Raw genomic sequence first — 55554 nt, 5'->3', positions numbered from 1 at the left:
TCCAGGGGCACACCCGCAACCCGATCGCCGAACCCGGCCTGCTGGGCATCAACCAGGGTGCGGCCCTGGCCATCGTCTCGGTGGCCGCCTTCACTGGCCCGCAGCCGGCATGGACCCAGGCGCTGCTGGCGCTGGGCGGGGCGCTGCTCGCGGCCCTGGTAGTCTTCGGCATCGGGCGCATCGACGGGCGCGGCGGATCGCCGATCACCCTGCTGCTGGTCGGTGCCGCGGTCACCGCGCTGTGCGCCGGGGTGGTCTCGGCGATCGTGCTGCTCAGCGAGGCCGCGCTGGAAACCCTGCGCTTCTGGCAGGTCGGCTCCGTGGTCCAGGGCTACGAGTCCTTCCTGTCGCTGTGGCCGCTGCTGATCGCCGGCACCGTGCTGGCGCTGGCCAATGCCCGCGGGCTGAACGCGCTGACCCTGGGCGAGGATTCGGCACGCAGCCTCGGGATCACCGCCCTGCACGCCCGCGGCCTGGGATTGGCCGCGATCGTGGCGCTGTCCGGGCTGGCGGTCACCCTGGCCGGGCCGATCGCCTTCCTCGGCCTGCTGGTGCCGCACATTGCCCGGCGCATCTTCGGCGCCGACTACCGCTGGGTGATCCCCGGCTCCGCGCTGTGCGGGGCGCTGCTGCTGTGCGTGGCCGATGTGCTCGGCCGGATGCTCGCGCGGCCCGGGGAACTGCCGGTGGGCGTGGTCATCGCGCTGCTCGGCGCACCCTTCTTCATCTACGTGGCCCGCCGGCGCAAGGCGGTGTCCGTATGAGCACTCGGGCGATTCCCAAGCCAGCCCAAGTGCTGCGCGCCCGGCGCGCGGCGGCTACCGGGCTGCTGCTGCTGGCCGTGGCCTTCGCCGCCTTCTGCCTGCACCTGGCCATCGGCGGCACCCCGATCGCCATCGGCGATGTGCTGGCCACGCTCTTCGGCGCGGCCCCGGATGCGCGCACCGAACTGGCGATCCTCGAATTCCGCCTGCCGCGCAGCGTGGCCGCGGTGCTGGCCGGAGCCGGGTTCGGCGTGGCCGGGGCGCTGACCCAGAACGTGGCGCGCAACCCGCTGGCCAGCCCCGACATCCTCGGGGTGACCAACGGCGCGGCCCTGGGCGCGGTCTGTGTGCTGGCGATCAGCGCGCACACCGCCGGCCGATCCGAACTGCTGGTGCTCTACGGGCTGCCGGTCGCCGCCACCGTCGGCGGACTGCTGGTCTCCGCACTGGTTTTCGCGCTGGTCTGGCGCAGTTCGCTGGAAAGCAACCGGCTGGTGCTGGTCGGACTGGGGTTCTCCGGGCTGTGCGCGGCGCTGACCTCGTGGATGCTCACCCTGGGCGAGATCTACAACGCGCAGCAGGCGCTGACCTGGCTGGCCGGGACGATCAACGCGATCTCCTGGGCCGACCTCGCCATCGCCCCGGCGGTAATCGTGCTGGGACTGGTGGCCGCGGCGCTGCTGCGCAACCAGCGCGAGGTGCTGGCCCTGGATTCGGACACCTCCCGCGCCCTGGGCATGCACCTGGGCCGCGACCGGGTGCTGATGCTGGGCATCGCCTCGCTGCTGGCCATCGCCGCGACCGTGATCGCCGGGCCGCTGGCCTTCGTCGCGCTGGCCAGCGGGCACGCCGCCCGGCTGGTGGCCCGCGGCACCATCCCGCCGGTGCCGCATGCGGCGCTGATCGGGGCGATCTTCGTGCTGCTGGCCGACCTGCTCGCGGCCCGCGCCTTCCCGGTGATCCTGCCCGCCGGGGTGGCCACCGCGGTGATTGGCGCCCCGTACCTGATCTTCCTGGTGATCCGCCAGTCCAAGATCCGCCAGCGCGGATAACCGCTTATCCACATTTCGCGGCATCGGCCCGGCCAGCGCAATGGGCCGGGGCGATGATCGGTGCATGGGAATTCACCAGCTAGCCGCAGCGACGCAGATCCTGCGCGAAGCCATCACCGGGGCCCTGCCGCGCCAAGCGGCCGGCGTGCTCCTGGAGCTGATGGCGTCCTGCCTCGCGCTGCTGGCCAAGCTTTCTGAAGCCCTGCGCGAGAGCGATGACCCGCGGGTGGCGGCCGCCTATGCCCGGCTGGTTGAACTGCTCTACCGCTACGCCCTGCGCGAGCAGCTGCGCAGCGCCATCCACCTCGAATCAACCGGTGCCCACCTGCTGGAAGACGATGAGCTGGCGGCCGTCGCGGATTCAACAGTCAATTTGGCCCGGCCAGCCCGCCAGCATTCGGGACGCGCCCACTACCAGAACACCGGCGACTTCCTGGCCGGGTGGCTGGGAATCAACGCCCACGAAGGGCAGCATCGGGTCAGCGACGCCCACCTGCTCATCGCCCGCCGGCTGATGGATGGCAGCACCGCCGCACCGCGCTTCGCGCAACTGGCCAAGCTCTACGCCGAGGCTCCTGCATTGGATCCGCGGATGGTGGCCCGCGCGGCCCGCGCCCTTGACAAGTTCGAGCCGGCAGACACCAGCTTCCAGGGCCAGCCGCTGCAACCCACCGCCTGCAATGCCCAGGGCCAGCTGCTCGAAGAACAAGCCGCCGAGCTGCTGCAGGAACCCGATCGCGCCACCCGCGAAACCAAGCTGTCGGCCATGCTGAGCGCCGAACGCAAGGCCCGCACGCAGACACGGACTCCGCAACCGGGCATCTATCCGCGGGGCACCGTCGGGGACTGCGACAAGTACGAGCTGCTGATCGGCGGAACCCAGCGCGAGGAATTCCGCTCCACCCTGGCCCAGGCGGACAATCCGCGCACCACCGCAGGCAAGGCCGCCCGTGCGGCCGGAGCCGCCCCAGACGCGGCGCCACGCCAACAGGCTAACGCCGCGGACGAGCCAGCCAGCGACGACTTGTTCAGCAGCAGCGAACCTCCGCCACCGTGGGCCCAAGCAGAACAAGAAGAACACGAAGAACACGAAGAGCACTGCGAGTCTGAGTACCAGGAGGACGCAGAGTCCAGGTCCTCCGAGTGGCAGCCAGGCACCCAAGATGCTCAAGGCACTGATGGCACTAATGGCTCTAAGGATTCCGCCTTGCTTGGCGATGGGGACGTGCCCGTGCCTCAGCGTCGGCTCAATGCACTATTGGCCGCGCTGAAGCAGCGTTCGACAGGGTCGCCAGCCAAGGGCATCACGCCAAGGATCGGCATCCACATCCAATTGAACGACCTGCAGGATCTGGGTGATCCAGGCAAGCTGGGAGCCACCACAGATCATGGGTTGAAACTCGATTCCGTGGATACCGCCCAGCTGATCTGCCAGGGCGAGATCTACCGGGTGGTGTTCGGGCCCGATGGCCAGCCGCTGGATGTGGGGCGCAAGGAACGCTTCTTCACGGAAGCGATGAAACGGGCGATCTTCGCCCGAGACCGTGGATGCATTGTCCCGGGATGCAGCGCACCACCGGAAATGATCGAATACCACCACGACAATTGGTGGGAGCGAGGCGGATGCACCTCGACGCGCAACGGCAGCTGCCTGTGCCGGCGGCACCACCATGCCGTCCATGCCGGGTTGCTCTCCGTGGTTACGGTCGGGGGACTGGCGCACATCCTGCTGCCCAAGCACCTGGATCCGCTGCAAATGCCGCGAAGAAACTGTGTCCCGGTAGCTGCCTGAGCACGCCGAATGCCCAGCTGCGCCGCCACGGCGGCTGGTGCACGAGGTTACGGCCGCGAGAGCGCGACCTTCAGCCCGAAACCGATCAGTACCGTCCCGGTGATCCGATCCATCCAGGACACCGCCTTGGCTGAGCTCAGCCAGCGTCCAGCGATCCGTACTCCGAATACCAGAATGGCGGCCCACATCAGGGTGAGGGCAACATGCACGGCGGACAGGCCGACGCCCATGAGCAGGGCATTGCTGCCGGCAGGGGTGAATTGTGGGATGGCCGCGATATAGAAAACGCCGATCTTCGGGTTCAGCACGTTGGTGACCAGGCCGGTCAGGTAGGTTCGAATGCCGCTTTGCGGCACCGGGATTTCGGTGCTCGGCAGCTGCTTCTTGCGCAGGCTCCGGTAGATCATCTGCCCGCCCAGGAAGACCAGGTAGGCAGCGCCGGCGTAAGTGAGGATCTGGTACGCCAGCGCCGACGCGGCCAGAATGGCCGATGCTCCGGCGGCCGCGGCCACGCCCCAGACGAAGACACCAGTGCAAATCCCCAGCCCGGCCAGCATGGCCTCGCCGCGCCCACGGGTGATCGCCGAACGAAGGATCAACGCAGTATCGACACCCGGAATCAGGGTCATCAAGGCGGCAACGGCGCTGAAGGCCAGCAAAGCGGAAGTGACGGTCATAGAATAAATACTACGAGCTGCAAATCAGCATGGCCTCCGGGGTGAGCAAGCTCATGATCATTGCCCGACACGTTGCGCCAGATGGAGTTGGCCAGCCAGCCTGCTCTCTGGCATAATTGCAGGGTACTCGATTCGCAGTGGCCCCTCTCTCCGCTACGAATCCTGTCCTTTTAGAGTCCAACCAGTAAGGCCTGCCCCACAGGTGCCAAAAATTGGATTCGACCATGTTGAGAAACAGGAGACCACAAAAGTGGCCGTAAAGATTCGTCTGAAGCGCTTCGGCAAGATGCGCGCACCTTTCTACCGCGTTGTCGTCATGGACTCGCGCGCCAAGCGCGATGGCCGTGCCATCGAGGAGATCGGCAAGTACCACCCAACCGAGAACCCATCGGTTATCGAGATCGATTCGGATCGTGCACAGTACTGGCTGTCCGTTGGCGCACAGCCAACCGAGCAGGTACACGCACTGCTGAAGGTCACCGGTGACTGGCAGAAGTTCAAGGGCATCGATGGCCAGGAAGGCACCTACAAGGTTGCCGAGCCTAAGCCAGCATTCGTTGCTCCTGAAAAGGGTTCCGTGATCCTCCCAGAGGCAATCACCAAGAAGGCTGAGAAGCCAGCTGCTGAAGAGGCAGAGGCCGAAGCTACCGAGGCTGAGTAACAGTGCTCGTTGACGCGCTAGACCATCTGGTACGCGGGGTTGTCGAGGAACCGGAAGACGTCAAGGTTGCCTTGAAGTCAACCCGCCGCGGCGACCTGCTCGAAGTTCGTGTGAATCCTGAGGATCTCGGTCGTGTGATCGGACGCCAGGGACGCACCGCGCGAGCACTGCGCACCGTGATGGCAGCGTTGGCCAAGGAGCCGGTACGTGTCGATGTAATCGACACCGACCGTCGCCGAGGCTGAACAACTTAGAAGTCTGACTTGTAAGTTGGCTTCGAAACGAAAGGAGTTTCCGTCCTGAGAAGTGACGGGAACTCCTTTTCGTGTTTACCCTAGAATTTCCAAACCAGTCTCCCGGCGCACGCCACGGAACTTAGTGCAGAAAGAGCAGCAGACTATGCGATTGCAGGTTGCCCGCATCGGCAAGCCCCACGGCATCCGTGGTGAAGTCACCGTCCAGGTCATGACCGACAACCCGGAAGAGCGCTTCACCGCTGGCGAAGAATTCATCGTCGTCGACGGCCCGGTCAAAACCCTGACCATCAAGAACGCCCGCTGGAACAAGACCATCCTGCTGCTCGCCTTCAAGGAAATTGCCGACCGCAACCAGGCGGAAACCCTGCGTGGCGCACGCCTGGAAATCGAGGTCTCGGACGAGCCGGAAGACGACTCGGACGAATGGTACGAGCACGAATTGCTGGATCTGAAGGTCATGCTCGATGGCGAGCAGGTCGGCGTCATCACCGCACTGCGCACCAATCCAGCCCAGGATCTGCTGGTCTTCGAAGACGCTGACGGCGAGGAAATCTACCTGCCGTTCGTCGACGAGTTCGTGCCGGAGATCGATCCGGAAGCCGGCATCGTGGTCATCACCCCGCCGGCAGGACTGCTGACCTTGAACAGCGATGAAGAAGGCAGCGAAGAAGAGGGAACAAAGTAAGCCATGCGTCTGGACGTCATCTCGATTTTCCCTGAGTACCTGCAGCCGCTCTCGCTGTCGCTGATCGGACGCGCCGCGCAAGACGGCATCCTGGATCTGAATGTCACCAACCTGCGCGACTTCACCACCGACAAGCACCGAAAGGTCGACGATACCCCCTACGGTGGTGGAGCCGGCATGGTGATGATGCCCGAGCCGTGGGGTCAGGCACTTGACTCGGTGCGCCCAGCCGACGCTGCCGGTCCCAAGCCGACGTTGATCGTCCCGTCGCCTGCAGGCACTGTCTTCAACCAGCAAATGGCCTACGACTTTGCCGAAGAAGAGCACCTGGTCTTCGCCTGCGGCCGCTATGAGGGCATCGACGAGCGCGTCATCGAGTATGCGCACGAGAACTTCAACGTCATCCCGGTATCCATCGGCGATTACGTGCTCAACGGGGGAGAGGTCGCTGTGATGGTGATGGTCGAAGCCATCGCCCGGCTGATCCCCGGGGTGATCGGCAACCCTGAATCCCTGGTCGAAGAATCCCACTCGGATGTCCTGCTGGAATACCCGGTCTACACCAAGCCGGCATCCTGGCGAGGCCGCGATGTCCCGGAGGTGCTGCTCGGCGGCAACCACCAGCGTGTGGGACGGTTCCGCCGAGATGAGCAGATCAAGCGCACCGCTGCGCGCCGCCCCGATCTGATCATGCAGCTGGATCCCGAGAGCCTGAACCGGAAAGACCGCGATGCCCTGTGGCACAACGGATTTGCGCTCGTTGACGGTGCCATTACCCCCAAGGCCGAACTGGACTGGGCCACCGGCGCCGGCACTGGGAACGGCTAAGAGGGGAAAATCACTCGAAGCCATTTCGGGCAGACTCGCGTCGGCTTCGCTGATACGGCATAATTGTTTCTTGGTGTGTTTTTGTTCGACTCCTGCCGCAGGGGGAAGTTCGAGCCATAGAAGACCGCCGCATCGATTGCTAGGGGCAATCGATGGTACAACGTTCCGGGGATTTCACTGGTTTCAACCGGTGTCGGGCCCCGCTACGAGGATTCGGTGACCTGCGGCATTGATCCTAGGAGATGCACCATGCATATTCTTGACTCTGTTGACGCAGCCTCGCTGCGCTCCGACGTTCCAGCCTTCGGCCCAGGCGACACCTTGAAGGTGCACGTCAACATCATCGAAGGCAAGAACTCCCGTGTTCAGGTCTTCCAGGGCTACGTCCTTGGCCGCCAGGGCCGCGGTATTGGCGAGACCTTCACCGTTCGCAAGGTTTCCTTCGGCACCGGTGTTGAGCGTACCTTCCCAGTCCACTCCCCAATCATCGACAAGATTGAGGTCGTGACCAAGGGCGACGTGCGTCGTGCAAAGCTGTACTACATGCGCGATCGCCACGGCAAGGCTGCTCGCATCCGCGAGAAGCGCGACTTCGGCGCAAAGAAGTAATCTGCGTTCTTCCATGAACCGGATTGCACGCACCGAGCGGGCAACAATGAAGCGCCAGGCCTTTTCATGGGTCTGGCGCTTCGCTGTACTCGCGGTTATTTTCGGCCTGCTGGCCACCATTCTTCTTCGTGCCACGGTGATCGATGTCTTCCGTATCGATTCCAACTCGATGGAGCCCACGCTCAACCCTGGCCAAAGCATCTCCGTGGACCGCCGCGCCTACTTTGATTCCGAACCGCAGCGCGGAGACATCATCGTTTTCGATGGCCGCGGCTCGTTCCTGCCCTACGCCAAGGCCAGTTTCGCTGATGATCTGCTCTCGGCGTTCAGCCTCGCTGGCAGCAATAACAAGTACGTCAAGCGCGTCATCGGCGTCGGGGGAGACACCGTGGAATGCTGCGGTGCTGATGGGCGGCTGCTCGTTAACGGAGAGCCTGTAGATGAGCAGTACATCTACCCCGGGGATGCTCCAAGTGAACAGGAATTTTCCGTAGAAGTGCCGGAAGGCCGATTGTGGGTCATGGGCGATCACCGGTCCACTTCCAAGGATTCGCGCTCGTTGCTGGGTGCCAGCGGCGGCGGGATGATCAGTGTTGAACGGGTTACTGGTAAGGCCGCAGAGGTAATTTGGCCTCTCGATCAGCGCTCAGATATCAGGTGACACGCCGTCACAAGCAACGAATTTGCTGGTGCCGGATGGGTAGAACTACCCATCCGGCACCATTTTTTCTATCTTCATGTACTTAATTTGGATGGATTTTCACGGGGCCCGTGTTGCTGTGCAGTTGGTGTGCAAATATTGTGATAACGCTCAGGATCTACCAAGCTGACTTGGGATGAGAAAGAGTAGTCCAATCTTAAACCAACGCTACTGGCTCGTAATTTGTGACCTGAGTCGATTTGGGCAGGCCTATTTGACTAGGTGAAACAAAGTTCGGAGTTTATATTTCTGTTGGATTCGATGCTTGAAAAGCTGTGCGGGAACGAAGTATTGTTTCATTTTGGTAACAACACCTGTGCTTACGCGTGCGCCCTTAGGTAAGGGGAAACGCAAGCACTCGCACCATAAATCTGGGAGAAGCGTTAATGCCACATCCAAAAAAGAAGACTGCGCAGCGCGGCATCGTTGCAGCAGCCGCGACCGCTTTGGTGGTCGGTTCGAGCTTCATGCCTGCAGCGGCAGCGCCGACGGTTTCCGAATCGCCGACTGCTTCCACTCCGGCTAGCGAGAAGCCATCGCCGAGCGCAAGCGCTGTCGATACCGAAGGTCTCGACAAGGCTATCGAGCGAGACCTCGACAAGTCGGTTGAAGAGTACGTCGAGGACGGGGAAACCAGCGACGCTGTTTCCAAGGTTCGCGACGAACTGAACGAAAAGGGCGTGGAAGCCACTGCCTCGGTGAAGGACGGCAAGGCCGAAATCACCGTTGGCAAGGACGACGCAGACAAGGCGAAGAAGATCATCGCCGAGACCGCAACTCCAGCACCCACCAAGTTGGAAATGAAGGTCCTCGACGCCGAGGTCAAGACTCCAGGACAGGTTTACAAGGAACTTGCGAAGACCGTTGCGCCGAAGGAAATGAAGCGCATTACCGCGATTCTGAACACCGCCGAAGGCCTGAAGATCTATGCTGAAGGCTTCGAGAAGAAGGAAGCCAAGGCTCTCGAATCCAAGTCTGCCGAGCTCTCGGCCGAGGACCTGACCATCGAAGAATTCGTCAGCCAGGCCAAGTACGTCGAGGGTGAAGAAGGCTCCGGCGTCGCCGAGACTACCGCCCTGGAAGACGTCTACGGTGCAATGGGATACGCCATGGACCAGTCCGGCCAGCCTTCCGACGCAACCACCGTTTGCTCGCTGGGCTTCAACGCCTGGAACTCCGCCGGCGAGGATGCAGTCATTTCCGCAGGCCACTGCACCGAGGATGGCACCACCAAGATTCTTGGTCTGGTCGAGCAGTCGGCACCCAATGTGATCGAAGGCATCGGCGCGAAACTGGGCACCTTTGGCTTCAACCAGTTCGGTGGCCCGGACAACTCGGGCTTAACCATCGAAGAACTGAACTCGATGACTGAAGAAGAGTTCGAGAACCTGGAGCCGGGCACCGACATCTCGGTGATCGACGACATCAACCCTGAGCTGAACCTGCACGCTGCGGTCTCGCAGTGGCCAGAAGGCCAGGACGAGCGTGACAAGGTCATTAACGTGACCGGCGTGTCCAAGGCAGTCATCGGGTCCGAGGCCTGCTCGGCTGGCCGCACCACCGGCTGGAGCTGCTCGGAAATTTACGGCGAAGGCGTCTTCTTCGTCTACGGCCAGAACGACACCGTGCGTTCGGTCTGGGGCTACTCCGCAGAGAACCCGGGCCAGACCGTGCTGGACCAGGGCGACTCCGGTGGACCAGTGCTCGTCGGCAGCAAGGCCGTGGGCATCAACTCCGCCAACTCCGGCGGCGAGGACGGAATCGAGAACAACGCGGACGACGTTGCGATGTACACCTCACTGGACGATGTCTTCAAGAAGGGCTACATTGACGGCTACCAGGTGAAGTTCTTCGTGAACGCACCTGCACTGTCCGTGGAGAACGGCACCGAGGTTGAGGCTGGCGATACCATCACCGGCACCGTCAAGAACGCCGCCAGCGGCACCAAGGTCAACATCATCGTTGACGGCAAGGTTGTCGATACCGTGACTGTGGATGCCGAAGGCAACTTCAGCTTCACCGCACCGGAGAAGCTGGGCGAGTACTCGTTCACCCTGCAGGCCAAGAACGGATTCAACACCTCTGAGCGGGTCAACGCCAACGTCGTGATCGTTGCTGCGCCGACCCCAACTCCGACGCCGACTCCGACCCCAACCCCAACGCCGACTCCAACTGAGACTCCGACTGACGAGCCAACTGAGACTCCGACTGACGAGCCAACCGAAGAACCTTCGGAGACGCCATCGACCTCGCCTTCCGAGGACCCGACTGATGAGCCAACCGAAGAGCCTTCCGAGAGCACCTCGCCATCGCCGTCCGAGGATGAATCCGACGAGCCATCGACCTCGCCTTCCGCTTCGGAAGATGAGGAGCAGTCGGAAGCGCCTAAGGACGACGAGCCAAGCAAGTCTGCAACTCCAAAGGAAACTCCTAAGAAGGAAGATCCATTGGCAGACACCGGTTCGAGCAGCGTTCCGCTGATCGCCGCTGGTGGTGCAATGGCTCTGGCCGGTGCAGCATTCCTGCTGTTCCGCCGCAGCGCACGCCGTCACGGCTAAGGGATTCTTGACCCACGGGAATAGATCCTGCTGAAAGTGCCCCGCTACTTTGGAACAAGTAGCGGGGCATTTTTACTTGGCACACATGTAGCTCCTTGGTTGCTCTACGAAATTAGCACTAGCCTGATAGCTAAGATCGTTGCGGCAACGTGAATACCACCGAGGTGTAAATTATGAATTCGAATGCTAGAACTTCACGCACGCCAATCATGCTGGCATCTACCGCCGCCATGGCTGCACTTTTGCTTACCGGCTGCGGACAGGGAACCGATCCAGGCACGCAGCCTTCGGCAAGCGCTACGGCATCGGAATCCTCGCAGCAAACAGACAATTCAAGTGAGAATGCCGTGGACCAAGATACACTGCTCCAAACCAATGACCAGCTTTCCGAAGCATTGGGCGACGACTACGTCCAAGGCTGGATCAAGGACGGGAAGCTGAACGTTTCAACGACCAGCGAAGAACAGCTATCCACCATTGAAGAAGCCGGTGCCGTCGGGCACCTGGTCCAATTCAGCAGCGAAGAACTCCGCTCGGCAATCGCCGAAATCATGAAGTGGCAAAGCAAGCAGGAAAACCCTGTGCGCAACGCCATCCATGCCTACACGCTGAATCCTGAGACCGGGGGAATCACCTTGTCGGTGGACAAGAGCCAGCTCGAAGCTGTCGAAAAGCTGATCGACGATGAGAAGCCCATCGGCGAAATCCCTGTGGACTACAAGGAGAGCGGCGGCATCATGACGCCAGCAGCCACCCAGTAGCCCAGACTCCGCTGTCTCGGTCGCGCCAACGGCCAGTCCCTTCGCCGGGACTGGCCGTTGGCGCGTTCCGGAGCAACTGGCCGTAGCCGTGCAATGATACGTTGCGCCTGATTCGGCACGTAAGATGGGGATAACACGCGACAATGGAAGGCACTAATCGAATCGTGAGTGCAGCATCAGCAGAGACTCCTCGAAGCCGGGGACCACTTTACAAACTATGGCGCTTCGTTCGCGAGATTGTCATCATTATCGCGATCGCGCTGTTGCTCTCATTTGTGATCAAGACCTTCTTCTTCCGTGCCTACTACATCCCATCCGGCTCCATGGAGCATACTCTCGAGGTCGACGACAGGATTTTCGCCAACCTCATGGTTCCCGGTCCTTTCGACCTGGAACGCGGAGATGTCGTCGTATTCCGAGATGACCAGGAGTGGCTGCCGCCGCTGACCGAGTACCCCACCGCATTACAGAACGTGCTTTCCTTTGTCGGCGTGCTTCCCGCGGCCGACGAGCAGTACCTGGTCAAGCGCATCATCGGCATGCCCGGTGACACCGTGGAATGCTGCACCGCAGAAGGTGCCATCACGATCAATGGCGAGCCCATCGACGAGCCGTACATCTACGACGGAGACAGCCCATCAGATATGGAATTCAAGGTGACCGTCCCAGAAGGAAAGCTCTGGGTGATGGGCGATCACCGTGCAGCCAGCGCGGATTCCCGCTTCCACGCCGACCGCCAAGGCGGCTTCGTCGACATCGAATCCGTCCAAGGCCGAGCTTCGGTGATCTCGTGGCCTACTTCGCGCTGGGGCACCATCGACTCCCATGAAGAAGTCTTCTCCGATGTCCCGCACCCAGTGGCTGAGTAGCGTACCTGCACATGGCTGATTCCAAGAGCAAGGCAACCACACTCGAACACGAGCGCGCCCTGGCCGCCAGACATGGCGTCCGCTACATCGCCGCAGTCGATGAGGTGGGACGCGGCGCGCTGGCTGGTCCGATTACCGTCGGAATGACAGTGATCGATATCCAGCAAGTCACCGAATTCCCTGAACTGCGCGATTCCAAGCTCCTGAGCCCGGACACCCGGATGGCACTGGTTGACCCAGTGCGCCAATGGGCCGTCGGCTATGGCGTGGGGCATGCCTCGGCAGCTGAAATCGACGCGCTCGGTGTCACTGGAGCCCTGCGCCTGGCCGGATCACGGGCCATGGCGCAGTGCGCCGTCCAGCCTGAAGCGGCGCTTCTGGATGGCAGCTACGACTGGCTGACCGCGCCCGAACGGGACCTGTTCGATATCCTGGCCGATGACCGCGAGCCCGTCGGCCTGCATATCCCCGTGGCTACCATCGTGAAGGGGGACATGACCTGCCAGGCTATCGCCGGTGCATCCATACTGGCCAAGGTCGAACGTGACGGCATCATGGTAGGCCTGGCCACGGAGCATCCGTACTTCGGTTGGGAGATCAACAAGGGCTATGCCACCGCAGCGCATCGTGCCGCGATTGTCGTACAGGGTCCCTGCGACTACCACCGAAAGAGCTGGAACTTGACTTCGGGCGCTGATCAGGCCCAAGGTGAAGCCACGACAAAGAAAGCAAAGTGATGGCTGCCGACGACCTGGAAAACTACGAGTCCGACATGGAACTGCAGCTGTACCGCGAGTATAAGACCGTGGTGGGGCTGTTCAATTACGTGGTCGAGACCGAACGCCGCTTCTACCTGGCCAACCAGGTGGACGTGAAGACCCTGTCCAATGCCGGGGAAGTGTACTTCGAGCTGAACCTCACGGACGCGTGGGTTTGGGACATCTACCGCCAAGGCCGCTTCGTGAAGTCCGTCAAGGTGCTGACGTTCAAGGACGTCAACGTCGAAGAACTCAACCCCGACGAGTTCCAGATTCCCAAAGACGGACTGGGAAACTAGCTCAAGCTGCATAGGTATCCGAGAGCCGGCTCTGTTTCCAGAACAGGGCTGGCTTTCTCGTTGGCAACGAGATATCCACATTCCGCGGCCCGTGCTGCTGCCGTGGCTTATGAATCTCCGACGATGTTTCCATAACGGATCATAGACATCGAGGAGCAAGCATGCAGACCGAGAAACAACGGCTAGGTGCCGACGGGGAACGAGCCGCCGCCGCATTTCTCGCAGGACAGCACTACGAAATCCTCGATCGCAATTGGCGATGCCCGGCAGGGGAGCTGGATCTGGTAGCGCGGGCTGGAAATGGCCAGATCGTGGCTGTCGAGGTTAAAACGCGGTCGTCGCAACGCTTCGGTTCCGGCTTCGACGCGATCACCCCGGCCAAGTTTCGCCGGCTCAACAAGCTGCTTCTCTTCTGGGCCCGCACCCATCGCCTGTTTCTGCCCGAAGTTCGCGTGGATGTCGTCGAGGTCTACGCGACGGCGACCGGATTCGACTGCAACCTGCATGAAAATGTGCACTCATGAGTACCGCTCGAACCAGTGCCGTGGCCCTGCACGGGGTCAGCGCTTCCTTGGTGGAAGTCGAAGCCGACCTAGGCAACGGCATCCCGGGATTCGTCCTGCTGGGTTTGCCCGACGCATCCTTGAGCGAGGCCCGCGAACGGATCAAGGCAGCGGCACGGAATTCAGGAATCCCGCTAGCCAACCGAAAGCTGACGGTCAATTTATCCCCGGCCACGCTGCCGAAATACGGGTCAGCTTTTGACCTTGCCATCGTCATTGCCGCCTTGGCCGCTGATCAGCAACTGTTCGCTTCAGCAAGCACCCTGTACATGGCAGAACTCGGCCTGGATGGCACCTTGAGGCCGGTACCTGGGGTGCTGCCAGCCGTGCAACTGGCTCGCGCCCATGGACTTGACCAGGTGATCGTGGCCGAAGAGAACGGAGCGGAAGCCCGGCTGGTGGGTGGCGTAGAGGTCATTGCGCTGCGCCACCTCGGGCAGGTCATGGCGTTCTGTGGAGCGGCAAAGGATCAAATTACTACCTACCTGCGCCACCGGCCACCGCAATCAGCTAACCAAACTGGTGGGCATGCCGTCGGAGCCGCTGCCGACGAGGTGGATCTGGGCCTGGTCAACGGGCAACAGGAAGCACGGCTCGCACTGGAATTGGCAGCGGCCGGGGGACACCACCTGATCATGGTTGGGCCGGCCGGCGCCGGAAAAACCATGCTGGCCAAATGCCTGCCGACAATCATGCCGCCTTTGGATGATCTCCAGGCTCTCGAAGCCACAGCGGTGCATTCCATTACCCGGGGAGGTGCCGGTGAACTGGACCAGTTGCAACGCACGCCGCCTTTTGTCGCACCGCACCACACCGCGTCCCGATCAGCGCTGATTGGCGGTGGAACAGCACAACTGATTCCCGGCGCCATTACGCGCGCCCACCACGGCATCCTGTTCCTCGATGAAGCAGCGCAATTCCATACAGGCGTACTCGATGCGCTGCGCCAACCGATCGAAGAAGGGTATATCAACCTTGCGCGGATCCGAGGGCACCAGCGTCTGCCGGCCCGTTTCCAACTCATCATGGCCTCCAACCCGTGTCCCTGCGGAAAGAATTTCGGAACCGGTACCGGATGCACCTGCACTCCCATGGCTCGCCGGCGCTACTTCGCCCGGCTCTCGGGACCGATTCTCGACCGTGTCGATCTGCAGGTCAGGGTCAACCCGGTTCCGCAAGCCCAGCTGCTGAACTCGGCACCGAACGAATCCAGTGCTCAGGTTCGTGAACGAGTCGTGGCCACCCGAGCACGCAGCCAGGCTCGGCTGGGAAAGTTCTCAATTGCCTGCAACGCGCAGATTCCAACGCAAATCCTCAAGAATGAGCTGGACTACCCGGCCAGGACGCGGGCGGCGCTTGAGCAGCTTGCCACGCGGCGCGGGCTCTCTGCCCGGGCAATCCACCGCCTCTTGAGGGTCGCGTGGACTGTGGCAGATCATCAGGAACACACAGCACCGACCGCGGACGATTTGGCCATCGCCGGTCATCTCCGCCAGAACTTGGAAAGCAGCTAGGTAAGGTCATGACTTCCAGTAATACGAACACTGCCGGGGGATCGGTGACCCCAAGCTCCCAGGAGCGTCGGGTCTATGCTCACTTGAACCAGCTCATAGAGCCCAACGACTACGTGGCCACGGCCCTGCTGGAACTCATGAGCACACAGGAGTTGCTGCGCTTGATCCAGCGAGAGGATTTCTATCCGTCTGCGCTCAAGCTTCCAGTGGACGGAATCCTGGGATTCCACCCTTCCGGGGATTCCGCGCAAGACCTGAAAGTGGCGCTGACCCGATGGCGGAAACGCCTGCCGCTGAGCAACCCGGTGGGCGCCCTGGATGCCGCCGCTCGGGTTGGCGGAGGACTGCTGATCCCCACCGATGCCGCCTGGCCACGTCAGCTAGCCGACCTGCATCTCGGTCGTCCGCTGTGCCTATGGTGGCGATCGGCAAACCCCCAGCTGCTTGAAGGCCAAGAGCTGGCCAGCAACGTTTCCATCGTCGGCTCACGCGACGCCAGCGACTACGGTGATCAAGTCACCTTTGATCTTGGCCGGACATTGGCATTGAGTGGGTATACCGTCGTCTCGGGCGGCGCCTACGGCATTGATGCCAGCGCGCACCGTGCAGCGCTGAGCGTGGAGGATTGGCAGCACCCGGGTCCGCCAACGATCACCGTTATGGCTGGTGGCATCGATCGGCTTTACCCTTCGGGCAACAGCAATCTCCTGAACCAGATTATTGCCCGCGGCGTGCTGATATCCGAGGTGCCGCCCGGGACCACATCCGCTCGCTTCCGCTTCCTGAACCGCAACCGGCTGATCGCCGCATTGAGCAGGCTAGTCATCATCAGCGAAGCGCGCCACCGTTCCGGTGCGCTGAACACCGCCAGCCATGCGGTCGAGCTCGGACGCGATGTTGCAGCTGTTCCAGGCAGTGTTTTCGCTCCCAACTCGGCAGGATGCCATCGCTTGATTGCGGAGGGCAGTGCGGCGTTGCTTGCCAGTCCGCAAGACGCACTGGGCCTGCTGGGCCAGCATCGCCAAACAGAGTCGCCCAGTTCCAAAGCCCAGCCGCGCCTTACTGACAACCTGAGCAAAGATGAAGGCATGGTGTACGACACGATGTCCTTCGCCAAAGGGATGCTGGTCGATGAAATCTCGGCGCGCAGTGGCGTGCCACTGATCAAGACGCTCCGGGCCATCAACCGGTTGGAGTCGCTGGACATGGCCGCTACCGATGGCTTGACCTGGAAGCTGGTGCGCCAGAACTAGCCAGAGAAGCAGCTGGGGGTATTCTCAATAGTGATGAAGCAAGAACCAACGACGCACACCAGCACTGCGCTGTCGGCAAAGTTCGCCGAGCCGGTTGCGGATTACCTGGAGTACCTGCAACGCGAACGCGGCCGAAGCGCTAATACTCTGCGAGCCTACGACGTGGACTTGCGCAACCTTGGCCAGTTCCTGCAGCACCAGTCCCAGGATCCGAGCCTCAAGCAGATTACGGTCGAGATGCTCCGCGACTGGTTGGCCCAGCTTCACGAAGCGCAGGTTTCCCGAACTACCTTGGCCCGGCGGATCTCTGCGGTGAAGAATTTCTTCGCATGGGCGCTGAAGCACCAATTGATCGACACCGACCCCGCTTTGCGGCTGGCCGCGCCCAAGAAGGAGCGGCGGCTTCCGCACGTTTTGCAGCCAAGCCAGATCGATCGCCTGCTCTCCGAAAAAACTGAGGTGACTGCCGGTGCAGGCGATAGCGAAAGCGCAGCGGAATCAGGCCCGGATGCCAGGAGCCAGGCGGTAGCGGCACGCGACAAGGTCATCGCGGAGCTGCTATACGCGTCCGGATTGCGCATCAGCGAGCTCGTGGCCCTGGACGTGGACGACATCGACTTCGAACGACGTACCCTGAAGGTTCTTGGCAAGGGAAATAAGGAACGGGTTGTTCCTTTCGGTAAGCCTGCAGAGCGCGTGATCATCGCGTGGATCCGCTCCCATCGCAAGGTCTTGGCCCGGCAGGAGGCCAAGGCGGCATTGCTTGTCGGCGTGCGCGGTGCGCGCTTGAACGTGCGCCAAGCGCGAGAGGTCATTTCCAAGGCGCTGGAATCGCTGGGGGATACCGCTGCTAGCGGTCCGCACGCGTTACGGCACACCGTGGCCACCCATCTGCTTGATGGCGGGGCTGATTTGCGTGCTGTCCAGGAGTTCCTCGGACACGCTTCACTGGCAACGACCCAGCTCTATACGCATGTTTCGGTCGATCGGCTGAGGCAAAGCTATCGCCAAGCCCATCCGCGAGCCTGACTATTTGGCATGAATCCGCGAAAATGGCCTTTCTGGGTGGCGAAAGCCCTCATCATCAGGCAAAATGGAAGTATCGGCGGCGATGGCACCGGAACGATGTTGACGTAGGGGAAGACGATCAACACCGCAACGGAGGATGGCATGTCTGCACCGATGACCAGAGGCGTGATTTATATTCATTCCGCCCCTGCAGCGCTATGCCCACATCTGGAATGGGCAATCGGGTCCGTGCTCGGCACTCCAGTAAAGATGGAGTGGACCGAACAGCACGTCGCACCCGGATTTTGTCGCGCCGAAATCGAGTGGGTTGGTACCCAAGGTACCGGCGCCTTGCTGACCAGCGAAATGCACGGCTGGCAGCACCTTCGATTCGAAATCACCGAAGACCCGAGCCCTGGGGCTGACGGAAGCCGCTGGTCCGTAACCCCTGACCTCGGTATCTTCCACGCCACTGTCGATTGCGCTGGCAATGTCATGGTCAGTGAAGAACGCATCCGCTGGGCCTATGAAAAAGGCGACGGCAACCCGTCGGTGTTCTACCAGGAAATGTCCATCGCCCTTGGCGAGCCCTGGGATGAAGAACTTGAACCCTTCCGCCACGCGGGCGAAGATGCGCCTGTACGATGGCTCAACCAGGTGGTATAACGACTGGTTAATTAGTCTCTGGGTGACTTTTCATAGTTCACCCAGAAATGACCCCGTTGGTGCGGGGTTGTTACCAACAAAGAAGTGGGATCCCATGCCGGGGATCCCACTTCTTGCCATTAGAACTGCGATTGTGGCGTCGCGTCGCTTGCCAGTGCTATGCTCGGTGGCGATGAAGACCAACCAGGCCGTTGCAGGCCACTCCCGGAACGGCTATCTGGTCGTTCCCTGATTCGCGGACCTCCCGTGCCAGATGCATTCAACCGATGAACAGCACATCTGATACACGAAAGGGAGAGAATGACCGCACAGTTCAACCACACCATCATCGCTTCACTGGACCCGCAGCGCATGGTGAAGTTCTACCTGGAACTGCTCGAAGCACGCGAGGAACCGGGCTGGGGACCATTTGCCAACATCATCCTGGCCCATGGCGTCCTGCTGCAGTTCGCCGCACCACCGATCGACTTCCCGCCGCAGCATTACGCCTACCTGCTTGATGATGAGCATTTCGATCGTGCGTACGCCACGGTCTGCAAGCGGGAAATCGAGCACTGGGCAGACCCGCAACGGCAGCTGGCAGGGCGGATCAATCGGGACCATGGTGGCAGGGGCGTCTATCTGCATGACCCTTCCGGGCACTACCTGGAATTAATTACCCGGTCCTATCTGCCAGCGGCTGGCTAGGATCCTCTAGCGCTGGACCTTGAATATGTTCTTCTGGATCCCGTTGGAGTACACCTGGGAATCGACGAGCTTCAGCTTCTGCGCATCCAGGCTTGTGTCGCTGAACAGGCGCTTGCCGGCACCGAGCAAGACCGGGAAGACCAGCAGGTTGTATTGGTCGATGAGCTGATGCTCCTGCAGGGAGTGGACCATCGTCGCGGAACCGTGGATGCTGATTGGTCCGCCGTCGCCGGCTCGAAGCCGCGCTACATCGGCTACCGAACGCAGGATGGTGGTCTCGCCCCAGTTCGTGGCCAGGTCCTTCTCCCGCAAGGTCGTGGACAGCACGAACTTGGGCATCGCGTTGTACTGCGGAAATTCCTCGGTCATTGACGGCCATACCGCAGAGAACGACTCGTAACTGTGCCGGCCCAAGAGCATCGCGCTGGCCTCGGCTTGCTCGGTGCCCTTCAGCTCATAGGCGGCCGGGTCGAAGTCGACCGAATCCACCGTCCAGCCTGAATTGCGGTAGCCCGGTTCACCGCCCGGCGCCTCGACGACGCCATCCAGGGATACGAAAGAAGTGGCAATCAGGGTGCGCATGGGAAAGGATCCTTTGCTCTAGGCCAAGTACCGTCAGGTGCCTCCGATTCGAGGCGGTACTTGAGCCTAACCAACACGTCAGGATCGAAGCAATGGCTGCCCGCCAATTCCTCCCAGGTTAAAAGCCGCTGGGTTGGCGGAAGGATTTCCTCCAGCCAACCCAGTGGTGTGCGTTCGTGTTGCTGCCGAAGCGATTAGACGCTGCGGATGGCTACGACAGCGTTGTGGCCGCCGAAGCCGAACGAGTTGTTCAGAGCAACGATGGTGCCTTCGGCTGGCAGCTGCGCTGGCTCGCCGGTGACGACCTTCAAGGGGATCTCCGGATCCTGATTGTCCAGGTTGATGGTCACCGGGGCCTTGCGGTTGTAGACGGCCAGTGCGCACAGCACGGACTCCACAGCGCCCGAGGCACCCAGCAGGTGGCCCATCTGCGACTTGGTCGCCGAAACCCAGACGTTGTCGAGCTGATCGCCCAGGGCGCTCTTCAGCGCAGTGTATTCCGGCTTGTCGCCGACCGGAGTGGAGGTTGCGTGGGCGTTGACGTGAACGACGTCCTCTGGCTGGATGCGGCCGTCGAACATGGCGGCCTTCAGCGCACGGGTCGCGCCCAGGCCATCCGGATCCGGAGCGGTGATGTGGTGCGCATCGGAGGTCACCGAGGAACCTGCCAGTTCGGCGTAGATGCGGGCGCCGCGGGCGATGGCATGCTCTTCGGCCTCCAGCACCAGCGCACCGGCGCCTTCGCCCATGACGAAGCCATCGCGGTCGACATCATAGGGGCGCGAAGCCTTGGCTGGATCGTCGTTGCGGCGGGAGAGCGCGTGCATGGACGAGAAGGCGGCCAGCGGCATCGGATGGATCGCGGCTTCCGCGCCACCGACCATGACCACATCGGCCTTGCCTGATCGGATCAGATCCAGGCCTACGTGCATCGCCTCGGTACCCGAAGCGCACGCCGACACCGGGGTGTGCGCGCCACCGGCAGCACCGAGATCCAGCGAGACGGCAGCGGCAGGGCCATTGGGCATCAGCATTGGCACGGTCATCGGCAGCACGCGGCGCGGGCCCTTTTCACGCAGGGTGTCCCAGGCGTTGAGCAGGGTCCAGACACCGCCGATGCCCGTAGCGAAGGCTACGGCCAGCTTGTTCTGGTCCATCTCTTCCTTGACCAGACCGGAATCGGCCCAGGCTTCGCGGGCCGCTACTACAGCGAACTGGGTCGATGGGTCCATGCGCTTGGTCTCCGGGCGGGTCAGCACCTCGGTCGGCTGCACAGCAGCGCGGGCGGCGAAGGTGACCGGCAGGTCGTATTCCTTGACCCAGTCGTCTTCCAGGGGTGCGGCACCGGAGACGCCCTTCAGGGCGTTTTCCCATAGGGTGGGGACATCGCCGCCGATTGGGGTGGTGGCTCCGAGACCGGTGATCACTACTTTGCGCGCCATCATCAAACTCTCTACTGTGCGAATAAGAACTGTGCTTGGAAATTCAGGGGGCCGGCTTGACGTACCGGCCCGCGTGCGCGGCTTGCCCGCGCAACGGTGTGGCGATGAACGCCAGGAAGCTTAGGCCTGTGCCGCAGCGATGAAGTTGACGGCGTCGCCGACGGTCTTCAGGTTCTTGACCTCTTCGTCAGGGATCTTGACCTCGAACTTTTCCTCGGCCTCAACGACGATGGTCATCATCGAGATCGAGTCGATGTCCAGGTCCTCGGTGAAGGACTTGTCCAGCTGCACGTCTGCTTCGTCCAGGCCGGTCTCGGAGTTGACGATTTCGGCGAGGCCCGCCAGGATTTCTTCGTTGCTAGCCATGGATGGCTCCTTTTCTTCTTAGCCGGAGGACTCCGGTCATTTTTGTGGCTGGGTCCGGATCCTGTTTCCAGGAGCCGGTTCCAGCCGGCTTAATGAAACTTTGCTGGTGCATCAGCGATGCGTGGCAGGTTTCGTCGGTTTAAAGCTTAGGCCAGAGATGCGCTCGGGGCAGGCAACATGACGTTACCGGCGAGCACAATCTTCGAATCGCGCACCAGCCTAGTTGGCGGTGTGCTCGGCGATAAACGCCTTGGCTGCTTCCAGATCCGCGGGGCTCTTCACTGCCAGGGTCTTCACGCCCTTCAGGCCGCGGCGGGCCAAGCCCACCAGGGTTCCGGCCGGTGCCAGTTCCAGCACGCCGGTCACGCCAGCCTCGGCCAGGGTCTGCATGCACAGGTCCCAGCGGACCGGACGGGAGACCTGGGCGACCAGCGAATCGAGATTCGCCTGGCCATCGGCTACGGCCTGGCCATCGAAGTTCGAGAGCAGCGATGCCGAGGGGTTCTTTGGGGTGATGGTATCGGCCAGTTCCTGCAGGGTGCCGACTGCTGGCTGCATGTGCGCGGTGTGGAATGCGCCGGCAACCTTCAGCGGGATCACGCGCGCCTTGGCTGGCGGGTTCTCGCCCAGGGCAGCGAGCTGCTCCAGGGTGCCTGCGGCCACGATCTGGCCGCCGCCGTTGGCATTGGCAGGGGTCAGTCCCAGTTCGTCGAGCTTGGCCAGGACTTCCTCGGGATCTCCGCCGAGCACGGCGGCCATGCCGGTCGGGGTGGCGGCTGCGGCCTCGGCCATGGCGTTGGCGCGCACCTTCACGAAATTCATGGCGTCAGCCTCGTCGAGCGCGCCGGCCAATGCCGAAGCGGTGATCTCGCCAACGGAGTGACCGGCAACGATGGCACCGGCTGGAAGCGATTCGCCGAAGAGCGCACGCGCGGTGACCAGGCCAGCGGCGACGATCAGCGGCTGGGCGACGGCAGTGTCCTTGATGGTCTCTTCATCGGAGGTGGTGCCGTGGGCGGTGAGGTCGCGCTCGGTGATCGAGCTGAGCGCCTGCAGATGCTCGGCAACGCCATCGACGTCGAGCCATTCGGTAAGGAAACCTGGGGTCTGGGAGCCCTGTCCGGGGCAAACGATTGCTAACACTCTTACAGCTTTCCAAATGTTGGGAGCTTTTGGCGCTTCTTTTGAGTACCAAGCTCGAGGTGACTGTTTGTAGGATCTCCACAAAAGCCTAGCGTATCCAGAAGCTGAATTCCGCGGTAATGCGCGATCAACACGGAAATATCCGTCATGGCGGCCCGGCGTTCTTTGGCTGAAGCCTACAAGTTCGATTCGTGGAGCCGGCCGAAAAGCAATGCGGTTTGCAGCACGAAGGCATCGCGGGGAACCAGCGGATCCCAGCCGGTGACTTCGCTGACCCGCTTGAGCCGGTAGCGCACCGTGTTCGCATGGACGAACAGCTCGCGGGCGGTGCCTTCCAGCGAGTGGCCGAGGGCCAAGTAGCTGGAGAGCGTTTCGGCCAGGCCGTTGGATGCTTGCTGCAGCGGCAGATAGACCTGCTCCACCAGTGCCGTGCGGGCCAGCTCGTCGCCGTTGCAGGCGCGTTCTGGCCACAAGTCATCGGCACTGACTGGATTCGGTGCCTGCGGCCAAGCCCTGGCGGCACTGAATCCGGCCACGGCCGCGGCCGCGGCGTGGTGCATTTCCTTGACCGTCGGGGCCAGAGGGGAGTAGACCAGCGGGCCGGGACCGAAGAACCGGGTCAGCCGGCTCAGGTCGGCTTCCTCGAATTTGGTGTCCGAGAGCATCAGCACCGAGCGGTCGCCAAGCACGCCCACCAGGGAGTCGCGCGAGTAGCGGATGGCCATGCGGCGCAGCGCCGAGACGAAGGTTGCCGGGTTGGACGAAGGGGTGGTCCCGACCAGGATGCGGATGTTCTTCTGCGACTTCCAGCCGATGGCGGCAATGCGCGAGGAGAGCGAGTCGTGGGCTTCGCCGTGCAGCACCGCGTCGACCACATGCGCCTCCAGGCGCGAGTCCCATGCCCCGCGGGTTTCCGCGGCGCGGGCGTAGACATCGGCGGCGGCAAAGGCGACCTCGCGAGAATAGCGCAGCACGGCTTCGCGGAGGGCTGCCTGCTCGTGTTCGGCGGCGATGTCCGGCACCTGGGATTCGACCACTTCCACAATGGTGCGCAGCAGGCCCAGGGCCTTCTGCAGGGAGATGGACCTGGTCAGCTCCGTGGGGGCGGCGCCAAAGACATCGGTGACCACCCAGGAAGGGGTGGAGGAAGGGTCTTCGTACCAGGTCACGAACGTGGAGATGCCCTTCTGGGCGATGAGTCCCAGGGCGGCGCGCTCGTTGGGCGCCAGCGAGCGGTACCAGGGCAGCTGCTGGTCCAGGTATTTCAGTGCTGCGGTGGACAGCACGCCGATATGGCTCTTGAGTCGCTTGAGCGTTTCACTGCTGGGTGCCTGGGATCGGCTGGGACGGTTCTTCGGAGCTGCGGCGGCATCCATGTCAGGACTCATGGTTTCCAGCTTAGTTTCTTTTCCGCTCCCGTGCCCGGCACTGCAGGTGAAACCGGGGTTAAATGAACCGGCCGCCCGGCAACGAAGAATCCTCGTTGCCGGGCGGCCGGCCGGGCCGGTGCCAGATGCCAGTCCAGCGCCGGGAACCCGGATGCTAGGCGTCGCCGCCAGCGTTGCCGGACTTGCCGGCATTCGGGTTGTTCAGATCGTACTTTGCGTGCGCCTTCACTGCGGTGTCCGCAGGGATTTCGCCACGCTCAACCAGCGACTGCAAGGTCTGCACGACCAGCGAGTGCGCATCGATCTTGAAGAAGCGGCGGGCTGCCGCACGGGTGTCCGAGAAGCCGAAGCCGTCAGCGCCCAGGGTGTGGAACTCGCCTGGCACGTATGGGCGCAGCTGCTCAGGAACGGCGCGCATGTAGTCGGTGGTCGCGATGACCGGGCCCGGGGTGGACTCCAGCTTCGAGGTCACGTACGGGGTGCGGCGCGGCTTCGACGGATCCACGAGCACCTCGGCGTCGGCGCGCTGGCCGTCGCGGGCCAGTTCGTTCCACGAGGTGACCGACCAGACATCGGCGGAGACACCCCACTCCTCGGCCAGGATGGACTGCGCTTCCAGTGCCCATGGCACGGCCACGCCCGAAGCCAGCAGCTGTGCGCGTGGGCCGTCGGTGGTAGCTTCCTTGAGCAGGTGGATGCCCTTGATGATGCCTTCGACGTCGACGTTCTCCGGCTCAGCTGGCTGGCTGATCGGCTCGTTGTACACGGTCAGGTAGTACATCACGTTCGGATCGGCGTGGGTTCCGCCGTACATGCGCTCCAGGCCGGAACGCATGATGTGGCCGATTTCGTAGCCGTAGGCCGGATCGTAGGTGATCACCGACGGGTTGGTCGACGCCAGGATCGGCGAGTGGCCGTCGGCGTGCTGCAGGCCCTCACCGGTCAGGGTGGTGCGGCCGGCGGTGGCACCGATGATGAAGCCACGGGTCATCTGGTCCCCGGCGGCCCAGAACTGGTCGCCGGTGCGCTGGAAGCCGAACATCGAGTAGAACACGTAGATCGGAATCAGCGGCTCGTCGTGGGTCGAGTAGCTGGTGCCGACAGCGGTGAACGCGGCGACGGCGCCGGCCTCGTTGATGCCCGGGTGGATCAGCTGGCCCTGAGGGGATTCCTTGTAGGCCAGCACCAGGTCGCGGTCCACGGACAGGTAGTTCTGGCCACCTGGGTTGTAGATCTTCGCGGTCGGGAAGAACGAGTCCATGCCGAAGGTGCGGGACTCATCCGGAACGATCGGCACGATGCGGTGGCCGAATTCCTTGTCGCGCATCAGGTCCTTGAGCAGGCGAACGAAGGCCATGGTGGTGGCCGCCTGCTGCTTGCCCGAGCCGCGCTTGGCGATCGCGTAGGTCTTTTCGCCTGGCAGGGCCAGCTTCTTCGAGGTTTCCTGGCGACGGGTAGGCACCGAACCGCCCAGGGCCGCACGGCGCTCCATCATGTACTTGTACTCGGCCGAATCCTCGGCTGGGCGGTAGTACGGAGGAGTGTACAGGTCGGCTTCGAGCTGCTCGTCGGTGATCGGGATGCGCAGGTGATCACGGAACTTCTTCAAGTCTTCCATGGTCAGCTTCTTCATCTGGTGGGTCGCGTTGCGAGCCTCGAAGTGCGAACCCAGGCCGTAGCCCTTGACGGTCTTCGCCAGGATGACGGTCGGCTTGCCCTTGAACTCCACGGCAGCCTTGTAGGCGGCGTAGACCTTGTGGTAGTCGTGGCCGCCGCGCTTCAGGTTCCAGATCTCGTCGTCGGTCATGTCGGCAACCAATTCCTTGGTTTCCGGACGCTGGCCGAAGAAGTGCTCGCGGACGAACGCGCCGGACTCGGCCTTGTAGGTCTGGTAGTCGCCATCTGGGGTCTGGTTCATGATGTCAACCAGGGCGTTGGTCTTGTCTGCTTCGAGCAGGGCATCCCACTCGCGGCCCCAAGCGACCTTGATGACATTCCAGCCGGCACCGCGGAAGAAGGCTTCCAGTTCCTGCATGATCTTGCCGTTGCCGCGAACCGGGCCATCGAGGCGCTGCAGGTTGCAGTTGATGACGAAGTTCAGGTTGTCCAGCTTCTCGTTGGCGGCCAGCTGCAGGAAGCCGCGCGACTCCGGCTCGTCCATTTCGCCATCACCCAGGAAGGCCCAGACCTGCTGGTCCGAGGTGTCCTTGATGCCGCGGTTGTGCAGGTAGCGGTTCAGCTGCGCCTGGTAGATGGCGTTGGCCGGGCCGATGCCCATCGACACGGTCGGGAATTCCCAGAAGTCAGGCAGGGAGCGCGGGTGCGGGTAGGAAGGAAGCGCGTGGCCTTCCTTCGACTTCTCCTGGCGGAACCCGTCCATGTCCTCCTCGGACAGGCGGCCTTCGAGGAAGGCGCGGGCGTACATGCCCGGCGAAGCGTGGCCCTGGAAGAAGACCTGGTCGCCGCCGCCTGGGTGGTCCTTGCCGCGGAAGAAGTGGTTGAAACCTACTTCATACAGGGTCGCTGCACCAGCGTAGGTGGAGATGTGTCCGCCAACGCCGATATTAGGGTTCTGCGCGCGGTGCACCATGATGGCGGCATTCCAGCGCATGAAGGCGCGGTAGCGGCGCTCGATGGCCTCATCGCCTGGGAATTCTGGTTCCTGGTCTACAGGAATGGTGTTCACGTAGTCGGTGGTGGTCACGTGCGGCACGCCCACGGACTTGGCACCTGCGCGCTGCAGCAGCGAACGGATAATGAACTGGGCACGCTCGGTGCCCTGGGTTTCTACGAGGGAGTCAAACGAGTCCATCCATTCCTGAGTTTCCTCAGGATCCCGATCGGACAGCTGGTAAGTCAACCCGCTACGGATCTGGGAGATGTGTTCCTCTACAGCCACTGAAGCTCCTTGATTGAATTGCGGCTCCGACGCTGTGCAGTTTTGCGCTGCGGTGCACCGGTATTGGGACAACGGGTGCAGTAACACTGGAATGATGTGCACTGCCGGTTCATATGCAACTCTAGTGTCAAAAGATCATCTTTGGAGTCGAGATTTCGAGCAAAAACCGGTTTAAAGCAGATATTTAAAGTGACTTACGCAACTGTGTATGGTGTCTATCTTCTTTATGCTCATGTCATTATGGTGTGGGTCACTGGAATCTGGGTTATATTTGTTCGGCGTGTTATCGCTGCAGCGCTTGAATGGAACAGCAAAACCGTGTTTCGTTGGTAGTAACGCTTTGCACCAGCAGGAGGAATGAAGTGAGCGACGCCGTATCGGCAAACTTGGAGCCCGCCAAAAAATTGGGCTTCGCTAATGAAGACCTTATTCAGGAACTGGGTTATGACGATGACGTGGACTACGATCTGCGCGATTCGATTGAGGACCTGATTGGTTCAGAGCTGCTCACCGAAGAGGACCATGACGTTGTCGACGCAGTCATCTACTGGTGGCGTGACGGCGATGGAGATCTTGTTGACGCATTGATGGACGCGCTGAACTGCTTGGATGAGAAGGGTGTCGTTTGGCTGCTCACCCCGAAGCAGGGCCGCGAGGGACATGTATCGCCATCCCTGATCCAGCAGGAGGCCCCATCTGCAGGACTGCACGTAACTACTAGTGAAGGTGTCTCGGAGGATTGGTCCGCAATCCGCCTCGCCCCGCGTAAGAAGAACTAATGATCCAAGCAGGTTTACGCCTGTTCGACTTCTCGCTGGAAAATCAGTACGGCGAAACGATAACCAGTACCGGGCTGTCCAAAGGCCGGGTGCTGGTTGTCTTTTATCCATGGGCGTTTTCACGGGTATGCGGGTCGGAACTGGCGACACTCCAAGAGCACTACGAATTCTTCGAGCGGCATCAGGTGCGCATCGTTGCCATTTCAGTGGACCATAAGTTCACCCTGCGCAATTACGCGCAGTCCCTCGACCTTCAATTCGAGCTGCTGGCCGACTTCTGGCCACACGGGGCAGTGGCCCAACAGGCCGACGCCTTCGATCGCGAACGCGGGGTCGCAACGAGGCTGTCGCTGTACCTGGTCGACGGTGAGGTGCGCGATGTTTTCCGCAGCGAGATGACCCAGCCAAGAAGTGTCGAAGACTATAAGGCGGCGGTGGAGCGCAGCTCTTAGCCTGCCGATGGTAACTGTGTTCTGGTTCACTGGAAAAACAGGCTCCTCGATTTGCCTGTGTGCAGATACCTGTGTAGAGTTATTCCTCGTTGGCTTGCAAAAGCGAACATGGTAAGGGCCTTTAGCTCAGCTGGTAGAGCGTCACGTTTACACCGTGAATGTCATCGGTTCGATCCCGGTAGGGCCCACCAAAATAAGACCCGCTCCGAACTAGCCTAAAAAGGCTGGCTAGGGCGGGTTTTCTTGCGTTTACACGCTGTTTCTAGGATCACACACTTAGGCGTATTTGAATCTCTTGCGCGCTCTTTCTCCGTTCTAAGCACGTAAGCGAAACGTAAGCCAAACGTAAGAAACACGTAGGGCCACGCCGCATCAGCAATCGGCGCAGGTCGGATCATCAATTCCACAGCCAAACCCAGGTCATTCAAATCCGGATCGAACAACCCTGAAGGCCCTTGGGTCAGGGTATCCTGACGGATCGGAAGGCGAGTCTGGTGAGGATTTGCAAGATCTAGGTGAGACTGTTCCCGTTTAGTAATTAGGTCTCAGCCATATCCGCAGGATGCGGGAAAGCCCGGCTCCCGTGCGGGAACCGGGCATTTCAGGCCTGGTAACGACGACACATGCTTCTGGGGATTACACAGAGATCTGCATCATGGTCACTCAATTTTCTAATCTTCACCAATTGCTGCCGCCGGTAACTTGCCCTTAACGGCTTCAAGCCCCCGGTCGCCAAAGCTCAAAATGTGCGCCTCATCCGGAGCTGTATCGATCGTTTCCATGACATGCACTGAGAAAAGTGCCAATTGCGCTTCAAGCGGATCCATATCAGGCCAGAGATCTTCTCCACCGGATTGAACTGCGTGTTTCAGGACTTCTTCAAAAGGGCAGTCGAATGCGTATAGCTCTTGGGAGTCCTTATATCGCAAAAATACGTATCCCTCTTGAACCAGAGGAACTATTGAGACCTCACCAAGCCCCGAAAGTTGGTACTTGAATTGCTCCACTTTGCCTGAAAAGTCACGCACTTAGACCCCTATTTTTTGCTCCGGTAGTAAGCGGTAATGATGCGGCGATCTCTTTGGTCGACAGCGACGGTGGTGTAGTACGTCTTTATAGTTCGTCCGTCATACCATTTTAGTTCGATTTTACCTTTGTAGCGGAAGGTGTTGTTGGCAGGATTTCTTGCACTCGAATAGATGTTAGTCAAACCGTCATTGATCGCGAAGTCTGCAATATCCCGCCAGTTCGTGTTAAATGCCACTTGCGCGGCCAGTTGCTTCCACTCCCCGCCATGTTTCCCTGCGATATGACGGTAGCCCCAGCCTCCATTGGGGTTCTTCGGAGTCCAGGTTCCACAATTCAAAACCGCAGCGAGTCGCGCATACGGCGTTTTGTTTACATACCAGATTCGAACATGCTTATTATTGGCGGTTTTGACACCGCAGGCGCCCCACGTTTTCGCCTGGTATAAAGATGTCTTGCCGATTGGCAGGTTGCGGATTGATTGCGGCCAGCTGTCCTCACTGTTAGGCAAAAACTTTTTCCCATTAGCCCAAAGCTCAACCTGGCCCTTTTCGGCCAGCTCTCGCATTGACTTATATTCCGGCACGCTCATTTCGAGCGTCGCGGCGTTTGCCACCTCCTGCTCGGTTGTTCTGCTTGCAGCCGCGCTCGGCAGTGCGCCAGCCACGAGCAGACTCAGCGTTAGAGCACCTGTTGAGGCGACCGCCACAAACTTTCGGAAATTCCGCATCCGTGCGTCCTTTTGCTTTGCTTCCCAAGGCCGGTCAGGTCTACAGGTTCAGCTGCCATATCGTCAATTGCTGACGGCCGTGGTGGTGCATCGGTGTAGATATTCCCGGAGGCGCAGCCTGAAAGGATCAGGCATAGGGCAGGGCCGGCAGTTGCGAGTTTCCTGTTCACGCACTCATCCGCTCGTGTCCCTGAAACAGAATGGGAATGTTGGTACGGAAACTGCCTCGCGGGTGACGCTCGGCACTCTTTCGCGAAAACCCCCATATCAAGTTGCCAAGTCAGTTCGGGATGCATTAGATTATTACTTGTTGCAGCGGAGGGATGAAAGAAAGCAATTTCCGAGTTCATCCATTGCAGGAGGGCCTTTAGCTCAGCTGGTAGAGCGTCACGTTTACACCGTGAATGTCATCGGTTCGATCCCGGTAGGGCCCACCACAACGAAGACCGTTTCAATCACTTTTCACAGTGATTGAAACGGTCTCTTCTCGTTTTCTGGACGTGGCCGTCGAATCGCCGAAGTCCGCTGAAGGTGCGAAACTGGGTTCATGACTGCACCAGAAGAAAACCTTTGGCTCGCCACCGTGCGCAAGAACCCGGACCACTCGCAGAACTTCGCCCAGCGCTGGCGCACGCTTGCCGCCGAAGGCCAGGATATTTTCGGAGAAGCACGCGCCGTTGACGCAATGGTTGCCCGCGGCAGCAGGATCCTGGACGCCGGATGCGGAACCGGGCGCATCGGCGGCTGGCTTTCCGAGCAAGGACACCACGTCGTGGGCGTCGACCTTGACCCGCACCTCATCGATGTTGCGCGAATGGACTACCCCAAGGCCCAATGGCAGGTCGGGAACCTGGCTGACTTCACCGTCGATGTTGAAGCGGGGCAGAAGCAGGAATTCGATCTGATTGTCTCCGCAGGCAATGTTGTCACTTTCCTCTCCGAGTCCGAACGCCTTCCAGCATTGCAGCAGCTGCGTGAGCACTTGGCGTTGGACGGGCGCATGATCATCGGCTTCGGTTCCGGGCGCGGGTATGAGTTCGATGACTTCGAATCCGATGCCATAGAGGCGGGGTTGGTAATTCAGCAAAGCTATTCGACTTGGAACTTCCATTTGCCGGCCGACGATTTCCTAGTGGCCGTGCTCGGACGCAAATAGCGGTAAGCAGGTAACAGTCCTGCAGGATGGAGCGCTATGCGCCCATATGACGTTCACGGGCCCGTGCCGAAGCCTTGGCCAGAGGGCTCAGCCGTTCTCCGGAATATCCGGGCATCATTCTGCGCAGAGAACAAAATAGACCTGTTACTGAATATGTGAAAATGGACAAGGCCCTGGAGAGGCTGAGTCCGGTCACCTGAATTGCACTGACCTCTGCTGGGCGGGCCGTCTTCGGAGGCTGCCGCGGCAAGCTTCGCTCATTCATCGCTGCGGTCATGTCCTATCTGCGTGGAGCCGGCATTATTCGCAACTAGCCAGAAAGCCATTCTGCGAAATTTTTCTAGGCGGAGCAGGGCCACTGTGGAACTATGAGTCCATAGCGTTATTGCCTAGAATCAGGAGCCGAGATGACCGCGCCCAGCGAAGCAAGCATGAAGGAAATCCACGAGCTCATCGCCGTGGACACCACGAGCCGCGACAGCAACCTCCCACTGATCGAGAATGTGGTGAAGAAGCTGGACGCCTACGGCATCAGCTCCCAGCTGATCCACAACGACGAAGGCACCAAAGCCAACCTGCTAGCCACCATCCCCGCGGCCGATGGGACGCGCACCGGCGGCATCGTGCTCTCCGGGCACACCGACGTGGTGCCGGTGGACGGGCAGGACTGGAGCAGCGATCCGTTCGATGCACAGGTGCGCGACGGCAAGCTCTATGGCCGCGGCACCTGCGACATGAAGGGCTACCTCGGGGTGATCCTGGCCAAGCTGGACCAGCTCACCAGCGCAAAACTTGCCGAGCCTATCCACCTGGCTCTGTCCTACGACGAAGAAGTCGGCTGCGTCGGCGCGGTGTCTCTGGTGCAGAAGATCGTTGATGAAAACCTGGCACCGCGCGGATGCTTCGTGGGGGAGCCGTCGAGCATGCGGGCCATCCGCGGGCACAAGTCGATGAATGTTTTCCGTGCCGAGTTCAACGGCGTCGCAGCCCACTCCTCGCTGCCATCCGAAGGAGTCAACGCCATTTCCTACGCGCTGCGCTTCGCGAATTTCGTTGAAGAGGTATCAGCCGAGCTGTGCAGCAATGGTCCGCGCGATCAATCCTTCATCGAACCGACCACCACCATGAACGTGAACAAGTTCGACGGCGGCATCGCGGTGAACACCATTCCCTCGCAAGCGGTGGTCCACTTCGAATACCGTTCGCTGGCGGTAGTGGATCGCGAGGCGCTCACCGGACGCTTCCGCGACGAAGCGGCCAAGCTGGAGGCCGAAATGCGCGAGCAGAACCCCGCCTGCTCAGTGAAGTTCGCCCAGCAGGCGGGAGCTCCGGGCCTGGATACCGCACCCGATGAAGAAATCGTGTCCTTCGCCGCCTCCTGCGGAGCCATTGCCACCGATGAAAAGGTCACCTATGGCACCGAAGCCGGGCTGTTCGCGGCGGCAGGCATTCCCACCGTGGTGTGCGGTCCCGGCGATATCGCCCAGGCACACGCTCCGGACGAGTACATCGAGCTGGAGCAGATCGTAGCCTGCGAGAACTTCATTGATTCACTGATTGCAAAGGCCAGCTCATGAGCACCGGAGCAGTGGCTACGCCAGAGCAGATCGCCAAGGCCCGCAAGGCCGTCATCTCCAGTTCCATCGGCGCGGCCCTCGAATGGTTCGACATCATTGTCTATGCCACCTTCGCAACCACGATCGCCAAGGTGTTCTATCCGGAATCCGATGGCACGTTCGCGCTGATTCTCACCTTCGCCACCTTCGCGATTTCCTACGTGATCAGGCCCTTGGGCGGCATGGTGCTGGGCAGCTATGCCGACCGCAAGGGGCGCAAGAGCGCACTGACCCTGACGCTGGGGCTGATGATGCTCGGAACGCTGATCATGGCCGTGGCCCCGCCCTATGAAGTGGCGGGCGTGGCGGGTGCCTTGATCATCCTGCTCTCGCGATTGATCCAAGGATTCTCCGCCGGTGGCGAGTTCGGCACGGCCACGGCGTTCCTGATTGAAACGGCACCTCATAAGAAAGCGTTCTACTCTTCGTGGCAAGTCGCCAGCCAGGGTGCGTCCATGCTGCTGGCCTCGGCCTTCGGCTATTTCCTGACCACGGGCTTGAGCCAGGAAGCCCTGGAGAGCTGGGGCTGGCGCGTGCCGTTCTTCGTTGGCCTGCTGATCGGTCCGGTCGGCCTGTACATTCGCGCAAAGCTGGAGGAAACCGAGGAGTTCATTTCCACGGCCAAGGAGAAATCGCCGCTGGGCACGCTGTTTGCCCAGCACTACGGACGCGTGCTCGCCGCGGTGGCAACCATTGGCGTGGCCACGATTTCGGTGTACATGATCCTGTACATGCCGACCTTCGCCGTCACGAACCTGAAGATCCCCGCCGATGCAGCCTTCCTGGGTGGAATCTCGGCGGGCATCATCACGCTGTGCGGTGTTCCGCTGGTGGGCCATCTGGCCGACCGGATCGGCCCGGCAAGGGTGATGACCTATGCGGCAGTGGCAGCGTTCGTGCTGGCCTACCCGTTGTTCAAGCTGATGACTTCGAAGCCGAGCGTCATCGTGATGGTGATCGTGATTGCGGTGCTCGGTGTGATCATGTCCTTCTACTTCGGCCCGCTGCCGGCGTTGCTCTCAAACCTCTTCCCTGCCGCGATCCGCGGTTCGGGCCTGTCGGTGGCTTACAACGTGGGCGTTACCCTCTTGGGCGGCATCGCCCCGCTGGTGCTGACCTGGCTGCTGGATGTGACCGGGTCGCTGGATGCGCCTAGCCTGTACTACATGGCGATTGCCGTGATCTCGCTGCTCGGACTGGTTGTCGTGCGCAAGCGCTACGGCCAGCGCTAGCCAGCATAGTAGCGGATGCATAAAAGCGATCGCCGCAAGCTTCTTGAAGCTTGCGGCGATCGCTTTTAACAACTGGCCGGCACGGCTACAGGGCCACGAGAAGCACTGCCGTCCAATGGCAGAGGAAGGCCATGACGGTGCAGGCATGGAAGAGCTCATGGAATCCGAAGATCTTCGGCAGGGGATTAGGCCGCTTGGTGGCGTAGAACACCGCACCAACCGTATATGCCACGCCTCCTGCAAGAATCAGGATCATTACCGCGGGGTTCGCTGTCCAGAATGCTGGCAGCTGCATCAAGGCGCCCCAACCGAGCAGGATGTAGAGGCTGACCCCTACCCAGCGCGGTGCAGCTGGCCAGAAGGACTTGATGGCGATCCCGGCCAATGCTCCGGCCCAGATGATCGACAGGACGATGATCGCCTGCCGGCCCGGCAAGGTCAGCGCTGCGACCGGGGTATAGGTGCCGGCGATGAGCAGGAAAATGTTCGCATGGTCGGCTCGGCGGAAGAGGCCCATAACCTTGTCCGTCCAGTTCCCGCGGTGATATAGCGCAGAGGTGCCAAAGAGCAGGATCGAGCAGAGGGCGAAGACGGCGGTGGTCCATTCGGCCAAGCGCCCGTCGGCCAGCACGATCAGCACCAGGTTCATGATGATGATTCCTGGGGTGGACCAGGCGTGGATGAGTCCGCGCCAGCGCGTGCGTTCGGTGCCGATGTGCGCGAAAGTGCGGGCTGCCCGGACTGTGCTTGGAGCGGGGAGTGGTGCGGTAGCCATGAGTCTCCTTTGTATTGTGCGCGGGACGCTGGGCCCGTCATCGAACTATACGGTACTTGGCTGCCCGCGCGCTGGACGGGCGTCGCGCTTATTCCCGATTAGGATTCGAATATGGCAGATAAGTTAGAAATCAGCGAGCACCTGAAGACGATCGCTCAGCTCAATGAGCCCGGCGAAGTGCTGGCTAACGATTCACCGTTCATCTCCGTGCGCAATACTGACTGGTTCGAAGAAGTGGCTCCGGACACGTGGAAGGCCATCGGGGAGCGTGATCTGTTGCATCGGCGGCTGGTCGACGAAGAACTGCGAGTGTCGGGCAACGCCAAAGCCGAGCGTCAAGCCATCGTACTTGCAGGGGCTCCGGGAGCCGGCAAGAGCAGTCTGTTGCGAGACCTGCTCGGAGGGCATGAAAACGACTATGTAGTAATCGATGCGGACAAGTTCAAGAAGAAGTTGATGCGGGAAGCGCTAGAAGATGGCACCTACGATAGCTTTTTCAAGCCTCCTGAAGTGAGGAAGCGAGAAGAACTCGGTGAGCAGTTCTTCCCTATGGACATGGCGAGCCTGGTGCATGAGGAATCATCCATGCTTAGTGAAAAACTACGTGCTGCATGCCTAGCGCGAGGACTGAACGTCGTCATTGACAAGGTCCTCGCATCTGAAGAGTCAGCGCAGAAGCTGGCTGCCCAACTGCAGGAAGCCGGATACGAAATTCAAGTAGTAGAGGCTTACGCGCCGCAGGATGTCTCAGAAGAACGGATTGTTGAACGTTGGCAGAAGCAAGAGGAAACTTCCCTGGACGGCGACGACTACCTTGGTGCGCGCTGGGTCCCCGAAGAATTCACCGAGATGGTTTTCGACGCTCCGGGCCATCGATCCCGGCCAGCCGTCGTTGCCCAGATATTCGCGCGGAACTGCCCATCGGTACTCAGCTACAAGGTGTTCCATACGGCACCTGAAGCGGCAATGGACTCGGATGGGTGTATCCTGCGTCTCGAATTGCGCAGAGAATCCGTTGGGGCTCTGTTAGTGCGGGTGAAATAGCGAAGACAAAAGAAATCCCGCCGGGTAATAGCGAGAACTGTTACCCGGCGGGAAATCTATATCGGCAGGACATATGCCCCGCGGAAAGTGCGTTAAGCCCGTCGCTTGGTGATGAAGCCCCAAATGACTAGCACGATGAGGGCGCCACCAATGGCAAGAAGCCAGCTTGAGATGGAGAAGAACTCATCCACGCCCTCGCCGAAGACTGCGCTTCCGATCCATCCGCCTAGCAGAGCGCCTACGACGCCGAGAATGAGGGTAGCGATCCAGCCGCCACCTTGCTTGCCGGGCAGAATGGCCTTTGCGATCGCTCCGGCAATCAAGCCCAATACGATCCATCCAATGAATCCCATGATTCGCTCCAATGGTCAGACTGTGTAGTGGTCGGGTTCGATCCACTTAAAACGAGACAATACATGGGTTTGAGCAGGTGATCTACGAAAATCGCATCGAAATTCAGGGTTTTCATAGACTTGGTTCAAGCATCGATTGAAGGATTGGCATGATTTCCTGCAAATATACTGGCTGACCAGTGCTTTTGCGTGGACCAAGCAAATTCTCCGCGACATTTGTTGACAGTAGCCCAGCTCACTCTTAGTCTAGTTAAATCATATTTTATGGAACATGAGAACCCATAAGTCATATATTAGTTTGCACGCAACGGAGTGAATGCATGAATCAGCAAGTCCCGCCCATTGTGGTGATGGGTGTTTCGGGCAGCGGCAAAACCACCATCGGCCAACTGCTCGCCGACCGGCTGGAGCATGAATTCATCGATGGCGACAGCTTGCATCCCAAGGCCAACAAGGAAAAAATGGCTGCTGGCCAGTCGCTGGATGACGCAGATCGCGAGCCATGGCTGGAACTGATTGGAACGAAGCTGGCGCAAAGCTATCAGCGCCAGGCGCCGCTGGTGATCGCCTGCTCCGCACTCAAGCGAAGCTACCGGGATCTCATCAGGCGCCTGGCACCAGCGACGGTTTTCATCCACCTGGCCGGTGGCCCGAACTTGATTCGGGATCGAATGACTGCGCGTTCGCACGAGTACATGCCGGCCAGCCTGCTCGACAGCCAGCTGGCCACACTCGAAGTACCGGACCCGGACGAACCGGTGCTCAGTGCCGATATTGCCGATAGCCCAGAGGAGATCGTCAGCCAATTGGCCGCAAAGCTCACTTCGCCGAACGCTCCTCGTGCGGCGCGCTGACGTCGATCCGCAAACCCTCCAAGGCAAAGGCCTCCCATTGATCAAGGAAGACAATGACAAACGAACTTGAACTGAACTGGACGCTGGGCACGCCCGGCCTGCTGCTACTGGCGGTCGCCGCGGTAGCGCTGCTGCTGGTGCTGATCATCCGCTTCCGCGTCCATGCGTTCCTCGCACTGGTTCTCACCAGCTTGCTGACCGCCGTAGCGTCGGGCATCCCCGCTGAATCGGTCATCACGACACTGACCGGCGGCTTCGGATCGACTTTGGCCGGCGTGGCACTGCTGGTCGGCCTGGGTGCAATGCTCGGACGCATGCTGGAAACCAGCGGCGGTGCTGATGTGATGACCAGCTGGCTGATCTCCAAGTTCGGCGAGAAGCGCGCGCCACTGGCCTTGTCGGTGGCCTCGCTGCTCTTCGGCTTCCCGATCTTCTTTGATGCCGGACTGGTAGTCATGCTGCCGATCATCTTCACTGTGGCCCGCCGCCTGGGCGGTTCGCTGCTGCTCTACGCAATCCCCTCGGCCACCGCATTCTCGGTGATGCACGTATTCGTGCCGCCCCACCCGGGGCCAGTGGCCGCGTCCGGCCTGCTGGAAGCCAACGTCGGGCTCGTGCTGGTGCTCGGCCTGGTCGTCGCGATCCCGACCTGGTTCGTTGCCGGGCATCTGTTCGGAAAGTTTGTCGGCAAGAAGTTCGACATCCCGGTCCCGAATATCCTGGATGCGGCCCTGGGCAATGGGGCATCGAAGGACGAATTCAAGTCCTCGCCGTCGGTGGGCACGGTGTTCAGCCTGTTGCTGCTTCCGTTGCTGCTGATCTTCATGAACACCGGGCTGAACATGCTCGGCTCCGCAGGCGTCGTGGATGCGGAATCCGCCTGGGTGCGCTGGTTGCGCTTGCTCGGCGAGACCCCGGTGGCCCTGCTCATCACCGTGCTGCTGGGTATCTTCCTGCTCGGTTTCCGCAAGGGCAAGGACAAGACGCTGACCGAGACCGTGGTGGACTCGGCGCTGGGCCCGGTCTGCTCGATTATCCTGATCACCGGTGCAGGCGGCATGTTCGGCGGCGTGCTGCGGGCCAGCGGCATCGGCAATGCCATCGCCAGCTCGCTTGAATCGGTGGGCATGCCGCTGATCGTCGCCGGCTTCCTGATTGCTGCCATCGTCCGCCTGGCCCAGGGTTCGGCCACGGTGGCGCTGACTACGGCGGCCGCCATCGTCCAGCCTGCGGTACTGGCCGATTCCTCGCTGAGCGCCTTCCAGATCGCTGCCATGGTGCTGGCCCTGGCCGCGGGCTCGGTCTTCGCCGGTCACGTCAACGATTCGGGCTTCTGGCTGATCTCGCGCTTCCTGGATCTCGATGTGCCCACGACCTTGAAGGTGTGGACTGTTGGCCAGGCGCTGGTTTCGGTGGTCGGCTTCGCCTGCGTCATGGTGCTCTACGGCCTGGCGACCGCACTGGCCTAAAGCGAGCCCGGGCTACGCAAAGAATCCGCCGGGGCAGCGACGCAGATCGCTGCCCCGGCGGTTTCTTAATGCGATGCGGGATAGTCCGGCTACTGGGAGCTCTTGGCCGGATTCACGAACAAGCGCGGTGCTCCGTCCCAGAGGCTGCAGATCTCGTTGTGCGTCCGGCGCATGATGCTTTCCATGTTCTTCCGCGCGCTGGCGGCATCCGAATTGGAGATCGCATCCGCGACTGACTGGTGCCAGAGCAGGGCTTCTTCGTGGGGGCGCTCGGGCATCAGGCCCAGTTCGGTGCGGCCACGCAGGATCGCGCCGATCGGGGTGGAGAGGTTCGCGAACATCTCGTTGCCCGAGGCGGCCAGCACCACCGCATGGAATCGGATATCCAGCTCCAGGAATCGCCGCAAATCACCTTGGCGTCCGTAATGGTTCATCTGCGCGGAGAGCATCATCAGCTCCTTGCGCATCGCTTCGGGGGCGAACTCGGCCGCCAGTTCCGCGGCCATCGGCTCGACGGAAATGCGCAGTTCGGTCAGCGAACGCAGCTGCGCGCCCTTCTGGTCGCTGGCCAGCCGCCAGCGGATGACGTGATCGTCGTAGGGGTTCCAGCTCTCGGCGCCGAGTACTCGAATGCCTACCCGCTTGGTGCTGTTGACTAGGCCGCATTGAGCCAGGACCCGGATGGCTTCACGTATCACCGAGCGCGAGACCTGCAGCTTCTGTTCCAGGTCGGCGGCGAGGATAATGGAGCCGCGCGGAATTTGCCCGCTGATAATGCGGGAGCCGAGGTGCTCAACCACATGAGCGTGCAGACTTGTTGCCATGGGGTTCAGTTTAGCCAATGGCCTGCGTCAAATCAGGCCAAGGCGAGTCGACCGCCGAAATAAATATGCTTTAACTTTTGCGATCCGCTGTAAATCACGGCCCCCGCCCTTGTAGGATGGAAGGGTCACGTGGCCGTGAACAGGGATCGTGACTCATCCTGTCTCTGCTTGGCGGTTCAACTCCCCGTAATCGATGGAGACTTATTTTTATGCCTGCACAGATTGGTGTCACAGGTCTGGCCGTCATGGGCGCAAACCTGGCCCGCAACTTCGCTCGCAACGGATACACCGTCGCCCTGCATAACCGCTCGGTCGGCAAGACCGACGCGCTGCTCGAAGCGCATGGCGACGAAGGCGATTTCATTCGCACCGAAAGCCTGGAAGAACTGGTCGCAAACCTCGAAACCCCGCGCCGCGTGCTGATCATGGTCAAGGCCGGCTCTCCGGTGGACTCGGTCATCGACCAGCTGGTGCCGCTGCTTGAAGAGGGCGACGTGGTCATCGACGCCGGCAACTCGCACTATACCGACACCCGCCGCCGCGAAGCCTCTCTGGCCGAGAAAGGCCTGCACTTCGTGGGCATCGGCGTTTCCGGCGGCGAGGAGGGCGCGCTGCTGGGCCCATCGATCATGCCAGGCGGTTCCGCCGAATCCTACAAGTCGCTGGGCCCGATGCTGGAGAAGATCTCCGCGAAGGCCGACGACGGCGCACCGTGCTGCGCCTGGATCTCCACCGACGGTGCCGGCCACTTCGTGAAGATGGTCCACAACGGCATCGAATACGCCGACATGCAGGTCATCGGCGAAGCCTACGACCTGATGCGCAACGCCGCAGGCATCGAGCCGGCCAAGCAGGCAGAGATCTTCAACGAGTGGAACCAGGGCGAGCTGTCCAGCTTCCTGATCGAGATCACCGCCGAAGTATTGGGCCACGTCGATGCTTCCACCGGCAAGCCGCTGGTCGATGTCATCCAGGACTCCGCAGGGCAGAAGGGCACCGGCCGCTGGACCGTGCAGTCCGGCCTGGACATGGGCTCGCCAGTTTCGGCCATTGCCGAATCGGTCTTCGCCCGCTCGCTGTCCTCGCAGCGCGATATCCGCGCTGTGGGCCAGCAGGTGCTGACCGGCGAAACCGCCGAGGTCGCACTTCCGGAGAACTTCGTCGAGGATGTGCGCCAGGCGCTGTTCGCCTCGAAGCTGGTTTCCTACGCCCAGGGCATCGACATGCTCACCTCGGCTGCCGGCGAATACAACTGGGAGCTGAAGCTCGATGAGATCGCCGGCCTGTGGCGCGAGGGCTGCATCATCCGTGCGGCCCTGCTCAAGGACATCACCGCTGCCTACTCGGCCGGCGAGAAGCCTTCGAACCTGCTGTTCGCTCCGGCCTTCGCCGAAGCCATCAACAAGGCAGTTCCAGCATGGCGCCGCGTGGTTTCCGTTGCTGTCCAGCTGGGCATCCCTGCGCCGGTGTTCTCCTCGTCGCTGGCCTACTACGATGGCTTGCGCCGCGACCGCCTGCCAGCAGCCCTGACCCAGGGCCTGCGCGACTACTTCGGTGCGCACACCTACCGCCGCACCGATAAGGAAGGCACCTTCCACACGCAGTGGAGCGGTGACCGTACCGAAATCGCAGCCGAGGATACCCACTAATACCGGGATGCCCTTCAATGGCCTGCCCGAACTCGCTGGAGTTCGGGCAGGCCATTTTTGCGCTCGAATGATCATGGATCACCGGAATGTATTCCGCACAGGCGCTGGTCGCGAGGTAGTGCGGGCACTTGTCCGTCGCGTACCGGTTCGGCTTCAGGGCAGCGACAGCTGTCTGGCATGGAAAGCGAAGTGCAAGCTGGGGTAGGCATAGACGTCGGCCAAGCTCATGCGCTCATGGAAAAACGGGTCCCACCGGCGCGGGAAGTCGACGCAGCGCTGCAGGTCCGCGATGTCTTCTGTTGCCAGCTTGGCCAGGATCGCTGCTTGGGTCCGCTCCAGCCGTGTGCGCATGCGGCGATGGTTGTAGACCGTAGCCGCCGCGCAGGATCCGAGGTAATTCACCGGGTGGAACAGCCGCGTGCCGGAATTGAGCACCGCGCAGAAGGCCGAACGGATCCACGGCGGGCATTTGATCAGCAGGTGCACCAGCGGGATGAGCGCGCGGACCACCATGTAGCCGAAGACCATATGGAAGAGCAGCTGCTCGTTGCTCCAGCGGGTGCCTTCGCTGTGCTTGGCCAACGAGCTGCGATCGGCGCCAGACAAGAAGCCAGCCACGGCAGCGGCATCACGCCGGTAGCTGGCGGCAATTTGTTCTCGAACCTGGTCCATCGGTCATCGCTCCGCGCAAGGAAGTCCCGAGCCCGTTGCCGGGATTCCATGGTAAACCCGTCTTCGCGCAGCGGCACCGTCCAGGAAGATGAGCTGCTAGCCCTCCAGCAGGTTCTCCGCGCACTGCAGCAAGCGGACTGCTTCGCCGGGGGAGATGCGCACCAGGGCGAAGGCCGCCACCACCAGCCCGGTAATGGTATCGCTGAGCAGGGCATGGCGTTCGGAGGAGAGCTCAGGGCGAACTGCCTTCAATCCGCGGCCCACGGCTCCACCGAGTTCTTCCCTGTAGGCGGAAATGACGGCAGCGATGTCGTTTTCGGCGGCAATTGGTGCGCTGGCGGTATTGATCAGCAGGCAGCCATGGGCCGCCGGCAGGGATTCGGGTTTCGCGAAGACGGCGGCAAGTCCGCGCAGGTAGTCTTCCAGCGCGTGGGCCGGTACGGGATCCTGGAGCAGTGGACGCAATCGCGGGCGCACGATCTCATTGAGGTAGCTGTCCACCGCTGCGTCGAAGAGGCCGCGCTTGGAGCCGAACGAGTTGTAGATGCTGGAGCGGCTCAGGCCGGTAGCGTTTTCAAGCTCGGGAATGGACGTGGCCTCGAAGCCCCGTGACCAGAAGACCGATCGGGCACTCTGGATGACTTTTTCCTTATCGAATGCGGATGTTCGCGCCATCACACCCATCTCCTCTTTTCGTAACGACCATTCCAGTATATATTGAAATGGTCGTTACAGAATAGTTGTTCCCCGCACACCAAGGACGCATCATGATCATCGCCGCGCAGATCCTCGCAACCGCTGCTGCCCTGCTGCACATCTACATCTTCTCGATGGAGTCCCTGACATGGACCACCGCCAAGACCCGGTCGGTGTTCAAGACCAGCGAGGCTGAAGCGGAAGCGACGCGGGAGATGGCCTTCAACCAGGGGTTTTACAACCTCTTCCTGGCCATAGCGTCAATTGCAGGCGTGATCGCCTTGGGCCTGGGACACATGGCAGTGGGTGCTACCTTGGTCTTCGCCGGAACCGGCTCGATGCTGGCCGCCGCGCTGGTGCTGGCACTGGGCAGCCCTCGCAAAGCGAAGCTCGCCATCAAGCAGGGGGGTATTGCCATTTCTGGCCATCGCGCTGCTGATCCTTGGCCTGATGCTGGGCAACTAGCAAGACACGAAGAATTCCACACGCAACCGAGACTTGAAAGAACTGGTAACCATGACCAAAGCAACCAGCACGCAGATCCTGCTCGCTTCCCGCCCTTCCGGTTGGCCGACCCAGGAGAACTTCACCGTGCAGACCGTTGAACTGCCGGAACTGGAAACCGGGGAAATCCGGGTGCGCAACGAGTTCATTTCCGTGGACCCGTACATGCGCGGACGCATGAACGACACCCGCTCCTACATCCCTCCATTCCAGATCGGCGAGCAGATCCTCGGCGGAGCGATCGGCCGGGTCATCGAGACCGCTGACGCGGCCTTCCCGGCAGGCACCCTGGTCCAGCACCAGCTGGGCTGGTCGGACACCGTGCAAGCCGGTTCGTCCAACTTCAAGCCGGCGCCTGATCTGCCCGGGGTATCGTCATCGCTGCGCCTGCACATCCTGGGCATGACGGGTCTGACCGCCTATGTGGGGCTGAGCGCCATCGCGAATCTTGCCGAGGGGGAGACCGTCTTCGTCTCCGGCGCCGCAGGTGCAGTGGGCACTGCTGCCGGGCAGATCGCCAAGCTCATGGGAGCCAAGCGCGTCATCGGTTCGGCCGGCAGCGCCGAGAAGGTTGAACTGCTGACCAGCAAGTACGGCTACGACGCAGCCTTCAACTACAAGGATGGCGACGTGCGCGAGCAGCTAGCCGCCGCGGCTCCCGAGGGCATCGATGTCTTCTTCGACAACGTGGGCGGGGATCACCTCGAAGCCGCCCTGGCAGCTTTCAACGATGGCGGACGCGCAGCCCTGTGCGGCGCCATCGCCAGCTACAACACCACCGAGCCGGCACCGGGACCGCAGAACATGTCCAACCTGATCACCCGCGGACTGAAACTGCAGGGATTCACCCTCTCCAGCTACCTTGAGCTCGCCCCGGAATTCGGCGAGCGCATGGGCCAGTGGTTCTCCGAAGGCAAGATCGCCTATGACGAGACAATTGTTGACGGCATCGAGAATACCGTGGACGCCTTCCTGGGCATGATGCGCGGCGCAAATACCGGCAAGATGCTCGTGCGCATCTAGCCTCGGCCACCTGGCGATTGCTCCGGTCCGAAGCCCAATCTAGGATCGGAGCATGAACGGATATGGTGGCGGCTGGGGCACTGGGCTGGGAATCGTGCTCGCGCTCGTCCCGCTGCTAACTGTACTCATCGCGGGCGCAGGCGTAGTCCTGGCCATGCGAACGTTGCGGCTGCGCTCGAAAGTGGATACCGCCGGTCAATGGTGGCTTCGCGTCCAATACGCCATTGACCGGTGCTTGTCCCAGGACATCGCCGAGCAGAACGTCGGCACGTCGATGCTCGAGCATCTGCAGGGCGCAGGCCAGCCGCCCGAAGGCCTGGACGACGCGCAGCGCAGATCCTGGATGCGCGAGCACAAGGAAAGCTGGACGGTGCAGCCCGAGGACTTGGCCCTGATCCGTGATGCGGTAAAGCAGCTGGCACTGGATAAATTCCGTGCGCGAGACTCCACAGGAATTCGGAAGGACGCCGATTCGCATGCCGAATTCGACTCGCTGCGTCGCCAAGCGCAGTTGGTCTCGAAAATCGATGCGAAACTGGGCACCCCAACGGACCCGGACATCCTGAGGATTCTTGCCGACGGCTAGCTACCGCAGCATCCTCGCGTCGGTGATTTCCGGGGCGGCCGGGTCAACCTCGGTGACACCGTCGAAGTCGAAGCCGTTGCGTTCATAGAACCTGATGGCCCGCGGATTCTGGGCAGCCACCCAAAGCACGGCCGGCTCGTCGCCCAGCACTGCATCCAGCAGCGCCTGCCCGGTGCCGTCCGAATGGAAGGCCTGCAGCACATACAGGTTGTACAGCTGCCGAGCCACGTCTTCGCGCAGGCCCTCGGTATTTCCCGTGGGCGGAGCCGAAAGTGCGAAGCCGACAAGCTTCCCGTCCTCGTTCTCCGCCACGCAGATCCGGAACAGCGGTTTCGGATCATCCAGCACCCTGGTCCACATGGCCAGGCGCTGCTCATCGTGCGCGGAGTCGAAGAAGCCTTCGGGCAGCAGATGCGTGTAGGTTTCCTTCCAGCACTCGACATGCAGCCGGGCCAGCTCCTGCGCGTCGGCCGGCAGAGGTTTCCTGAGTTTCTGCGCCATGCCTATCCCTTGACGTAGGCGGCGAGGTGTTCGCCGGTCAGCGTGCCCGAGGCGGCAAGATCCGCAGGGGTCCCTTCGAAGACGATGCTTCCGCCTTCGTGGCCTGCCCCCGGGCCCAGGTCGATGACCCAGTCGCTGTGCGCGACGACTGCCAGGTGATGCTCGATGACAATGACGGTATTGCCTTCGTCGACCATCTCGTCGAGCAGCCGCAGCAGGTTCTGCACGTCGGCAATATGCAACCCGGTGGTTGGCTCATCCAGGATGTAGGTGCCGGCGCCCTGGCCCAGGTTGATGGCCAGCTTGATGCGCTGCCGTTCGCCGCCGGAGAGCGTATTCAGCCGCTGGCCCAGTTTCAGGTAGCCCAGGCCCACCTGGTTCAGCCGTTCCAGCATGGCCTTGGCCTTGGGCACCTTCAGCTGCTCCAAGGCTTCTTCCATGCTCAAGTCCAAGACGTCGGCGATGTTCAAGCCGTCCAAGGTGTATTCCAGCACTTCAGCTGTATACCGCTTGCCGCGGCACTGTTCGCACGGCAGGGCGACTCCGGCCATGGACGCCAAATCCGTGTAGGTGAACCCGACGCCGCTGCAAGCAGGGCAGGCGCCAGCCGAATTGGCGCTGAACAGGGCAGGCTTCACACCGTTGGCCTTCGCAAATGCGGCACGGATCGGATCCATGATCCCGGTATAGGTGGCCGGGTTCGAACGCCGCGATCCGCGGATCGCCGTTTGGTCCACAACGGCAACATCCTCGCGCTTGGCGATCGTCGAGTGGATCAGCGTGGACTTGCCCGAACCCGCAACGCCGGTGATCGCGCACATCACGCCGGTGGGAATATCCACGGAAAGATTCTTCAGGTTGTGCAGGGAGGCGCCACGCACTTCCATCGCACCAGTGGCCTTGCGTGGGGTGGTATTGAGGGCGGCACGCGTCGTGAAATGCTTCCCGGTGAGCGTATCGCTGGCGAGCAGGCCATCGACGGCCCCGCTGTAGCAAATGGTGCCGCCATGGGTGCCGGCACCGGGGCCCAGATCGATGACGTGGTCGGCGATGCCGATGACCTCCGGCTTGTGCTCCACTACCAGCACGGTATTGCCCTTGTCGCGCAGGCCGGCCAGCAACCCGTTCATCCGCTGGATGTCATGGGGATGCAACCCCACGGTGGGCTCGTCGAAGACGTAGGTGACATCGCTGAGCGCTGATCCAAGATGCCGGATCATCTTCACGCGCTGGGCTTCGCCGCCGGAGAGGGTGCCAGCCGGGCGGTCCAGCGAAAGGTAGCCCAACCCCAGATCCACCATGGATTCGAGCACGGCCTTCAAATTGGTGATCAGCGGTGCCGCATCCGCGATCTGGATCTGATCCAGCGCGTCGAGCAGCTCGGACACCTGCATTGCGGTCATGTCCGCGATCCCCAGGGAATTGATCTTCGACGCGCGGGCCGCCGGTCCCAGCCGGGAACCGTCGCAGGCGGAGCATGGGGCGGTCGTGGAGATCCGCTCGATCCACTCGCGGATATGGGCTTGCTTGATTTCCCTGCCTGAATGGATGTAATTGGACTTGATGCGCGTGATCAACCCGGAGTAGCTCATGTTCGCGCCGTTGAGCTTGACCTTGCCCGCTTCCTCATAGAGCATGCGGTCCAGCATGGCCTTGGGCATGTCCCTGAGCTTCACGTCCAGGTCCGGCTGCGTGCCGGCGGTCAGCGTCTGCCACAGCCAGGCGCCCGGGGCGAAGTTGGGCGCCTTGATGGCTCCCTCGTTCAGGGTCTTGTCCCAATCCAGCAGTTCATCAAGGTCGATGCTCGCCTCGGTGCCGAAACCCTCGCATACCGGGCATGCGCCCTGGCCGAGATTAAACGAATACGCGCCCGCGCCGCCGGCGCTCGGGGTGGAGTACCGCGAATACAGCACGCGCAAAAGCGAATAGGCATCGGTAGCCGTGCCCACCGTAGAACGCGAATTCGCGCCCATGCGTTCCTGGTCGACCACGATGGCCGTGGACAGATTCTCCAGCACCTCCACATCAGGCCGGGGCATCGATGGCATGAAGCTCTGGATGAAGGTCGTGTACGTTTCGTTGATCAGCCGCTGGGACTCGGCGGCAATCGTGCCGAACACCAGCGAGGACTTGCCTGATCCCGATACGCCGGTAAAGGCGGTGATGCGGCGTTTGGGAATATCGACGTCGACGCCCCGCAGGTTGTTTTCCCGTGCTTGGCGTACTCGGATCGTGTCATGGCTATCGGCAGGGTGCTGGCTCATGACCCAAGCCTACTGACTATTGGACCCGCCAGCACCTCGTCCGGGCTTGCCTGCTTGCAATTGCCGCCCCCTACGGTGGAGGATCGAATTACCAGGGAATCGTCGATTCCTCGTCGAGAGCGGAGAATGCCATGCCGGATGCACCTCGGAAACTACTCAAGCTCAGCTCGGCGGCAGCACTGGCCGGCTGCCTCGCGCTCGCCGGGTGCGGCAGCACCTCCGGCGGCGCACCAAGCGAAGCGTCCACGGATCCTGGAGCCAGCCCGACGCAATCCGCCTCCGCAACCGCATCCCCGACCGAATCCTCGTCCGAGCCGACAGAGCCTGCAGCTTCAAGCACGTCGGCCGATGAGGAATCGGAGCAAACGGAAACGATCGGGGGACAGGAGCTGGGCAAGCTGCCGTCAAACGCCACCGAGTATGCTGACGCGCTGGTCGTTGCCTGGGGCAACGGGAATGAAGCTCAAATGAAGCAGTTGGCCACCGCCCAAGTGGTCGCGTCCCTGACCGGGCATTCGGCGGCAGGTGGACCGAATTGGTCGCAAACCAGCAACGATGCCGGAGCAGGGTCGGTGTTCGTGAGCTATGAAAATGCCGAAGACGGGACCGTGCTGAACCTGCGGGTGCAAAACCAGGTTGTCGGGCAGGGCCATGAACAAGGCGTGGTTGAAGCAAGCTTCGAGTAGTCCACGGCGTCACACCAGCACCGTGCCGCTTAATTGTGGCCAGACGCCCTCAGCCGCTGAATCGCTGAATATTCATCTGGGGAACGGTCGATACCCCAGCAATCGAATTCAATGGGAGTCGTTGCGATTTCAGGCGGGAATTATTCGGCAGAAGCGCGAATTTCCGTAACACTTAAGCCAATCACAGGATTTCGGTGTAATGGAAATTACGTCTATCATGATTGAGGCGTGCGCCACGACACACCTGTGGCCGTCGCGCAGGGCGCTCCGATCCCTAACCGTTTATAAGGACTTTCATGAAGCTGCTGAAATCTATCCCACTGCTTGGCTGGGTGCTCGTTGCCATCGTGCTGGGCATCCTGCTTGGCCCGGTCATGCCGGTCTGGTTGGGAAGCGTATTCCTGACCTACAACTCGATCTTCTCCGGATTCCTTGGCTTCATCGTGCCTTTGATCATCTTCGGCTTGGTCGCACCGGCTATCGCTGAGCTTGGCAAGGGTGCCGGCAAGTGGTTGGGCATCACCGCAGTCATTGCGTACGCCTCGACCTTGGCGGCCGGCCTGCTTGCCTACTTCGTCAGCCGCTGGCTGTTCACCAAGTCGCTGTCCGGCGGCGGTGTCGAAGAAGTTGGCGCGGGCGAAGGATCCGGTTTCGAACCGTACGTCTCCCTGGTCGGCGAGGCAGGGGATTCCGCAACTGAAATCGTGCTGACTCCGCTGATGGGTGTGATGACCGCACTGGTGCTGGCGTTCATGCTGGGCCTGGGGCTGACTGCCTTCCGTTCCACCGTGCTCTTCCGTGGTGCGGTGGAATTCCGCAGCATCATCGAAATGGTCATCCGCCGCGTGGTCGTTCCGGCGCTGCCGCTGTTCATCTTCGGCATCTTCCTGGACCTGTCCGCCGCCGGTGACGCCGTTATCGTGGTGCAGAAGTTCCTCTTCGTTGCAGTGATTTCCTTCGTGCTCACCCTGGTGGTCCTGCTGGTGCAGTACACGATCGCTGGCGCGATGAACAAGCGCAACCCGCTGGCCGCCCTGTGGGGCATGCGCAATGCGTACTTCACCGCATTGGGCACCTCGTCGTCGGCCGCAACCATTCCGGTGACTTTGGAATCGGCCAAGAAGAATGGCGTGGCCGACGCGGTGGCAGGCTTCGTGATCCCGCTGTGCGCCACGATCCACCTGTCCGGCTCGATGGTCAAGATCACCTGCTTCTCCATCGCCGTGCTCCTGCTGACCGGCGGCGACGTGTCCTTCGGCGCGTACTTGCCGTTCATCCTGATGCTGGGCGTCATGATGATCGCCGCCCCGGGCGTGCCCGGCGGCGCTATTGCGGCCGCTGCTGGCTTGCTCTCCCAGATGCTCGGCTTCGGCGAGGTCGAGGTCGGCCTGATGTTCGCGGCCTACATTGCACTGGATAGCTTCGGCACCGCAACCAACGTGACCGGTGACGGAGCGCTGGCCATGATCATGCACAAGCTGACCCGAGGCAAGCTCGGCACCCAGCCGCAGGATCCCGAGGACGAAATCGTTGAACTGGCAGATGGCACCGAATCGGAAGACCACAAGCTGGCCTAACCCGCTTGCCACGCAAGCATGAGCATCGATGCCCGGTACCAGACTCGCAGGTACCGGGCATCGATGCTTTGTTCTGCCGGCAAGCAAGCCGGACCAAGAAGAAACCCGCCCAGCGGTCGAACCTGAACGGTTCGGACGCTGGGCGGGTTTGCTCTGCCTGCTGGTGGAAGAAGAACGCTAGATCCACATGGCCGGATCGATGTACTCGGCAGGGTCCACCGCTGGCTTGTGCTCGTCGGGCCGGCGCGGACGGTTCTGCGCAGGGATTCCGGTGACGATCGATCCTGCCGGGGCATCCTTGACGACAACGGCGTTCGCGCCGATCGCCGAGTCGGCGCCGATCACGATCGGCCCCAGGACCTTGGCCCCCGCGCCGATGACCACGCGGTCCCCGATGGTCGGGTGGCGCTTGACCTTGGCCAGCGACCGGCCGCCGAGGGTCACCCCGTGGTACAGCATCACGTCGTCGCCGATTTCGGCGGTCTCGCCGATGACGATTCCCATGCCGTGGTCGATGAAGAAGCGGCGGCCGATGGTCGCGCCGGGATGGATCTCGATGCCGGTCAGTGCGCGGTTCGCCTGGGATAGCAAACGGGCTGGCCATTTCAGTGCCGGGTTCTGCCACATCTTGTGGGCCAGCCGGTGCATCCAGATGGCGTGCAGCCCGGAATACACGAAGAAGTTTTCGGGATCGCTTCGCGCTGCCGGATCGTGCTGGCGTGCGTTAGCCAAATCCTCACGCAGGCGGGAGATAAAACTCATGAATACTACCTTAGTGGTTGCGGTTCGCTGCGGGACAATCCGCAGATGTCACACAGCAAATCGGCGCGAGCTGCACCGATAAAGGTCTCTCTATAGACCCAACGGTGGCTCACGCCGATTTATTCTGCTTCTGCAAATCTGCTTAGCCGCGGATGTCATCGAAGAGCAGCGTGGAGATGTAGCGCTCACCGAAGTCGGGGATGATCGCAACGATCTGCTTGCCTGCATTTTCCTCGCGTGCGGCGACCTGCACGGCGCCCCATACGGCTGCACCAGCGGAGATGCCGCCGAGGATGCCTTCCTTGACGCCCAGCGCGCGAGCGGTCGACACCGAATCCTCGATGCTGGCATCCAGGACTTCGTCGTACAGTTCGGTATCGAGCACCTCTGGGATGAAGTTCGCGCCCAAGCCCTGGATCTTGTGCGGGCCCGGCTTTCCGCCATTGAGGATTGGGGAATCCTTCGGCTCCACTGCCACGATCTTCAGGTTCGGATTCTTTTCCTTCAGGTAGCGGCCTGCGCCGGTGATCGTTCCACCGGTACCGATGCCGGCAACCAGGATATCGACCTTGCCTTCGGTATCGGCCCAGATTTCCGGACCGGTAGTGTCTGCGTGTACCTGCGGGTTCGCGGTGTTGGCGAACTGCTGCGCCCAGATGGCGTTATCGGAGGTCGCAACGATCTCCTTGGCCTTCTCCACGGCGCCGCGCATGCCATCGGCGCCCGGAGTCAGCACGATCTCGGCACCGAAAGCGCGCAGCATGACGCGGCGCTCGGTGGACATGGTCTCAGGCATGGTCAACACGACCTTGTAGCCGCGAGCCGCGCCAACCATGGCCAGCGCGATGCCGGTGTTGCCGGACGTGCCCTCGACAATGGTGCCACCTGGCTTCAACGCGCCCGATGCCTCGGCTGCATCAACGATGGCCACGCCGATGCGGTCCTTGACGGAGTTGGCCGGGTTGTAGAATTCCAGCTTCACGGCAATGTTGCCTGGCAGGCCCTCGCCGACGCGATTCAGGTTCACCAGCGGAGTGTTGCCGACGACTTCGGTGACGTTGTTGTAGATCTTGCCCATCTTGTATGCAATCCTTACGTGTACTTTATGCAGCCGCAGATAGTTGCGGCGAAATAACTGCTGGAATCTGGCGTAACCGCCGGACACCCATCGGGTTCACAACTAACCCTAATAGGCCTAAAGCGCGACTAGGCTTCGTTTAGCCATTGAGCGTAATATTTCCTGACTTTTGCGAGCTTTGGATCGATAATCACCCGGCAATATCCGACTTCTTGGTTTTCGGAGTAATAATCCTGGTGAATTTGCTCGGCAGGATAGAAATCTTTCGACTCTTCCAGCGTGGTGACGATCGGATTGGGGTATACACGCGAGAACTTGTCGATGGCGGCCTTGAAAAGCTCGCGCTGTGCATCGTCGAGCGGGAACATCGCCGAGCGGTACTGGGTTCCCACATCGTAGCCCTGGCGGTTCAGCGTGGTCGGGTCGTGCACGGTGAAGAACATGTCCAGGATGACGTCGGCCGGAACCACTTGCGGATCGAAGATCACCGCGACACCTTCGGCATGCCCGGTGGTGCCGCTGCAGACTTCGCGGTAGTTCGGATCCTTGGTGTGGCCGCCGATATATCCGGAAATTACCGCGTAGACGCCGCGCGTTCGCTGGTACACGGCATCCAAGCACCAGAAGCAACCGCCAGCGAGTACGAAGGTGCTCAACTTGGTGTCCTGGACATCCAGGGTCGGGGTGAATTGATGAGGTGACTGAAGGCTGAGAATACTCACACAGTTCATAACGTTGCGGCGTTGCATTCTGTTCCATCCTCATTGGCACGGCGTAGTCTGGTTGGTATGCAGAGCAAGGCAAATAACTCGCAAGACCTGGGGAAGGGCAACGTTTCCCCGGAGGCCTCGACGCTCAAGCCCGTTTCCGAAGAAGAGCCAGAGCAGCCGGTGGAAGACACCTCGGCTGCGCAGACCACCCTGGGTAACGTCCTTGAAGCCGCCGAGGAGCTTTGGCCAAAGTCATTGGCCGAGGATTGGGATGCCGTTGGGCTGGTTACCGGGCGAACCGGCCAGCAGATTTCCAAGATCGTGATGGCTGTTGATCCAACGCTGGAGGTGATCGAGGATGCAATCGAGCGTGGGGCCGATCTGCTGATCACTCACCACCCGCTGCTGTTGCGCGGAGTCACCCAGGTTGCCGGCACGACGTTCAAGGGTGAGGCCATTCACCGCCTGATTGAATCCGGTACCGCATTGCTGACCGCGCACACCAATGCCGACAGCGCCATCGGGGGCGTCAACGACGCGCTGGCCGATGCCTTCGGGCTCAGGGACTGCGTGCCGTTGGTGGAGTCCAAGGACGGGCTGCCGGAGGAAGGACTGGGCCGGGTGGGCTTCTTGGAGAAGCCGATGAAGCTCGAAGATTTCGCGGAACGCGTCTACACCGTGCTGCCGGCCGTCGCCGGCGGAGTGCGCGTCGCCGGAGACCGCAGCGGAATCATCCGGAAGGTTGCCCTGTGCGGCGGCGCCGGCGATTCCCTGTTCGGTGCGGTGCGCTCGCACCAGGCCGATGTGTACGTAACCGCCGACCTGCGCCATCACCCGGCAAGCGAAGCGCGCGAAGCTGCCAATGGCGGCTTCCCTTACCTGATCGACGTTTCCCACTTCGCTTCGGAATGGGTCTGGCTCTCGGCCGGTGCCCGCGCCTTGGGCAATGTGCTGAACGATCTGGGACATGCGGTGGAAATCGAGGTATCCCAGGTGAATTCCGATCCTTGGGACTTTGTCCTCACACCCTAGCCGGAGCCTGGCATGCTGCACCACGTAGAGATCTGGGTTGAGGACTTGGCAGCCAGCACAGCATCGCTGGGCTGGCTGCTGACCCGTCTTGGCTACACGGCCAATTCGCAATGGGCCAACGGCATCAGCTATTCCTGCGGAGAGTTCTATATCGTCCTGGAATCAGGACCGGATGCGAAGAAGCAACGGCATGACCGGCTGGCTCCAGGGCTGAACCATTTGGCCTTCCAAGCCGGCACCAGGCAGGCCGTCGACACGTTGGCCGCCGAAGCGCTGGAGCGCGGTTTCAGCCTCATGTTCGCGCAACTGCACCCATACGCCGGGGGAGCGCAGCACTACGCGGCCTATCTGGAGGATGCTTCCGGATTCGAAGTCGAACTGGTTGCAGCAAAGTGATGATGCCATGCAGGCCTAGCAGAATTGCCCGGCCGGCACGGCATCATTCTCCTTCGCAACGCTCTCAGGCGGCGTGCCTCACGGTGGTGAACTGGTGGTCTTCTGGCAGCAGGATGTTCAGGGCCAGGCCCTTCTTGTCTTCAACTAGGGAAGCTTCCCACTTGGTCTGGACAAGGTCGAGCAATTCCCCAGGATTCTTCGGGTCGACCGGCTGCTCGACCAGGAAGCGGGCGACCTCGCCGCGGGTGTGCTTGGCGAAGTGCGAGACCACTTTCGGCATTCCGTTGCGCAACTGGAAGACGTTGACCGCAACGGTGTTGCCATTAGCTGGCTTGTAGGCGGCTGCGTAGGTGCTCGACCGGGCGTCAACGATCAGCTGGCTGCCGGCCGCCTCATCGAGTACCGGGGCCAGCCGCTTCTTCCACCAGGTGGCCAGCTTGCCCAGCGGCTCGAGCTTGACCGACATGGATAAGCGGTAGGGCGGAATGCGATCGCCAAATCGCACGGCCCCCCACAGCGCGGAGATCACGATGATGGATTCGTCGGCGCGCTGCCGCGCGGCTTCTTCCAGGCTCGCGTAGTCCAGGGCTTCGAAGAGCACCCCCGAGTAGATGTCGTGAGCCTGGGCGGCCGGCTCGGTGTGCAGGTTGATATTCCGAGCTACCTCATTGGCCAGCGAAGCTCCGACACCCAGCAGGTCCATGGCATCTTCCCTTGCCGAGACTTCTGCCAGGGCGTCGAGCACGAGGCGGCGTTCGGCAGAGAGCTCCGGAAAAGAGAGATCTTCGATTTCGAAGGGAGCTCCTTCGGCGTGGGCGGTCTTGCCTTCGGAAGGCGGCAACAAAATAAGCACGCTCTCCAGCTTATCGGAGTCCACCTGCTGCTCTGCGCCGGCCATGTCCCCGTCGTGGCGACTCCGGCTGTGAGCGATCCAGTGTTCGAAAGTGGTCCGAAGGCTGTCCTGAACCGATTAGACTGGTAGTGAATGGGATGGCCAGACGGTCGCGTGGCAAGCAATTGTCTCGAGGAACGTCCGGGCTCCACAGAACAGGGTGGTGGGTAACGCCCACTCGGGGTAACCCGCAGGCTAGTGCCACAGAAAATAGACCGCCAGGTTTTCCTGGTAAGGGTGAAACGGTGGTGTAAGAGACCACCAGCACCCCAAGTGATTGGGGTGGCTAGGTAAACCCCACCCGGAGCAAGGTCAGACAGACTGCGTTATGAGGGCTGTTCGCCCCATGCAGTCGGGTGGACCGCTAGAGGCTGCCGGCAACGGCAGTCGTAGATAGATGACCGTCCCGCTTCGGCGCGACAAAACCCGGCGTATCGGCCATCCCATTCTTTAATTCCTTCGCTGCATCCAGCCCTTGATTCCTGATCGCATCGCCCGGTTCTTGCCCGCTCGTGAGATGATTCACAGTTCCCGATCCGCGCTTTTTCAGCGCACGGTCTAGAATGGATCATGTACTTACGAGGATGATCCTGTTACCTCGTGCCACCGCAAAAGCAATGGTGCTTCCCACGGTGCCAACCGACTTCATGGATCTGCGAGTCGGCTGAATTGGAAGGATTTTCTGTGACCCAGCAGTCTGTCGTTGCCCAGCAAGAATGGAGCGGGCGCGAAGAGCTCGCCGAGGCCATGATTCCACTGATCGGACGTCTGTACCGCAAGAACAATGTGGTGACCTCCGTCTACGGCCGCAAGCTGATCAACCAGTCCGCCATCGACATCATCAAGGCCCACCGCGTCGTGCGCCGCATCGATGGCGAAGAGCTCGACCTGAACGACACCAAGGCGATCCTCGATGCCATCGAGTCCCTGAATGTCGGCTCGGTCTCCGTTGATCTCGGCCGTATGAACAAGAAGTTCAAGGAGTCCGGTTCCGCTGATCTGAACGCCTTCCTGGCTGATGAATTGGGCGAGAAGGTTGGTCAGGCTGGCGCAACCGACGCAGAACCGCAGGATGTCGTGCTGTACGGCTTCGGCCGCATCGGCCGCCTGCTGGCCCGCATCCTCATCGAGCGCGGCGGCTACGGCCTGCGCCTGCGTGCCATCGTAGTCCGCAAGGGCGCGGAGAACGACTTGGTCAAGCGCGCCTCGCTGCTGCGCCGCGACTCGGTGCACGGCCGCTTCGACGGCTCGATCACCGTTGACGAGGAAAACAGCACCATCCTCGCCAACGGCACCCTGATCAAGGTCATCTACTCGAATGACCCGACCACCGTTGACTACACCGAGCACGGCATCGACAACGCCATCGTCGTCGACAACACCGGCCGCTGGCGCGATGAGGCCGGCCTGTCCCAGCACCTGCAGGCCAAGGGCG

At 61.4% G+C, this 55554-nt stretch carries 57 protein-coding genes, 2 tRNA genes and 1 other RNA gene (2 of these 60 only partly in view); 40 read left to right on the top strand and 20 right to left on the bottom strand.

All coding sequences use genetic code 11. The annotated features are described in order from the left end of the window. The 3 genes from ANI01nite_RS01850 to ANI01nite_RS01840 all read left to right on the top strand — a co-directional run. Positions 1–764: the 3' portion of a FecCD family ABC transporter permease gene (locus tag ANI01nite_RS01850; RefSeq protein WP_255314337.1), read on the top strand. 346 nt of this gene lie to the left of the window's left edge; the window shows 764 of its 1110 coding nt (coding positions 347–1110); its start codon lies beyond the left edge, outside the window; it ends in the stop codon at positions 762–764. After that, a complete protein-coding gene (locus ANI01nite_RS01845) occupies positions 761–1816 on the top strand; it encodes a FecCD family ABC transporter permease (RefSeq protein WP_141355526.1) in 1056 nt (351 codons plus the stop codon). Before ANI01nite_RS01850 ends, ANI01nite_RS01845 begins: the two co-directional genes overlap by 4 nt. A gap of 64 nt (positions 1817–1880) precedes the next feature. After that, a complete protein-coding gene (locus tag ANI01nite_RS01840) occupies positions 1881–3608 on the top strand; it encodes an HNH endonuclease signature motif containing protein (RefSeq protein ID WP_141355524.1) in 1728 nt (575 codons plus the stop codon). A gap of 47 nt (positions 3609–3655) precedes the next feature. Here the strand turns inward: ANI01nite_RS01840 and ANI01nite_RS01835 are convergent, their stop codons facing one another. Continuing rightward, positions 3656–4285, bottom strand: a complete 630-nt coding sequence (locus ANI01nite_RS01835) for a LysE family translocator (RefSeq protein WP_073706331.1) — start codon at positions 4283–4285, stop codon at positions 3656–3658. Between the two features lie 250 nt (positions 4286–4535). Between ANI01nite_RS01835 and rpsP the strand changes: the two genes are divergently transcribed. From rpsP to ANI01nite_RS01750, 17 genes are all read left to right on the top strand, one after another. Further along, entirely contained in the window at positions 4536–4946 is a 411-nt protein-coding gene (gene rpsP, locus ANI01nite_RS01830) for a 30S ribosomal protein S16 (protein WP_038991489.1), read from the top strand. Between the two features lie 2 nt (positions 4947–4948). Then, entirely contained in the window at positions 4949–5191 is a 243-nt protein-coding gene (locus ANI01nite_RS01825; RefSeq protein WP_038991490.1) for an RNA-binding protein, read from the top strand. A 154-nt stretch (positions 5192–5345) separates the two neighbouring features. Further along, the gene (gene rimM, locus ANI01nite_RS01820) at positions 5346–5888 is read left to right on the top strand and encodes a ribosome maturation factor RimM (protein ID WP_084083780.1); all 543 of its coding nucleotides are present in this window, start codon (positions 5346–5348) and stop codon (positions 5886–5888) included. 3 nt (positions 5889–5891) lie between these two features. Beyond that, entirely contained in the window at positions 5892–6716 is an 825-nt protein-coding gene (trmD, locus tag ANI01nite_RS01815; protein ID WP_141355522.1) for a tRNA (guanosine(37)-N1)-methyltransferase TrmD, read from the top strand. 249 nt (positions 6717–6965) lie between these two features. Further along, positions 6966–7325: a 50S ribosomal protein L19 gene (gene rplS, locus ANI01nite_RS01810; RefSeq protein ID WP_038991493.1), complete on the top strand. Its 360-nt coding sequence runs from the start codon at positions 6966–6968 to the stop codon at positions 7323–7325. A 13-nt stretch (positions 7326–7338) separates the two neighbouring features. After that, complete coding sequence (gene lepB, locus ANI01nite_RS01805; protein WP_141355519.1) at positions 7339–7986, top strand: signal peptidase I; 648 nt, start codon at positions 7339–7341, stop codon at positions 7984–7986. A 425-nt stretch (positions 7987–8411) separates the two neighbouring features. Further along, positions 8412–10583: an LPXTG cell wall anchor domain-containing protein gene (locus ANI01nite_RS01800; protein ID WP_141355517.1), complete on the top strand. Its 2172-nt coding sequence runs from the start codon at positions 8412–8414 to the stop codon at positions 10581–10583. Positions 10584–10930: 347 nt separating this feature from the next. Then, positions 10931–11344, top strand: coding sequence for a hypothetical protein (locus tag ANI01nite_RS01795; protein ID WP_141355515.1), 414 nt, complete (start codon positions 10931–10933; stop codon positions 11342–11344). Positions 11345–11508: 164 nt separating this feature from the next. Then, positions 11509–12213 carry a signal peptidase I gene (gene lepB / locus ANI01nite_RS01790; protein WP_255314336.1) on the top strand — a complete coding sequence of 235 codons (705 nt, stop codon included), beginning with the start codon at positions 11509–11511 and terminating at the stop codon, positions 12211–12213. Between the two features lie 11 nt (positions 12214–12224). Then, positions 12225–12950, top strand: a complete 726-nt coding sequence (gene rnhB / locus ANI01nite_RS01785; RefSeq protein WP_141355511.1) for a ribonuclease HII — start codon at positions 12225–12227, stop codon at positions 12948–12950. Continuing rightward, positions 12950–13270, top strand: coding sequence for a DUF2469 domain-containing protein (locus ANI01nite_RS01780; protein WP_038991500.1), 321 nt, complete (start codon positions 12950–12952; stop codon positions 13268–13270). Before rnhB ends, ANI01nite_RS01780 begins: the two co-directional genes overlap by 1 nt. Positions 13271–13431: 161 nt before the next feature. Further along, complete coding sequence (locus ANI01nite_RS01775) at positions 13432–13794, top strand: YraN family protein (RefSeq protein ID WP_141355509.1); 363 nt, start codon at positions 13432–13434, stop codon at positions 13792–13794. Next, positions 13791–15347 (top strand): YifB family Mg chelatase-like AAA ATPase, encoded by a 1557-nt coding sequence (locus tag ANI01nite_RS01770; RefSeq protein WP_141355507.1) that lies wholly within the window; start codon positions 13791–13793, stop codon positions 15345–15347. The genes ANI01nite_RS01775 and ANI01nite_RS01770 overlap by 4 nt, the downstream gene beginning before the upstream one ends. Before the next feature lie 8 nt (positions 15348–15355). Then, on the top strand, positions 15356–16600 hold the full coding sequence (gene dprA, locus ANI01nite_RS01765) for a DNA-processing protein DprA (RefSeq protein WP_141355505.1): 1245 nt from the start codon (positions 15356–15358) through the stop codon (positions 16598–16600). Between the two features lie 33 nt (positions 16601–16633). Further along, the gene (locus ANI01nite_RS01760) at positions 16634–17629 is read left to right on the top strand and encodes a tyrosine recombinase XerC (RefSeq protein WP_170214529.1); all 996 of its coding nucleotides are present in this window, start codon (positions 16634–16636) and stop codon (positions 17627–17629) included. Between the two features lie 141 nt (positions 17630–17770). Next, positions 17771–18274 carry a DUF3145 domain-containing protein gene (locus ANI01nite_RS01755; RefSeq protein ID WP_038991510.1) on the top strand — a complete coding sequence of 168 codons (504 nt, stop codon included), beginning with the start codon at positions 17771–17773 and terminating at the stop codon, positions 18272–18274. A 300-nt stretch (positions 18275–18574) separates the two neighbouring features. Beyond that, the gene (locus ANI01nite_RS01750; protein WP_141355501.1) at positions 18575–18961 is read left to right on the top strand and encodes a VOC family protein; all 387 of its coding nucleotides are present in this window, start codon (positions 18575–18577) and stop codon (positions 18959–18961) included. 6 nt (positions 18962–18967) lie between these two features. Here the strand turns inward: ANI01nite_RS01750 and ANI01nite_RS01745 are convergent, their stop codons facing one another. The 6 genes from ANI01nite_RS01745 to aceE form a co-directional block, all read right to left on the bottom strand. After that, positions 18968–19543, bottom strand: coding sequence for a dihydrofolate reductase family protein (locus ANI01nite_RS01745; RefSeq protein WP_038991513.1), 576 nt, complete (start codon positions 19541–19543; stop codon positions 18968–18970). Positions 19544–19737: 194 nt separating this feature from the next. Beyond that, positions 19738–20985: a beta-ketoacyl-ACP synthase II gene (gene fabF / locus ANI01nite_RS01740; RefSeq protein WP_066138960.1), complete on the bottom strand. Its 1248-nt coding sequence runs from the start codon at positions 20983–20985 to the stop codon at positions 19738–19740. A gap of 120 nt (positions 20986–21105) precedes the next feature. Further along, a complete protein-coding gene (locus ANI01nite_RS01735; protein ID WP_038991515.1) occupies positions 21106–21351 on the bottom strand; it encodes an acyl carrier protein in 246 nt (81 codons plus the stop codon). A gap of 219 nt (positions 21352–21570) precedes the next feature. After that, positions 21571–22494 carry an ACP S-malonyltransferase gene (locus ANI01nite_RS01730; protein WP_141355499.1) on the bottom strand — a complete coding sequence of 308 codons (924 nt, stop codon included), beginning with the start codon at positions 22492–22494 and terminating at the stop codon, positions 21571–21573. A 176-nt stretch (positions 22495–22670) separates the two neighbouring features. Continuing rightward, positions 22671–23882, bottom strand: a complete 1212-nt coding sequence (locus ANI01nite_RS01725) for a PucR family transcriptional regulator (RefSeq protein ID WP_038991520.1) — start codon at positions 23880–23882, stop codon at positions 22671–22673. Between the two features lie 154 nt (positions 23883–24036). Then, the gene (gene aceE / locus ANI01nite_RS01720; protein WP_141355497.1) at positions 24037–26781 is read right to left on the bottom strand and encodes a pyruvate dehydrogenase (acetyl-transferring), homodimeric type; all 2745 of its coding nucleotides are present in this window, start codon (positions 26779–26781) and stop codon (positions 24037–24039) included. Between the two features lie 362 nt (positions 26782–27143). Here aceE and ANI01nite_RS01715 point away from each other — a divergent pair, with 362 nt between their 5' ends. The 3 genes from ANI01nite_RS01715 to ANI01nite_RS01705 all read left to right on the top strand — a co-directional run bounded on the left by ANI01nite_RS01715 (position 27144) and on the right by ANI01nite_RS01705 (position 28203). After that, on the top strand, positions 27144–27560 hold the full coding sequence (locus ANI01nite_RS01715) for a DUF3052 domain-containing protein (RefSeq protein WP_038991524.1): 417 nt from the start codon (positions 27144–27146) through the stop codon (positions 27558–27560). Beyond that, on the top strand, positions 27560–28012 hold the full coding sequence (locus ANI01nite_RS01710; protein WP_141355495.1) for a redoxin domain-containing protein: 453 nt from the start codon (positions 27560–27562) through the stop codon (positions 28010–28012). The genes ANI01nite_RS01715 and ANI01nite_RS01710 overlap by 1 nt, the downstream gene beginning before the upstream one ends. 115 nt (positions 28013–28127) lie before the next feature. After that, positions 28128–28203 (top strand) — tRNA-Val (locus ANI01nite_RS01705). Between the two features lie 480 nt (positions 28204–28683). Here the strand turns inward: ANI01nite_RS01705 and ANI01nite_RS01700 are convergent. Further along, positions 28684–29040 carry a hypothetical protein gene (locus ANI01nite_RS01700; RefSeq protein WP_038991528.1) on the bottom strand — a complete coding sequence of 119 codons (357 nt, stop codon included), beginning with the start codon at positions 29038–29040 and terminating at the stop codon, positions 28684–28686. A gap of 8 nt (positions 29041–29048) precedes the next feature. After that, the gene (locus tag ANI01nite_RS01695) at positions 29049–29768 is read right to left on the bottom strand and encodes a hypothetical protein (protein ID WP_141355493.1); all 720 of its coding nucleotides are present in this window, start codon (positions 29766–29768) and stop codon (positions 29049–29051) included. Positions 29769–30129: 361 nt separating this feature from the next. Here ANI01nite_RS01695 and ANI01nite_RS01690 point away from each other — a divergent pair. The 4 genes from ANI01nite_RS01690 (at position 30130) to ANI01nite_RS01675 (ending at position 33772) form a co-directional block, all read left to right on the top strand. After that, positions 30130–30205, top strand: a tRNA-Val gene (locus ANI01nite_RS01690). 110 nt (positions 30206–30315) lie between these two features. Beyond that, the gene (locus ANI01nite_RS01685; RefSeq protein ID WP_141355491.1) at positions 30316–30924 is read left to right on the top strand and encodes a class I SAM-dependent methyltransferase; all 609 of its coding nucleotides are present in this window, start codon (positions 30316–30318) and stop codon (positions 30922–30924) included. A 407-nt stretch (positions 30925–31331) separates the two neighbouring features. Next, positions 31332–32501 (top strand): acetylornithine deacetylase, encoded by a 1170-nt coding sequence (gene argE, locus ANI01nite_RS01680; protein ID WP_255314335.1) that lies wholly within the window; start codon positions 31332–31334, stop codon positions 32499–32501. After that, positions 32498–33772, top strand: coding sequence for an MFS transporter (locus ANI01nite_RS01675; RefSeq protein ID WP_038991536.1), 1275 nt, complete (start codon positions 32498–32500; stop codon positions 33770–33772). Before argE ends, ANI01nite_RS01675 begins: the two co-directional genes overlap by 4 nt. An 85-nt stretch (positions 33773–33857) precedes the next feature. On the opposite strand, the gene trhA is transcribed toward ANI01nite_RS01675, so the two are convergent. Further along, positions 33858–34547 carry a PAQR family membrane homeostasis protein TrhA gene (gene trhA, locus ANI01nite_RS01670; RefSeq protein ID WP_174787659.1) on the bottom strand — a complete coding sequence of 230 codons (690 nt, stop codon included), beginning with the start codon at positions 34545–34547 and terminating at the stop codon, positions 33858–33860. Between the two features lie 111 nt (positions 34548–34658). Between trhA and ANI01nite_RS01665 the strand changes: the two genes are divergently transcribed. Then, a complete protein-coding gene (locus ANI01nite_RS01665) occupies positions 34659–35591 on the top strand; it encodes a zeta toxin family protein (protein WP_141355489.1) in 933 nt (310 codons plus the stop codon). A 92-nt stretch (positions 35592–35683) separates the two neighbouring features. Here ANI01nite_RS01665 and ANI01nite_RS01660 read toward each other — a convergent pair whose 3' ends face one another. Further along, positions 35684–35944: a GlsB/YeaQ/YmgE family stress response membrane protein gene (locus ANI01nite_RS01660; RefSeq protein WP_066138115.1), complete on the bottom strand. Its 261-nt coding sequence runs from the start codon at positions 35942–35944 to the stop codon at positions 35684–35686. 320 nt (positions 35945–36264) lie between these two features. Between ANI01nite_RS01660 and ANI01nite_RS01655 the strand changes: the two genes are divergently transcribed. Next, positions 36265–36798 (top strand): gluconokinase, encoded by a 534-nt coding sequence (locus tag ANI01nite_RS01655; protein ID WP_141355487.1) that lies wholly within the window; start codon positions 36265–36267, stop codon positions 36796–36798. A 53-nt stretch (positions 36799–36851) separates the two neighbouring features. Beyond that, complete coding sequence (locus ANI01nite_RS01650; protein WP_141355485.1) at positions 36852–38267, top strand: GntP family permease; 1416 nt, start codon at positions 36852–36854, stop codon at positions 38265–38267. A gap of 89 nt (positions 38268–38356) precedes the next feature. Here ANI01nite_RS01650 and ANI01nite_RS01645 read toward each other — a convergent pair whose 3' ends face one another. Further along, complete coding sequence (locus ANI01nite_RS01645) at positions 38357–39091, bottom strand: FadR/GntR family transcriptional regulator (protein WP_141355483.1); 735 nt, start codon at positions 39089–39091, stop codon at positions 38357–38359. A 209-nt stretch (positions 39092–39300) separates the two neighbouring features. Between ANI01nite_RS01645 and gnd the strand changes: the two genes are divergently transcribed. Further along, entirely contained in the window at positions 39301–40740 is a 1440-nt protein-coding gene (gene gnd, locus ANI01nite_RS01640) for an NADP-dependent phosphogluconate dehydrogenase (RefSeq protein ID WP_038990948.1), read from the top strand. A 153-nt stretch (positions 40741–40893) separates the two neighbouring features. Here gnd and ANI01nite_RS01635 read toward each other — a convergent pair whose 3' ends face one another. Both ANI01nite_RS01635 and ANI01nite_RS01630 read right to left on the bottom strand, forming a co-directional pair. After that, positions 40894–41412 carry a DinB family protein gene (locus ANI01nite_RS01635; protein WP_141355481.1) on the bottom strand — a complete coding sequence of 173 codons (519 nt, stop codon included), beginning with the start codon at positions 41410–41412 and terminating at the stop codon, positions 40894–40896. Positions 41413–41508: 96 nt separating this feature from the next. Continuing rightward, the gene (locus tag ANI01nite_RS01630) at positions 41509–42087 is read right to left on the bottom strand and encodes a TetR/AcrR family transcriptional regulator (protein ID WP_141355479.1); all 579 of its coding nucleotides are present in this window, start codon (positions 42085–42087) and stop codon (positions 41509–41511) included. Positions 42088–42179: 92 nt separating this feature from the next. Here ANI01nite_RS01630 and ANI01nite_RS01625 point away from each other — a divergent pair, with 92 nt between their 5' ends. From ANI01nite_RS01625 to ANI01nite_RS01615, 3 genes are read left to right on the top strand one after another with little or no spacing between them, the layout of a single operon-like run. Beyond that, complete coding sequence (locus ANI01nite_RS01625; protein ID WP_307723196.1) at positions 42180–42713, top strand: DUF1304 domain-containing protein; 534 nt, start codon at positions 42180–42182, stop codon at positions 42711–42713. Then, entirely contained in the window at positions 42625–43635 is a 1011-nt protein-coding gene (locus tag ANI01nite_RS01620) for an NADP-dependent oxidoreductase (RefSeq protein WP_141355477.1), read from the top strand. The genes ANI01nite_RS01625 and ANI01nite_RS01620 overlap by 89 nt, the downstream gene beginning before the upstream one ends. Before the next feature lie 52 nt (positions 43636–43687). Then, on the top strand, positions 43688–44221 hold the full coding sequence (locus ANI01nite_RS01615) for a hypothetical protein (protein WP_141355475.1): 534 nt from the start codon (positions 43688–43690) through the stop codon (positions 44219–44221). On the opposite strand, the gene ANI01nite_RS01610 is transcribed toward ANI01nite_RS01615, so the two are convergent. Both ANI01nite_RS01610 and ANI01nite_RS01605 read right to left on the bottom strand, forming a co-directional pair. Continuing rightward, positions 44222–44722 (bottom strand): GNAT family N-acetyltransferase, encoded by a 501-nt coding sequence (locus tag ANI01nite_RS01610; protein WP_141355473.1) that lies wholly within the window; start codon positions 44720–44722, stop codon positions 44222–44224. Between the two features lie 2 nt (positions 44723–44724). Beyond that, a complete protein-coding gene (locus ANI01nite_RS01605) occupies positions 44725–46986 on the bottom strand; it encodes an ATP-binding cassette domain-containing protein (protein ID WP_141355471.1) in 2262 nt (753 codons plus the stop codon). Between the two features lie 131 nt (positions 46987–47117). Between ANI01nite_RS01605 and ANI01nite_RS01600 the strand changes: the two genes are divergently transcribed. Next, positions 47118–47672 carry a hypothetical protein gene (locus ANI01nite_RS01600; RefSeq protein WP_141355469.1) on the top strand — a complete coding sequence of 185 codons (555 nt, stop codon included), beginning with the start codon at positions 47118–47120 and terminating at the stop codon, positions 47670–47672. Between the two features lie 296 nt (positions 47673–47968). Further along, the gene (locus ANI01nite_RS01595; RefSeq protein WP_141355467.1) at positions 47969–49249 is read left to right on the top strand and encodes a dicarboxylate/amino acid:cation symporter; all 1281 of its coding nucleotides are present in this window, start codon (positions 47969–47971) and stop codon (positions 49247–49249) included. A 177-nt stretch (positions 49250–49426) separates the two neighbouring features. Here the strand turns inward: ANI01nite_RS01595 and epsC are convergent, their stop codons facing one another. The 3 genes from epsC to msrA all read right to left on the bottom strand — a co-directional run bounded on the left by epsC (position 49427) and on the right by msrA (position 51745). Further along, positions 49427–50011 carry a serine O-acetyltransferase EpsC gene (gene epsC / locus ANI01nite_RS01590; protein ID WP_141355465.1) on the bottom strand — a complete coding sequence of 195 codons (585 nt, stop codon included), beginning with the start codon at positions 50009–50011 and terminating at the stop codon, positions 49427–49429. Between the two features lie 142 nt (positions 50012–50153). Further along, complete coding sequence (cysK, locus tag ANI01nite_RS01585) at positions 50154–51089, bottom strand: cysteine synthase A (protein ID WP_038990964.1); 936 nt, start codon at positions 51087–51089, stop codon at positions 50154–50156. Between the two features lie 128 nt (positions 51090–51217). Continuing rightward, on the bottom strand, positions 51218–51745 hold the full coding sequence (msrA, locus tag ANI01nite_RS01580; protein WP_141355809.1) for a peptide-methionine (S)-S-oxide reductase MsrA: 528 nt from the start codon (positions 51743–51745) through the stop codon (positions 51218–51220). Positions 51746–51877: 132 nt separating this feature from the next. Between msrA and ANI01nite_RS01575 the strand changes: the two genes are divergently transcribed. Then, complete coding sequence (locus ANI01nite_RS01575) at positions 51878–52831, top strand: Nif3-like dinuclear metal center hexameric protein (RefSeq protein WP_141355463.1); 954 nt, start codon at positions 51878–51880, stop codon at positions 52829–52831. 12 nt (positions 52832–52843) lie between these two features. After that, positions 52844–53227 (top strand): VOC family protein, encoded by a 384-nt coding sequence (locus tag ANI01nite_RS01570; protein ID WP_141355461.1) that lies wholly within the window; start codon positions 52844–52846, stop codon positions 53225–53227. A 64-nt stretch (positions 53228–53291) separates the two neighbouring features. Here ANI01nite_RS01570 and ANI01nite_RS01565 read toward each other — a convergent pair whose 3' ends face one another. After that, entirely contained in the window at positions 53292–54080 is a 789-nt protein-coding gene (locus tag ANI01nite_RS01565) for a YaaA family protein (protein ID WP_141355459.1), read from the bottom strand. Between the two features lie 133 nt (positions 54081–54213). Between ANI01nite_RS01565 and rnpB the strand changes: the two genes are divergently transcribed. Continuing rightward, positions 54214–54569, top strand: an RNA gene (gene rnpB, locus ANI01nite_RS01560) — RNase P RNA component class A. Between the two features lie 234 nt (positions 54570–54803). Next, a protein-coding gene (locus ANI01nite_RS01555; RefSeq protein WP_141355457.1) for a glyceraldehyde-3-phosphate dehydrogenase crosses the window boundary here: on the top strand, positions 54804–55554 show its 5' portion. Its footprint extends 707 nt past the window's final position; only the first 751 of its 1458 coding nucleotides appear in the window; the start codon lies at positions 54804–54806; its stop codon lies off the right edge, out of view.

The organism is Glutamicibacter nicotianae, from assembly GCF_006539525.1.
In the GTDB taxonomy this organism is placed as follows: Bacteria; Actinomycetota; Actinomycetes; order Actinomycetales; family Micrococcaceae; genus Glutamicibacter; species Glutamicibacter nicotianae.
Note: the sequence above shows the minus strand (reverse complement) of the source record. Positions and strands in the feature narration are given on the sequence as shown.

Bases quoted from the DNA above. Each gene is read 5' to 3' on its own strand.
- ANI01nite_RS01845 (WP_141355526.1), top strand. From the start codon at position 761: ATGAGCACTCGGGCGATTCCCAAGCCAGCCCAAGTGCTGCGCGCCCGG.
- ANI01nite_RS01840 (WP_141355524.1), top strand. From the start codon at position 1,881: ATGGGAATTCACCAGCTAGCCGCAGCGACGCAGATCCTGCGCGAAGCC.
- ANI01nite_RS01835 (WP_073706331.1), bottom strand. From the start codon at position 4,285: ATGACCGTCACTTCCGCTTTGCTGGCCTTCAGCGCCGTTGCCGCCTTG.
- rimM (WP_084083780.1), top strand. From the start codon at position 5,346: ATGCGATTGCAGGTTGCCCGCATCGGCAAGCCCCACGGCATCCGTGGT.
- trmD (WP_141355522.1), top strand. From the start codon at position 5,892: ATGCGTCTGGACGTCATCTCGATTTTCCCTGAGTACCTGCAGCCGCTC.
- rplS (WP_038991493.1), top strand. From the start codon at position 6,966: ATGCATATTCTTGACTCTGTTGACGCAGCCTCGCTGCGCTCCGACGTT.
- lepB (WP_141355519.1), top strand. From the start codon at position 7,339: ATGAACCGGATTGCACGCACCGAGCGGGCAACAATGAAGCGCCAGGCC.
- ANI01nite_RS01800 (WP_141355517.1), top strand. From the start codon at position 8,412: ATGCCACATCCAAAAAAGAAGACTGCGCAGCGCGGCATCGTTGCAGCA.
- rnhB (WP_141355511.1), top strand. From the start codon at position 12,225: ATGGCTGATTCCAAGAGCAAGGCAACCACACTCGAACACGAGCGCGCC.
- ANI01nite_RS01780 (WP_038991500.1), top strand. From the start codon at position 12,950: ATGGCTGCCGACGACCTGGAAAACTACGAGTCCGACATGGAACTGCAG.
- ANI01nite_RS01775 (WP_141355509.1), top strand. From the start codon at position 13,432: ATGCAGACCGAGAAACAACGGCTAGGTGCCGACGGGGAACGAGCCGCC.
- ANI01nite_RS01770 (WP_141355507.1), top strand. From the start codon at position 13,791: ATGAGTACCGCTCGAACCAGTGCCGTGGCCCTGCACGGGGTCAGCGCT.
- dprA (WP_141355505.1), top strand. From the start codon at position 15,356: ATGACTTCCAGTAATACGAACACTGCCGGGGGATCGGTGACCCCAAGC.
- ANI01nite_RS01760 (WP_170214529.1), top strand. From the start codon at position 16,634: ATGAAGCAAGAACCAACGACGCACACCAGCACTGCGCTGTCGGCAAAG.
- ANI01nite_RS01755 (WP_038991510.1), top strand. From the start codon at position 17,771: ATGTCTGCACCGATGACCAGAGGCGTGATTTATATTCATTCCGCCCCT.
- ANI01nite_RS01750 (WP_141355501.1), top strand. From the start codon at position 18,575: ATGACCGCACAGTTCAACCACACCATCATCGCTTCACTGGACCCGCAG.
- ANI01nite_RS01745 (WP_038991513.1), bottom strand. From the start codon at position 19,543: ATGCGCACCCTGATTGCCACTTCTTTCGTATCCCTGGATGGCGTCGTC.
- fabF (WP_066138960.1), bottom strand. From the start codon at position 20,985: ATGGCGCGCAAAGTAGTGATCACCGGTCTCGGAGCCACCACCCCAATC.
- ANI01nite_RS01735 (WP_038991515.1), bottom strand. From the start codon at position 21,351: ATGGCTAGCAACGAAGAAATCCTGGCGGGCCTCGCCGAAATCGTCAAC.
- ANI01nite_RS01725 (WP_038991520.1), bottom strand. From the start codon at position 23,882: ATGAGTCCTGACATGGATGCCGCCGCAGCTCCGAAGAACCGTCCCAGC.
- ANI01nite_RS01710 (WP_141355495.1), top strand. From the start codon at position 27,560: ATGATCCAAGCAGGTTTACGCCTGTTCGACTTCTCGCTGGAAAATCAG.
- ANI01nite_RS01695 (WP_141355493.1), bottom strand. From the start codon at position 29,768: ATGCGGAATTTCCGAAAGTTTGTGGCGGTCGCCTCAACAGGTGCTCTA.
- ANI01nite_RS01685 (WP_141355491.1), top strand. From the start codon at position 30,316: ATGACTGCACCAGAAGAAAACCTTTGGCTCGCCACCGTGCGCAAGAAC.
- argE (WP_255314335.1), top strand. From the start codon at position 31,332: ATGACCGCGCCCAGCGAAGCAAGCATGAAGGAAATCCACGAGCTCATC.
- ANI01nite_RS01675 (WP_038991536.1), top strand. From the start codon at position 32,498: ATGAGCACCGGAGCAGTGGCTACGCCAGAGCAGATCGCCAAGGCCCGC.
- trhA (WP_174787659.1), bottom strand. From the start codon at position 34,547: ATGGCTACCGCACCACTCCCCGCTCCAAGCACAGTCCGGGCAGCCCGC.
- ANI01nite_RS01665 (WP_141355489.1), top strand. From the start codon at position 34,659: ATGGCAGATAAGTTAGAAATCAGCGAGCACCTGAAGACGATCGCTCAG.
- ANI01nite_RS01660 (WP_066138115.1), bottom strand. From the start codon at position 35,944: ATGGGATTCATTGGATGGATCGTATTGGGCTTGATTGCCGGAGCGATC.
- ANI01nite_RS01655 (WP_141355487.1), top strand. From the start codon at position 36,265: ATGAATCAGCAAGTCCCGCCCATTGTGGTGATGGGTGTTTCGGGCAGC.
- ANI01nite_RS01650 (WP_141355485.1), top strand. From the start codon at position 36,852: ATGACAAACGAACTTGAACTGAACTGGACGCTGGGCACGCCCGGCCTG.
- ANI01nite_RS01645 (WP_141355483.1), bottom strand. From the start codon at position 39,091: ATGGCAACAAGTCTGCACGCTCATGTGGTTGAGCACCTCGGCTCCCGC.
- gnd (WP_038990948.1), top strand. From the start codon at position 39,301: ATGCCTGCACAGATTGGTGTCACAGGTCTGGCCGTCATGGGCGCAAAC.
- ANI01nite_RS01635 (WP_141355481.1), bottom strand. From the start codon at position 41,412: ATGGACCAGGTTCGAGAACAAATTGCCGCCAGCTACCGGCGTGATGCC.
- ANI01nite_RS01630 (WP_141355479.1), bottom strand. From the start codon at position 42,087: ATGGCGCGAACATCCGCATTCGATAAGGAAAAAGTCATCCAGAGTGCC.
- ANI01nite_RS01625 (WP_307723196.1), top strand. From the start codon at position 42,180: ATGATCATCGCCGCGCAGATCCTCGCAACCGCTGCTGCCCTGCTGCAC.
- ANI01nite_RS01620 (WP_141355477.1), top strand. From the start codon at position 42,625: ATGACCAAAGCAACCAGCACGCAGATCCTGCTCGCTTCCCGCCCTTCC.
- ANI01nite_RS01615 (WP_141355475.1), top strand. From the start codon at position 43,688: ATGAACGGATATGGTGGCGGCTGGGGCACTGGGCTGGGAATCGTGCTC.
- ANI01nite_RS01610 (WP_141355473.1), bottom strand. From the start codon at position 44,722: ATGGCGCAGAAACTCAGGAAACCTCTGCCGGCCGACGCGCAGGAGCTG.
- ANI01nite_RS01605 (WP_141355471.1), bottom strand. From the start codon at position 46,986: ATGAGCCAGCACCCTGCCGATAGCCATGACACGATCCGAGTACGCCAA.
- ANI01nite_RS01600 (WP_141355469.1), top strand. From the start codon at position 47,118: ATGCCGGATGCACCTCGGAAACTACTCAAGCTCAGCTCGGCGGCAGCA.
- ANI01nite_RS01595 (WP_141355467.1), top strand. From the start codon at position 47,969: ATGAAGCTGCTGAAATCTATCCCACTGCTTGGCTGGGTGCTCGTTGCC.
- epsC (WP_141355465.1), bottom strand. From the start codon at position 50,011: ATGAGTTTTATCTCCCGCCTGCGTGAGGATTTGGCTAACGCACGCCAG.
- cysK (WP_038990964.1), bottom strand. From the start codon at position 51,089: ATGGGCAAGATCTACAACAACGTCACCGAAGTCGTCGGCAACACTCCG.
- ANI01nite_RS01575 (WP_141355463.1), top strand. From the start codon at position 51,878: ATGCAGAGCAAGGCAAATAACTCGCAAGACCTGGGGAAGGGCAACGTT.
- ANI01nite_RS01570 (WP_141355461.1), top strand. From the start codon at position 52,844: ATGCTGCACCACGTAGAGATCTGGGTTGAGGACTTGGCAGCCAGCACA.